This window comes from Staphylococcus sp. HMSC13A10 (assembly GCF_001808005.1).
Taxonomy (GTDB): domain Bacteria; phylum Bacillota; class Bacilli; order Staphylococcales; family Staphylococcaceae; genus Staphylococcus; species Staphylococcus pasteuri.
This window is the reverse complement of sequence record NZ_KV791842.1, coordinates 70709-127654: the sequence shown is the minus strand read 5'-3', so window position 1 is coordinate 127654 and position 56946 is coordinate 70709. Positions and strand designations below refer to the sequence as shown.

The following is a 56946-nucleotide window of genomic DNA, read 5'->3' as shown; positions in this document are numbered from 1 at the left end:
TTAACAAATTCATTTACTGGCTTCTTTATTTATAATACTTTGTATTATTGGCTCCCTATGCCCAACCTGCTTTGCTTGTTGAAACTGGATAAACCAGTTTCTTTGTGTTGGGTCCCTTCTTAGGGGACAGCTTCAGCCAGAAATACTACACAGATAAATCTGTGAGGATTTCTAAGGTCTTCAGCTTGTCCTGTTCCCTCAAGAGTTTCGCCAAAATGCTCCGTATTTATATGTAAATTGAAATTAAAAGATGCTCCAAGATAAAATCCTTAGTCCAATTTGTACATAAATGATATGTCACAACACTTAATGAAATCCATGAAACAACTACTTTTATTTTTGGAGATTGAATTTATAGAAATTAAAATGTCTAATTAATTTATTTCATGATTTAGTAACGAATCTAGTTTGGGCTTTTGTTGTTTTAATGAAGTTTGGCTTAAATCTATAAAGTGGGATTTCTGCAACTGTTGAGTTTTAAAGGCCGTAGTATTTAAATCTGTATCCCAAGTTGGATACACACGAAATGCCATTTTACCTTTATGGTTCATGTCGCTTAAAATACCTTTGGTTAAAAGCGTCTTCTTATCAAACACAAACATGCCGTTAAGTTCTTGATCAAAAATGTGAATAATTAAATAGTCACTCATTTTATCAAAATGTATAGGTATATTTTGATGATTTTTATCTTTCTCCCACAGAGTTACAAAATAACCCTTTTTCTTTGGTGTCTTTTTGCCCAATCTACTTTTAATACGATATTGAAACAATTCAAATTCCATCGCTTCATATTCTTGATTCCACTCTTCGACTTGAACTGTATTTACTATTTTAGTTTGATAAATATTTTCCAATTCTTGCAATGGTGTTATTGACTGAAATGATTCAAGATTTTTTGCCATTTGCTTTACCTCAAAAATTTTATTAAGAATTAAAAATAAGCTAAAATAATTATGAATACATATACTTAATAATTCAAGAGGTGGAAAATGTATCCTAATGATATTATTCAAAAAGCAAGTCACAATTTAAGAAGATACGAAGATGCTATCAAAGCAGCTCAAAAAGCACAAAATTTATTACAAAATAATATGTATATACTGGAGCGTTTACCATTAGATGCCTTACAAAGAACATCTCAAGTTATTAACAAAGTATGGCAAAATACAACTGAAGTTATCAAACAATTAGATGAAGAAGCTATAGAAACATTTAAATATTACGAATTACCCATACATTACTCAATGGATCTTGAATTTATTGAGTCTTTAGTTGATAAGTATAAAAATAATGTGAGTACAGAAGAAATAAATAAATATTTTTCTAATTATTTTGATGATTACCTACTAAATAAAATACAAAATCATTGGAACAATTCGGTTTTTTTACATAAAAGAACTAATTTATTTGAACAAGTTATTAGTGGATATCAATATAATCTATACGGCTTAGTGGTAACAACAGTTACTACTCAAATAGAAGGAATTATATCAGATAAACTTGAATTAGATAAAATAGGTAAGTTCAGATTTAATGAAAAACATCTAAATCAAAACTTTAAATATGATACTTTAAAATTAAAAATTATAATTGAAGCAATGTTTTGTGTAATTGGATTTAGTGATAAAATCACTAGAAATTTTTACATCGATAGAGTGGTAAGTAACAAAAATAACGAAAACAATCGCCATTCTATAGCACATGGTGCTATATTTGATCACTTAAGTAACATACACGCAATTAAAGCTATAGTTATATTTGATTCTATTTTGTCACGTTTAGAGGAGTTCAAAACAAAAGAGGAATTAGAAGACATGATTCACCGAGTTGCAAAAAATAAAGTAAATAATTAAGGATTAATTAAAATCAAAAAGCTCTTCTAAGATGCTATAGACGTAAGAAATAGTATATTTGAAATATCGTTAAGAAAAATTTTAAAAAGAAGTAGTAAGATATACTATTAATAATTAAAGAGAGTAAAATGAGCGGTAATGATAATATATTTTGTAAAGTTTGTATGACTACTCTTTCTAATTGGAGAACCAAAAATGAAAATTGTTCAATAAACATATAAATTTCTGACTGTCTTCAACTTGATTTGTATATTCTACAAGAGGTAACCATTCTGCTAAATACGCTCGTGATTGATCTATAAGTTTAAAAAGTGCATCCGCTTCTCTTGCTTCTAATATTTTTAAAGTCACTTCATCGTTTACCTTAAATCCAAACATGCTTTACACCCCATTTACATTATTGTCACACAATTCTGTTAATTATCAACATTTTAACATATGATGTGGATAACTCAAATTACATATCAAACCCCTGATATAACAGTGTTTTAAAGAATATCAATCAAAATCTATCCACAGCCGTGCCAATTATCCACGCCTATAAAAAATCTCCATAATCAATTCATTGTTTACATAAAAATGAATCAACTATGGAGATTGTTAACATTTAATTTGGAAAAGTATCTGGATTAAAACCGCCTTCCCATTTGCTGATAGGCCAATACCTAAACATAACTTTTCCTACAATCTGCTTTTTATCAATTAGCCCAACGTCATATCTACTATCTATACTGTTCTGTCTATTGTCCCCTAATACTAGATACTTATCTTTAGGAATTTTAGCATGCCCTTTAGCACCTTTCAGTGTCTTGGAATTAAAATCTTCTGTTAAATATTTGCTTACTTTATTCTTTTTATTTTCTTTCAAATAAGGCTCTTTTATTTTTTTATCATTTATATACAGTTGATCTTTTTTATATTTAACAGTATCACCAGGTTTACCAATTAACCGTTTAATATAATCTTTTTTAGCAGTAGCGTGAAAAATAATAACATCCCCTGAATCAATGTGATTCAATGTTTTCGAAATTTTACTCACTATAACTTTATCTCTATCTTCAAAAGTGGGATGCATTGATTCTCCCGATACCGTATATGAAGTACCGATAAATACAGTTAGAATGATAGCTATGATAATACCTGTCGCTAAGGTAATAATCCACTCAACTAATTCTTTTCCCATATAAGCTCTCCTCGCATTTATTAATCACTATTCTACAACACCATTTTTTATTTTAATGTGCTGTCCTTTTTGCACTTTGTCGTACTGTTTTTTAGGTAAAACCACAACACGTTTACCTTGTTTAGTATCCACTGTGACGGTATATAATTTTTCTCCATCTTTCATTTGATGCTTCAACTTAAATTAAATTTTCATATGTAAAATCAATTAATTCTATCATTACATAACTTAATTATTTATTTCAATTATATTTACAAAAACTAAACTTTTATTTTTTATTATTAGTTAATCCTCTATAAAAATTCACTATCGCTTCCCTCTTAAATCTAACCTTTCAATGCTGTAAGTTTGGTAGCGTATTTTGTAAGTTTAGATAAAGGCTGGAATATCTTATTGCTCCTAAAATTAAGATATAAGCAATAAGGAGTGATAACATGTCAATTTTACAAGTCGATCATTTATCAAAAATTTATGGTAAGAAGAAGCAATATCAAGCATTGAATGATATTAATTTTTCAGTTGAAAAGGGAGAATTTGTAGCAATTATGGGGCCTTCAGGGTCTGGTAAAACAACATTACTCAATGTTCTAAGTTCGATTGATACAATTTCAAGCGGCTCAGTCATTGTTGACGGTCACAATATTAGTCAATTAAAGAATAAACAACTTGCACAATATCGTAAAAAGTCATTAGGATTTATTTTCCAAGATTACAGTGTATTACCAACACTCACGGTTAAAGAAAACATTATGCTACCTTTATCAGTTCAGCATTACGGCAAAAAAGAAATGGAACAATCTTATCAAGAAGTCACTGAAGCATTAGGTATTCATGACCTGGGAAATAAATACCCAAGTGAAATATCAGGAGGTCAACAACAACGAACAGCCGCTGCCAGAGCATTTGTGCATAAACCGAAGATTATTTTTGCCGACGAACCAACTGGTGCATTAGATTCGAAAAGTGCGAAAGATTTACTCAACCGTCTTGAAGAAATGAATCGTACATTCCAATCAACAATTATTATGGTCACACATGATCCAGTGGCAGCAAGTTTTGCCAAACGTGTCATTATGTTAAAAGACGGACATATTAATTCTGAAATAAACCAAGGAGAAGATTCTAAACAAGATTTTTATCAAAACATTATTCAATTGCAATCTTCTTTAGGTGGTGTAGCGAATGTCATTTAATCAAATTACACTCAAAAATTTAAAAATGAATATAAAACATTATGGTATGTATTTATTTTCATTGTTATTGAGTATCATATTATATTTTAGTTTTACGACATTACAGTTCACTGACAGTATTAATAACGATCAGTCTTTAGCTATTATTCGAAAAGGTGCATCAGTCGGCTCAATATTTTTATTTATTATGATCGTGATTTTCTTAATGTATGCCAACCACCTATTTATTAAAAGACGTACTCAAGAATTTGCATTATTTCAGTTGATAGGTCTTACTAGAAATAATATTTTAAGAATGCTTTGTGTTGAACAAATCGCTATTTTTGTAATAACTGGATTATTGGGCATCGTTTTAGGTATATTTGGTTCTCAATTTTTACTATATATTGCATCTAAGTTAATGCATTTAACAGTAAAATTATCTATTAATTTTGAACCTATGGCTTTAGCATTAACATTATTTTTATTACTCACTGCTTTTATACTTATTTTATTTCAAAGTTATTTATTTTTGAAAAAACGCAGTATATTGGCATTGATGAAAGACCGCCGTCAGACTGAAACTACAAAAGTTAAAATTACATTTTTAGAAGTATTAGGCGGTATATTAGGCATTGTCATGATAGCGTTCGGTTACTATATAGCGACTGAAATGTTTGGTACATTTAAAAAATTAACATTTACTATGACTTCACCGTTTATCATTTTATTTTTAACAGTCGTTGGCGCCTATTTATTTTTCAGAAGTTCTGTATCACTCATTTTTAAATCATTGAAGCATTTCAAAAATGGTCATGTATCTATTACGGATGTCGTGTTCACAGCTTCAATCATGCATAGAATGAAGAAAAATGCAATGTCGCTTACTGTTATTGCAGTGATTTCAGCGATCACGGTAACTGTCCTTTGCTTTGCGACAATAACTCAGGAAAATAGTAATAATACTTTCCAAACAATGTCACCACAAGATTTTGATTTTTCATCCAAAAAACAAGCACAACAATTCAAACAGCAATTAGATAAAAATCATATCGGATATAGCACTAAAACGTATGAGTCTATTTCAGCCGAAACAATAGAAGATAAGGTGATGACGTTAAAAGATGATAGTAAAAGTATGTCTGCCAAAAACGTTTTAGTACCTAATGATCAACTTAAAGGTACCAATGCAATTATTACAAATACTAAAAATACAGCAGGTATGATGCAAATTAATTTAAATAAGACCGTTACTGTCGAAGGTAAACAACAACAAACGTTTAAAGTAACAAAAGAGGATAAAGAAACAATGCTTCCCCTTGATTTGACGACTAATATGCCAGTGATTGAAATTAGCAGGGCCGAATTTAATAAATTGAAGACAAATGACATCATGCAAAATATGTATGGCATCAATATCAAAGATCATACTGATATGAAGAAAGCAGCAGCTATTGCTAAACAGATCAATCCTGAAATTCAACCACGCGATGAAGTTAAAAAACTCTTAGATTCAACCAATGGCATATTAATCTTTGTCACATCATTCCTAGGTTTATCATTCCTTATCGCTGCCGGTTGTATCATTTATATTAAACAAATGGACGAAACCGAAGATGAGATTGATAACTTCCGTATTTTAAAACGAATTGGTTTCACTCAAATGGATATGTTGAAAGGACTCGGATTGAAAATTATCTTTAATTTCGGTTTACCACTTATCATTGCTTTATTACACGCACTTTTTGCAGCAATTGCGTTTATGAAATTGATGGGTAACGTCTCTTACACACCTATTATTGTCGTAATGGTCGTATACTCACTCGTCTATTTCGCATTTGCACTCATTGCTTTCATACATTCAAATCGCATTATTAAAAAAACGATATAAATTAAAGGAGAGATTTATAATGAAATTCAAAGACTTAATCAAACAATCATATGAGGATTTAAAAAATTTAAAAGTGAACTTATTTAATGTGGTGATGCTCACACTTATAATCATAGTATTAAGTAGTGCTATCACGCCGATTGCAGGTATTCCAGTCGGATTATTAGGTGGCGCTTACTTCTTAAAACGCAGAGATGAAAAAAAGGATTTATAATGTAGATATAACAATCGTGTGTGCTCGTTATTCATTGAGTGCACACGATTCTTTGATTTGATCATATTTTATAGCTTGGAATATTTAAATATATAAACATTAGCTACCACTTTACATGTTTGTTATATTGGGATTATTAATACATATTAAGGAGTTTCCTTATGAATCAATATCAAGAGTTTTTAAATCATCCTGATAGTTTTATCTTTATATTGTTTATATTTTATCTTATCGCAAGTTTATTTTTCTTTACTTTAACAGTTTTCATAGGTTTAAAACCTGTTTCTTTTAAAGAAAAAATCATAACAATACTTGTTTTAACACTTATTTTGACACTTACTTTAACGGGTTTGTCCTACGTTATCATTCATTAGTTGTCAGATATTTATGCTACTTGCTATTTAATAAGCGAGTAGCTTTTTTTAAATCAATTTAGCTGTGATTGTATTTATAACTTATATATAATAAAAAAAGCCTATGTCCGCTGAACGGGCGTACATAGACTTAAAAAAAACAAGATTTTTTACCTAACAAACTACTTGTAGTATAACACCATTTTTATAAAATGTATATAACAACTTAATTTAAGCGTAAAAACAATTTGTTCTTACTTTTGATAATTAAACAAATTAAGTTTTTTACAGATGCAAATTATTAAAATAATAATAATTCATATTATATACCCGCTTATCTCAAATCTAATCATTAAGTTACAAAATTTTTGAATTAGATGTCAGATCAAGAGGATAATATGAAGATTGGAATTATATTATATTTCCTAGAAAAATCTAAAATTTTAAAAATATATGAACGATAAATTTAAAATTTTTACCGTATTTTGTAAAGTAGTTATAATGGTGCAATCATTTTATAAAATGCCTTTCTTTAAAATATATATTAATCTTTCATAAAAACAACTTGAGATATTAACAAAATATCCCAAGTTTTATTTAATAACTTATATATTATTTATTTTTCACAAAGATTTTAACATATCCTCAATTTTAATGGAAAATAATTTATAACTACTTAGTATTTAAAATTTCATAGCCAATTACATTTCTATTAATAAATTCTATATGTTTGACCTGTTTGAGCACCTTCAACACTTTTAATAAAAGCATTAGCCACTTTTTCTACAGGAACAGCTGTAAATCCTTTGAAAAATTCTCCATATTTATCTAGAGCTTCTTCCACTACATTAGGGCTTACATTATTAATTCTTAGTCCACGTTTCAATTCAACTGCTGCAGAGGTAACAAAGCCTGCGACACCGCCATTAGCCATCGCTGCAGAAGAACCTAAACGTATAGGATCATCCATCATAATACCAGATGTTAAAGTGAAACTGCCATTTTCATTTAAATAATGTTGTCCAATTAATACAAGATTAATTTGACCTAATAATTTGCTTTGAATTGCTACATTATTATCTTCTAAAGTCATATCAGAAAGCGCTTTGAAAGTTGCGCCACCTGTCGCACTAACAACTGCATCTACATTATCAATATCTTTATACATTTTTTCAATTTCTTCTGGAGAAGTAATATCTAATTGATAATCACCAGACTGACTTCCTACTTCAATGACTTCATGATGATTATCTTTAAGTTTCTTTGATACACTTTTACCTATTGTCCCTGTAGCTCCAACAACAATAATTTTCATTATAATCCTCCTAATTTTTATGAATTAAGTCTAGAATTCTTTAAATGATATATATTTTTAACATAACAAATTATTATATACATAAAAACAGATATTGAACTTTTTAGTCCAATATCTGTCTTATTTATTTAAGAAACTATATCATTTAATGAATTGATTTATTTAAGATTCACCATTATGAATACCTACTTTAGTGATATAACCATTGTTCTCTAAGAATTTAACACTTTTTCCACCAATATTATAATTGTATTCATTTCCTTGAGCAGAGCTAGCAGGTTTTGTATCAGGATTACCATATACTTTAAGCAATTTTGATTTAGATACAACGCCATCTTTTAGATCAAACCATATTCCATCTGCTTTATGTTTACTAGCTAAATAAAATTGTTGATCATATTTTTTTATTGTTTTGTCACTATTTTTACTATTTTCTGTGATTTTATAACCATTGATTGTTAAATTGTCATTTTTAAGTGCATTAATAAAGTTCTTGTCTAAAATAAAATTACTTTGTGAGGATGTGTACCCTTGATAATTCTAATAAGGGTGTGTTGCTGCATGTGCTTCGTTACTTTGTGGTGTTTCTACTGAGGCGCCGATTCCGAATACTGTTCCTACTGCTAACATTGATCCAACAACTGCTTTTGTAGTCTTTTTCATATTCAATCTCTCCTCTTTGTTTTTTGAAATGCAATACAAATGCAAGCGATTACATTATTACACAAAAGTTACAACGTTTCAAATTACACATTCCTTGGTTCTGTATTCTAGATACATCACTCTCAAAAATAATATAAATATTTACATATATAGGAATGGATTATATAATAAGAGTGTAAATTGTTTCTCTATTTAATAGAGAGCAACAAATAAAAAGCACAAGTGCTACCAACACTTGCGCCTATGTAAGCCCGTTAAAAAGACGGTAGCTTTTGAAATTGTCTATTTAGACCATCTAATTGCTAAAGTTGAGATGGTCTATTAATTTTGCTTACTACTAATTAATATTAAGCCAATAATCGTTAAAACGATCATTAATATTTCATAATCAGTCATGTTACTCCTTTCTAGGAGTAACAACCAAAATCATAGGCATCACCCCATTATTATGAGATTAGCCACCATCATTCAACTTGCTTACTTTAAATATTATACAATAATAGATAAAATAAATCTTATAATTTTATTCTATATTTTACGCTCTTAATAACGGTACTTATAACTCTTCATTTCTATTTTTTAAATATTTTAAAAGGTCTCAATCGAATCAAAATTTTCCCATTATGATTACGCTTATCCATTATTACATTAACAATTGATTGTGCACCTTCATTTACTGTACGCATTAAAAAGCCTTTTTGGTTATTATTTAAATCTGTTGTAATACCACCAGGCATGACTCCAAATATTTCAACAGAAATCTTATGTTTCTTAAAATACTTCGCAAATAATTTAATCATTGAATTGAGTGCCGTTTTCGTTGTCATATAACTAAATGGATGGAAAAAATTACTTGGTTTAGTAGGAATAGTTAAATTGAGTATTCTCCCTTTATTGCGTGCTAGGATTGGCGTGAACGACTTAACCATTTCAAAGTTTCCATAAACATTGACCTCTGTCACTGTTTTTAATTCTTCAATATCAACATCTAATGGAGATGCTTCCATATTTCCTGAAATGCCTGCATTATTAATGAGTACATTTAAATCAGCATGGTTATTTTCAACATATTTTGCCGCTTCGTGAATGGTTGTTAAATCATTGAAATCAATTTTGATCCATTCCGCATTAATACCTTTTTGTTGTAACGTCTTTACCGCTTCAGTACCTCTTACTTCATCTCTAGCACCTAATAAAATAGCCCATCCTTTGTTTCCTAATTGTCTCGCCGTTTCAAATCCTAATCCTTTATTCGCACCTGTAATTAATACTTTTTGTGTCATATTAAGTCTCCTTTTTCATGACTTATCTCTTTAAATTTACATTACTACAATATTGCTTTATTAACTAGACACACCTCTTAATATAATAGCTGACAATGATACTTTCATTGTTAAAGAAAAAATTCCCTCAATACAATCATTAATGAGGTTTTTTTGTTACAATTTCATATTTTATTTCTAATTCTCAATATTTTCAGTTAAGGATGTCGCTAGTGTCTTCCCTTGTTCATATCCAGCATCACCAATTTCTTTAATATTTTTTGATGAATAAATATTTTGACCTATACTACCTTTACTGTTTTCGTCAGGTACAATTAAGGTAACGTTACTTTGTTCTTTTAATTTCTCCGCTTCTTCATACACTGAAGGCACTTGACCTAGTTTTTGACTAAGAGGAGCCAGAATAATAATATCTTGATAGTCTGACACTAACATCGCATTTGTTGATGAAACCATACCACCATCAATCCAAGAATCTCCCAATAAATTAATGTGTGGCCAAAGACCCGGAACGGCACCACTAGCTGTCACTGCTTCTTTTAAGCTCACGCCGCTATTCTCATTAAAAGTCGACAACTTGCCTGTCCTTGCATTTATCGCAGTAATTTCAAGTTGATCCGTCCATTTAGCATTACCTAATCTTTGTTGTATTGAATCACTTCGAGTCTCTGGTGAAACATTTGATGGGTAACTATTAATAATATCTCCAAGGTACTGTCCGATTAATTGTTCATTATCCCTACCTTTAATAAATGCTTTAGTCCACAAGTCATATATCGCTGGATCAAGTTGAGCATTATCGGTTTCACTATGATGTGTTGCTAAATCTTGATAATATGCTTGCATGTTTTGATTATTTGCTAAAATCGCTCCAACAAATGAACCTGCAGAACTACCTAATATCTTATCTACTTGATTCATTTTTATACCTGAATCTATTAACCCTGCTAGTACGCCAGCTTCCCAAGCAATGCCTGTAATACCACCGCCGCCTAATACAAGTGCTTTATCCTTACTCATTTTAGACTACCCCCTCGTTATTCCGTCTAAATTACATGTTGTTACTATGATTATATACAATATATTATTTCCCATTATATAAACAGTTAAAAGCATTGTACTTATAGCAGGTAAAATTTTAAATAATAAAGATTCGCACAACAAAAATCATCATAATTTTTAGTTAGTATTACACTTTATTTATAATAAGTTTTATAATTATTTCATATAAAGGGATGTCGTATTTTTAAGGAGGAATAACAATATGCAAAAGCTAAATAATAAGGTAATGATTATTACTGGTGGCGCTCAAGGTATGGGAGAAATGCATGCTAAAAAAGCAATTGAACATGGTGCTAAAGTCGTTATCACTGATATCAATGAGGAAAAAGGAAATGAATTAGCCAAAACTTTAGGCTCTAATGCGCTTTTTATCAAACATGATGTGACTAGTGAGGATGATTGGCATAATGTAATTGAAACTGTTTTAGCAAAATGGAATAAAATTGATGTTCTAGTTAATAATGCAGGTATGACTTATAACAAGCCGTTAGAGTCTTTAACACTAGACGATTATTTGAAGATTGTTAATATTAACCAAGTCTCTGTCTTTTTAGGTATCAAATCAGTAGCTAAGGTAATGAAAGAACAACAAAGTGATGCCATTATCAATATCTCTTCTATTGATGGATTAGTTGGAGGTGCCATTGGTTATACTGATACAAAATTTGCAGTAAGAGGTATGACTAAAGCTGCAGCACATGAATTGTCGCCGTATAATATTCGCGTAAATTCTGTTCACCCAGGTGTTATTAATACACCTATGATTCAACAAAAAGATGTTAAAGAAGCCGTCGATGAATTTGCTAAACAAATACCAATGCGACGTATAGCTGAAGTTGAAGAAGTGTCAAACATGGTTTGTTTCTTAGCATCCGATGAGGCTTCTTACTCTACAGGTTCAGAATTTGTTATAGATGGTGGCATTACAGCGATTTAATTAATATAGATAAAATGTTAATTAAACATAAATACATCTCATACCAACTTGTTAATTTTTAGTTATAAAAATAAATACTGTATCTCAGAAAATATTATTTATATTGTAATAATTGGAGTAGAAAAAGTTCGCCACAAATGATAATTGTGACGAACTTTTCATATATTTAGTTAAAATTGAAATGTTATTATTTAATAATATCTATTAATTCTTTTTTAGAGGCTGCGCGGGCTGGTATCCAACCGAAGACAACACCAATAAGCGTTGATACGCCTACAGCCAAGATGACTGAACTTATACTAACTGAACTTTTAACCATATCTGGTGTTACCATGTCGACCACTGTGGCAATGATAATGCCTAGAATTAATCCAATAATACCACCGAGTAGACAAAGTACGACACTTTCAACTAAGAATTGTATTTCAATGTCTCGTCCTTTAGCACCGAAGGCACGACGTATCGCAATTTCCTCTGTTCGTTCTGTAACAGAAATATACATCACATTCATGACACCAATACCTGCGATAAATAGTGAAATACCTGCGACTGCTGCCACAAAGTATGTGATGGTATCTAAGACTTTACCAATGCTTTTCATCATTTCTTCGTTATCATTAAAACTATACTGGCCATTTGAAACACCAGTTCCTTTTTTATTCAGTTCTTTTTCAACTTTTTTACCGATCTCTTTTTTATCTTCGCCATCATTGACCTTTACTTGTATTTGAGGTGTTCCTTGAGACAGGTTACTCATATAATGGTCAGCTGTTTTCGTTGGCATTTGAACAACCGTTTCGAGAGGCATGCCACTCGCATCTTGGCCGCTTGCATCACCAACACCAACGACTTTAAAGCCTTCCCCATTAATATAAATTGATTTTCCTACCGCACTATCTGCATTATGAAAGACTTTTTTAGCGACTTTATTATCTATAACCACAACTTTTTCCTGTGTGTCATTATCATCTTTTGTAAAACCATGTCCATGATCAACGTCTGAGACCTGGCTCGCTTTTTTCAAATCAACATCGCCACTTCCATGAGTATTTGTAATTTTAGCGGCATAAGTACTATCTTTACTTTCCTTTACTTTCGCGCTTTTAACACCTTTAACTTGTTCTACAACACTGAGATCTTCTTGTTTAAACGGGTTGTCTTTAGGTGCACTCATATCTTCTGTCATATAAGTAATCATGGCTTGGTCTTTACCTGCACCTGCATCATCAAATTGTTCATTGGTTGTCTTTTTGAAACCATTACCCAATGCCATGATCGTAATAACAGCAGCAATACCGATAATAATCCCTATCATCGTAAAGATATTACGGCGTTTATTTTTTAAAATAGAGCGAAAGGCGACAGACAAAATATTAGAAAAGTTACTCATGCGCCAACACCTCTTCCTCTTTCACACGACCATCCAAAATGTGAATGATACGATCCGCTTTGTTAGCGACCTCACGATCATGGGTTACCATAATCATGGTTGTACCTTTTTCTTTATTTAACGTTACGAATAAATCCATAATGTCTTTTGATGTTTTTGAATCAAGAGCCCCTGTAGGTTCGTCAGCAATGACAAACTTAGGTTCATTGATAATGGCTCTTGCGATGGCTACACGTTGTTGTTGACCACCTGATAATTTATTAGGAAGTAAATCTTCTTTGTTGTGAAGGCCGACATCTTCTAATCCCTTCATTACTTTATCTTTACGTTCTTTACTACCCATTCCATTGTATATAAGTGGGATGCTTACATTTTCAAGAATCGTATTATTTTGAATAAGTTTAAAGTTTTGAAAGACAAATCCTACCGTATGATTACGAATGGTTGCGAGTTTATTATCTGAACTTTTTTTATAATTTTCACCATTAAAAAGATATTCACCTTCATAACCACGATCAATAAATCCAAGGATATTGATGAGGGTACTCTTACCTGAACCGGATGGTCCCATAATAGCGATAAATTCCCCTTCATCAATATGGATATCAATATCTTTTAAGATATGATTCGTTTCATCACCGTTTTTGAAGTGTCGATTGATTTTTTTCAATTCAATCATGATGACACCTCAACTTTTTCTCCATCGTTTAGATTACCTTTAGGATTTTTGATGACTTTGTCACCTGCTTTAAGTCCTTTTTTCACAATAATTTGGCCATTACTGCGATCAATTTTAATATCACGTTTATGAACTTTATTATGTTTATCTAGGACAAACACATCGTTATCTTTTGTTAACACATTATTAGGTAATTTCTTAGTTTTTAAAGGAATTTTAGCATCCATAGAGAATCCAGCACGTACAGGGATGTCTAAATCACCAATAATGACATTATATTTAGACGTATCTCCTTCTTTACCGCCAGAAGGATTGTTAACTGTTGGATTAGAAGCTTGGGCTGCACTTGCGCCTTCTTCACTATCTTCGCCTTGACCTCCAGCACTTGCCTGAGCTCCACTTGATTCACCACTCGCGCTATCATCATAGCTAGTTGGTAGTTCATCTACTTTAAGGATTTTACCTTTGCCTTTTTTACCGTTACTATTCACGGTTACATCAACCTCGTCACCCTCTTTGATTTTATCGACATCAAATTCAGTAACCGTTGATTTAATTTGTGGATTGTCTGAAATCAATTGTAGAACAGGTTGACCATCACCAGCATCTTCACCATTTTTAATATTTACCTTACCGTCAAATGATGCATAAATACTGTCATTCATTTGTTTATCATGTTGTGATAATTGTTGTTGTGCTTCATTAAGTGAACTTTGATCTTGCGTCAATTTAGACTGTAGTTGATTGTTATTTGGACTTTGATTGATCTTTTGATAATCATCGTTCACTTGTTGTTGTGCTTGATCAACTTTATTTGCGAGTTGTTGGCGTTTACTATTATTCGTGTCGTAGCTTAAGAGACGGTCGCCTTGTTTAACCTTTTGACCATCGTCTACGGCAGGACTTTGGAATGTGCCTATTTGGCTATTGTTGTTATATGTTTTGACTGATTTGGGAGATGCTTTACCTTCCAAACTAATCGGTGTTTCTTTTTTAACTGTATATGTATCGTATCCCTTACTATCTTTATCGTCAGAGCTTGTTGATTGCTTTGCGATAAATGCGGCAATGATAAGAAGTAAGATAATTGCCACGCCAATAATACTCCATAATAGTTTCTTATTCATATCCTATGCTCCTTAAAATGTATTATATTTTGCATGATAACACACTTTAATTATTATATATATTGAATTTAAGGATATTTAAGTTATTTTTAAGTTTGAGATTAATGAAATGTTTTTAATATTATTTTTACTTAGTCTATTTATTATACTTATTCAAAATAAAAATTGATATTTTAAATATTAGTTAACAATGTTATTCTGTTAATAAATATTAAAAAAGGAGAGATACATAAATGGAACAATCTAATGCAGCACAGACTGAAGAAGCGACAAGTTCTAACTTACCTTTTGTTGATCACTTTAGAAAAATCCGTCAAAATCCTAAATGGATAGTGAAATTAATTGTACTTATTGTGTTATCTATTATTTTAGGACTTTTAACTGCACATATAACTGACAACACCAAAATGCTCAAAGATATGGGAATGAGCCAATCTGAAATTGATAAACAAAACCAATTCAATTTAGCAGTTACTATTGGACAATCAATTGGTGGTCTTATCCTAGGATTATTAATCACATTTGTTATTTTCTTAGTTATCTCTAAAATTATGAAATCTGATGCACAAGCAATACATATTTTTTCTGCATCTATCTCTTACTTAATCATTACAACTTCATTTTCAATTATTGTTTATGCGATACAAGCATTATTTGGTCTTACAATTCCAGAAACTCAATTAGATAGCCTGAATATATTCGACAAGGGTAATAATTATTTATCCGCCTTTAGTTTATCGAATTTATTAGCTGCCTATGTTATTTTTACAGTTTATTACGGTACAAGTAAACTTTCTAAAAAAGCATCTATTATATGGGCAGTCATTGCCTTAATCGTGATGGTTGGCTTTACGCTAGGAGGAGCTGCGTTTACAGAATCTATGAAAGGCTTAGCTAATATGCAATAAAATTAATTATCCTGGGACATAGGAAAGTGTCTCAGGATATATTTATGTATGAGTATAGTTAATCGAATTGCGATAATCTATCTCTTTAAAATAGCTTTCATAAGACTTCCTTTAGACTATCCCCTTATTCTAGACAAATTAAAAACGCCCTCTACCCAGGACGTCGTAAAATTATATATCATAAGCTTTTAAAGCAACGCTCAACATATTTTCTATATACTCTTTAGTTAGTGATTGTGGTTTAATTAAAATATTAAAATAAATAGGTGAAAAAATAATATCTATAAATAAATCTTGGTCGGCTTCATCAATATCCTTACTAATAATTGACTTTAAAATACTTCTATTACGTTCAAAGTATTCTTTCATAAACTTATTTTTTGCTTCAGTTTGCTGATTACTAATTAGAATTTCTATCACTGCACTACCTAAAGGTGTCTTGTAGATGTTCATTATTTTGATTAAAAAGTCATATAAATTATCAAATACAGTATCGAATTCTGGCTCAATGATACGTGATTGGTCGACAAACATATCAACAATCATTGATTCTTTGTCTCTCCATCGACGATAAATCGTTGCCTTTGATACGCTTGTATTTTCAGCAATCTGATCAATGGTCATATCTTTAAAATGTGTTGTTTCTAATAAACGATTAATTTCTTGATAAATTTTTTTATTTACTGTTGGGTCTTTCGGTCTTCCAGCCATATTTTTCCCTTCTTTTTCGTGCAATGACTTCCACGATTTCAAATATTATAAATGCACTAACAAACCATACTATAAATCCAACAATAATGCTAAGCAACCAAATATTTGTTACCTTTAGCATGCCCCATGTAGCTAATATACTGAATAAAACACCAGTCATTCCGAAAATCGCACCTCTACTGACATGCATAGCTACTTTATTTCCATATTGCATACCAGATATAAACATAGACACTAAAAAGACTGCAGGAAACGTAGCAAAAATACCTCCAAATTCTTTCCAAGGAAGTACTACTGATACGATGTAACTGACTAATACTGCTAAGCCTCCAACTAAAAACTTAATTATTGTTAATTTCATCAAAAATGTACCTCCCTTTTTATAAATGTCTGACTACAAAAATAGCTACAGAAATAATAAACCAACATAATACGGCAAATACTGTACCACTCTTATAATCTTTCTTTTTTATAAAAATTGAGGTGAAAAATACAGTTAAAATACAGGAGATAATACCGACAATTGCACCTGTACTTAAATGCATAGACATTTTAACGAGCGAATCTCCACGATGATCTATAGCTAATGCTATTACTGCTGCTAAGTAGACTGCAGGCATTGTTGCTATTATACCTCCTAATTTACCACCAACTTTGTCAGCAATAATAGAAGCTAATGCTACTGCAAACCCACCAATGACAAAATGAAGTATCGCACTTGAAATAGATATTCCGAACACAATAATCCTTCTTTGCTAATTATTAAACGAAACGTTTCGTTTACTTTTAGTTTAAAACTGTCCTACTATCTTGTAAAGATTAAAATAAATATACCTAATTTTCTAATTATTAACGTTTGATACAGCCGTCCATTAGGTCTTTTCTAATTAGTATCAACATAAAAAACTCCTTCCGTCAGTTACAGACAAAAGGAGTTATCGCTATTTCTTATATATTCTTATTTTAATTTCATAATAATCATCATGATCTCTATCTTTTTGTTCAACATATAAACCTGATTGTTGTATAGCTTCGATACTTTTACCTACTTCATCTCGCGCTTGTGTCACATCTTGTGAAAATTGGAATGATTGTGCTTTAACCTTTTCAGGACCAGTTTTTTGGCGAACTTTATCTTCTGTTTGTTTCACATTTAATTTCTGTGCTATGACTTGTTCAATCAATTCTTCTTGATCTTCATGTGATAGTACAAGGACAGCTCGAGCATGGCGTTCTGTTATTTTACCTTCTCTTAATCGTGTAATAACATTAGGTGCTAATTTAAGTAAACGTAACTTATTGGCAATAAAACTTTGACTCTTACCTAGACTTTTAGCCAATTCACTTTGTGTCACATCACCAAGTTCAAGTAGTTTTTTATAGGCTTCCGCTTCTTCAACGACGGATAAATTTTCGCGTTGAATATTTTCAATAAGTGCAACAACTGCAGTTTCCTCATCATCCATATCGCGAATAATCACATCTGCTTGAGACATATTTAACGACTGCATTGCTCTAAATCTACGTTCACCAGCAATGATTTCAAACATATCTTCTTCGATTGGTCTTACTACAATTGGCTGTAATAATCCATGTTCTTTAATAGATTCAGCAAGTTCATTGATTTTACTTGGTTCAAATACTTGTCGTGGTTGATAACGATTAGGTACGATACGTTCAATATGAATGGACTCAACATTATTATTTCGGTCTTCTTCAATAGAACCCATGATGTCATCTTTGTTTTTTAAACCAAATAATTTTGAAAAAGGTTTCTTCATAATCCATTCGCTCCCTCTCATTTATTTCTATATCATCACATCTTACTTTTCAAGTAAAGGGGATTTATTGGGTGTACCGGGTTTTCTCGGGTATTTCTTAGATGTTTGTCGTCGTTTATCAATGACAATCATTTGTCTTTCTCCTGCATCTTCTGGTAATTCAAAGTTAAACGTCTCTTTCACGTTACCACCTAACACATTAATCGCAAACTTGGCTTCATCTAACTCTTCTTCGCCTTTAGATGATTTTAAAGCTATAAATTGTCCGCCTTTTTTAACTAATGGTAAGCATAATTCACTTAGTACTGTTAAACGGGCTACAGCACGAGCAGTAACGATATCGTAAGACTCCCTGTAGTCTCCTTTACCAAATGTTTCTGCGCGATCGTGAACAAAACTTACATCCTGTAGTCCTAAAGCATCTGCTAAGTGGTTTAAAAATTGAATACGTTTATTTAATGAATCAACAATAGTAACTTTTAATTCAGGAAAAATAATTTTCAATGGAATACTAGGGAAACCTGCACCTGCACCCACATCACATAAAGTTAATGGTCCATTAAAGTCGTAATAAAAACTAGGTGTAATGGAATCATAAAAATGTTTTAAATAAACACCATGTTCATCGGTAATACTTGTTAAATTCATTTTTTCGTTCCATTCAACAAGTAACTGATAATATGTCTGAAATTGTTCTTTTTGAGTGTTAGATAATTCGATGTCGTGTTCTTTTAATTTCTCAGATAGCCATTCTATACTCATTATTGATTCACCCTTTGAAGTTTACCTTGTTCTAAATACACAAGTAAAATTGAAATATCTGCTGGATTTACACCTGAAATTCTTGATGCTTGTGCAATGTTTAATGGTTTAACTTCAGCTAATTTTTCTCTTGCTTCAGAAGCTAAGCTATCCACTTTACTATAATCTAAGTCTTCAGGTATTTTCTTTTTCTCCATGCGTTTTACTTTTTCAACTTGTTGTAATGATTTATTGATGTAACCTTCATATTTAGTTTGAATTTCAACTTGTTCTTCAACATCTGAAGGTAATTGATGGTCTTCTTCTAAAATTTCTAGAATAGTATTGTAAGTCATTTCTGGTCTGCGTAATAAATCAATTGCTAAAATACCATCTTTAAGTTTAGAACCATTATTTGCTTCAATTATAGATTGAGTATGTTCATTTGGTTTAATACGAATTTCAGTTAATCTTTGAATTTCATCTTTAATTTGTTGACGTTTGTGGTTGAATTTTTCATAACGTTCGTCAGAAATCATACCTAATTCATAACCTAAATCAGTTAAGCGTAAATCAGCATTATCATGACGTAGCAATAAACGATATTCTGCACGTGATGTTAATAAACGATATGGTTCGTTAGTTCCTTTAGTTACTAAGTCATCAATTAAAACGCCGATATAAGCGTCAGAACGACTTAAGATAACTTCCTCTTTACCTAATACTTTCGCAGCAGCATTAATTCCTGCCATAATACCTTGTCCAGCCGCTTCTTCATAACCAGAAGTACCATTGATTTGACCTGCAGTATAAAGATTTTTAATCATTTTCGTTTCAAGTGTTGGCCACAATTGAGTTGGAACAATTGCATCATACTCAATAGCATAACCTGCGCGCATCATGTCTGCTTTTTCTAGACCTGGGATTGTTTCTAACATTTGTCTTTGAACATGTTCAGGTAGACTTGTTGAAAGTCCTTGTACATAAACTTCATTAGTATTACGTCCTTCTGGCTCTAAGAATAGTTGATGACGTGGTTTGTCATTGAAACGTACAAATTTATCTTCAATTGAAGGACAATATCTTGGTCCAGTTCCTTTAATCATACCTGAGTACATTGCTGATAAATGTAAGTTATCATCAATAACTTGATGCGTTTTATCATTTGTATAAGTTAACCAACATGGTAATTGATCTAAAATGTATTCAGTTGTTTCATAACTGAATGCACGTCCAACTTCATCACCTGGTTGGATTTCAGTTTTTGAATAATCAATTGTTTTAGAATTTACACGTGGTGGTGTACCTGTTTTAAATCGTACAACTTCGAAACCTAATCCTCTTAAGTTATCTGCTAATGTCACAGATGGTAATTGGTGATTAGGACCACTTGAATATTTCATATTACCAAGAATGATTTCACCGCGTAAGAATGTACCTGTTGTTACAACAACAGCTTTAGAACGGTATTCAGTACCAATATTTGTACGTACACCTTTAACTTCTTCATCTTCAATAATTAATTCATCTACCATACCTTGCATGATATCTAAATTTTCTTCGTCTTCAAGGACATTTTTCATTTCTTGTTGGTATAGTACTTTATCTGCTTGGGCACGTAATGCTCTTACAGCAGGTCCTTTACCAGTATTCAGCATACGCATTTGGATATGCGTTTTATCTATTGCTTTTGCCATTTGTCCACCTAATGCATCTATTTCACGTACAACTATTCCTTTAGCTGGGCCACCAACAGATGGGTTACATGGCATAAAAGCGATATTATCTAAATTGATTGTTAACATTAATGTTTTAGCGCCACGTCTTGCTGATGCTAAACCTGCTTCAATACCTGCATGGCCTGCACCAATTACAATTACATCATATTCTTGAACCAATTGTTTAACCTCCTTATTGATCGTAAATCTATATACATCTCACATTTTGATTTTATTTTTGACTGCCTTTAATCATGTAAATCCTTATTTTCCTAAGCAAAATTGACTAAATAATTGATCGATAAGTTCGTCACTTGCTGACTCACCAATGATTTCACCTAGTATTTCCCAAGTGCGGGTTAAATCGATTTGTACCATATCCATCGGAATACCAGATTCTGCCGCATCAATCGCATCTTGAATAGACTGTCTTGCTTGTTTAAGTAATGAAATATGTCGTGAATTTGATACGTATGTCATATCTTGGTTTTGAACATCTCCACCAAAGAATAGATCTCTGATTTGTATCTCTAATTCGTCAATACCTTCTTGTTTTAACATAGACGTTTGAATTAATGGTGTGTCACCAATCATTTCTTTTACTTCATTTATATCTAAATTCGTTTCTAAATCTGTTTTATTGATAATAACAATGACATCTTCATTTTTAACGACATCATATAACGTTTGGTCATCTTCTGTTAATGCTTCATTATTGTTTAATACAAATAAGATTAAATCTGCTTGACTAAGTGCTTTACGAGATCGTTCAACACCTATTTTCTCAACGATATCTTCAGTATCTCGAATACCTGCTGTATCTACTAATCTTAATGGTACGCCTCTGACGTTAACATATTCTTCAAGTACGTCACGTGTGGTACCAGCTACTTCAGTCACAATCGCTTTATTGTCTTGAATAAGGTTATTTAACATGGAAGACTTACCTACGTTTGGTCGACCTACAATAACAGTTGAGAGTCCTTCCCTCATAATTTTACCTTGAGCGCCTGTTTCTAGTAATTGATTAATTTCTTGTTTTATACGTTTAGATTGTTGCAATAAAAACTCTGTGGTTGCATCTTCTACATCGTCATACTCAGGATAATCAATATTCACTTCTACTTGTGCGAGTATCTCTAATATTGATTGACGTTGACGTTTAATTAAATCACTCAAACGACCTTCAATTTGATTCATCGCTACTTTAGAAGCACGATCTGTTTTAGAACGAATAAAATCCATTACTGCTTCTGCTTGAGATAAGTCAATTCTTCCATTTAAGAAAGCTCGTTTTGTATATTCACCTGGTTCAGCAATACGTGCACCATGTGTCATTGTTAATTCTAAAATACGATTAATTGTTAATATACCGCCATGACAATTGATTTCGATGATATCTTCTCTAGTAAAAGTTTTAGGTGCCCTTAAAACTGAAATCATAACTTCTTCAACTGTTTCTTTAGTATCCGGATCAATAATATGACCGTAATTAATTGTATGTGAATCTACTTCTGCTAATTTTTTCTTACCTTTATATAACTTATCGCCAATTTCAATTGCTTGTGGACCTGAGAGTCTCACAATACCAATTGCACCTTCACCCATTGGCGTTGAAATACTAGTTATTGTATCAAAATCCATTGTTAGGCTGGCCTCCTTATTCAAGTAAATTTTCAATATTATATTGTAAATTGTTTCTTTTTAAAAAGCTATTATCTTGTTTTGAAATAGACAGGTTAGACTTAGGGTTGTCTGAGGTTATACTTAGGGTTGTCTAAAAGTCCGCCCCTTTTTCTCTTCCCCCACCCTACTTAATCTTCTTATTAAATACTTTAGCTATTTTGAGAACATGTTCTAAGCTTCCTTGTATTTCTAATGTCGACATATTTTTTGCAGGATGTCTTGCAATAACTATAATATCTTTCGAGATCATATCTTGTTTATGAACTTTAAAATTTTCTCTTATCGCTCTCTTAATTCTATTTCTTGTGACAGCATTTCCTATCTTTTTTGAAACACTAATGCCTAAGCGAAAATGTTCTTGTTCACTATTGTCATAGGTATATACAACGAATTGTCTATTTGCAACAGACTTTCCTTTTTTATATATCTTTTGAAAATCTGAATTCTTTTTTATACGGTACGCTTTTTCCACCAAACATCACTCGCTTATTAAATTCTCTTACTGCATTATTATAACTCATTTCATTTTTTAACTAAAAATAAACCAGCATTTATCGGGAAAACGCTGATTTCAATTGAAGTCTAGTTGTATCATTTATCTGAAGTTAGTTAGCTTTTCTTATTCTAAACGAAAAAAAAGACCACTGATGAGTCAGTGATCTTATGCAGATAATACTTTACGGCCTTTACGACGACGACGCGCTAAGACTTTACGGCCATTTTTAGTGCTCATGCGTTTTCTGAAACCATGAACTTTACTATGTTTACGTTTATTTGGTTGATAAGTACGTTTTACCATGCAAAACACCTCCATCTTTATTAAGTTATCTAACATCTCCAGGATTAAACTTCCTGATAAATTTCATAGATAGATAAATTGTTAAAGTGTGTAACTATTAATGTAATAGCAACAAAACTTATATATAAGAGATACCTCTTATTGACTGACTGCTATAAGAAATTCTTGGTTTAATATACTTATTATCTAGTCATATTTCAAGCAACTACTACAATATAACAAATTACTACTTATAAAGCAAGCTCATTTTAATACGCTATTACGATTTAATCTTAACTATAATTCGTGATTTTTTATTTTCTTAAAAACATAGCCTCTTATTCATATTCATTTTTCATACAGCTTTATAAATTATTTCCCAAACTGTTATAGTCCCTTATTTTCATTATTAATAAGTATGACGTTGAGTTATCCACTTATCAACAGTGATTCGTGTTTTCTGTGTGGATAATTACTATACTATGCACAAGTTTACACATCTTTTACGAACATATTCACAGTCATTTGACATCTATCTGACTGAAAAAGTATAATTGTGTGGATAAGTCGTTTAATCATTGATTTTATAAGGATTTATTTCTTAGATTTATATACAAAAAGTCTGTGAACAAATCATAGTATGAATTAAGTTATCCACTATCTGTGATTAACTTGTGGATAATTATTAACATGCTGTGATTATTTTTATCCACGGGTGTTATTTTTGTGTATAACTAAAAATTTTTGAGAAAGATGGAGTTATTTATGTCTGAAAAAGAAATTTGGGAAAAAGTATTAGATCTTGCCAAAGAACGAATTTCAAAAATAAGCTTTGATACCTTCGTAAAAGATACGCAACTCTATTCACTCCAAAATGACGAAGCCATCGTATTAGTAAGTGAATCATTTAATGCGAGTTGGCTAAATCAAAAATATAGTGAGATTATGCAAAGCATCATATATGACGTCATTGGTTATGAGGTTAAACCACATTTTATAACTGAAGAAGAATTGTCTAAATATATGAACCCAGATCAAAAACAACCTGAACCAACTTCTACTAAAGAACAAACAACTTCACATAATGTTGAAAACCCAGGTGGTATCGAACAATTTAATACACATAATACGTTTGATACATTTGTTATTGGTCCAGGCAACCGCTTCCCACACGCAGCCAGTTTAGCCGTAGCTGAAGCACCAGCAGAAGCATATAATCCTTTATTTATTTATGGTGGAGTTGGATTAGGAAAGACCCATCTTATGCATGCGATTGGGCATCATGTTTTAAGTAATAATCCTAATGCTAATGTGATTTATACATCTAGTGAGAAATTTACGAATGAATTTATTAAATCTATTCGTGATAATCAAGGTGATGCATTTAGAGAGAAATACCGTAATATCGACGTATTATTAATCGACGATATTCAGTTCATCCAAAATAAGGAACAAACCCAAGAGGAATTTTTCCATACATTTAATGAGCTACATAATAATAGTAAACAAATAGTTATTTCAAGCGATCGCCCACCTAAAGAAATCTCTAAACTATCAGATAGACTTCGTTCACGTTTCGAGTGGGGTTTAATCGTGGATATCACACCACCAGACTACGAAACACGAATGGCTATTTTACAGAAAAAGATAGAAGAAGAAAATTTAGATATACCAATGGAATCTCTAAATTATATTGCTAATCAAATTCAATCCAATATTCGTGAACTCGAGGGTGCGCTAACACGTTTGTTGGCTTATTCACAACTTCAAGGTAAACCAATAACAACTGAATTAGCTGCTGAAGCTTTAAAAGATATTATTCAAGCACCTAAATCTAAAAAGATTACAATTCAAGATATTCAGAAAGTGGTAGGTCAATACTACAATGTACGTATTGAAGACTTTAGTGCTAAAAAACGTACTAAATCCATTGCCTATCCAAGACAAATCGCGATGTATCTTTCAAGAGAACTAACAGATTTCTCATTACCTAAGATTGGGGAAGAGTTCGGCGGTCGTGATCATACTACTGTGATTCACGCTCACGAAAAAATTGTAAATGATATTAAAGCAGATCCAACATTCAAACAAGAAGTAGAGAATTTAGAGAAAGAAATTAGAAATCAATAGTTGGGAAATAATTTTAAATATTAAGCTGTTATAATACAGCTATAATTTAAGATTGAATTTAACTCTAAAAGGGAATAATTACATCGAATATTTTATTTCGCTTATTTTTTCTTTTATAAAGCTAACAGAGATAATCAACTTGTGGATTGTGGACAATGTTGAAAAGGTGTACACAGTATACACACTTTATCCACATGTGTGTAACTTTGGCACGTCAGACTTAATGTCACTTATCCACTAATTCACAAGCCCTACTACTATTACTATGAATTTAAAACCTATATAATTATATATAAACGACTGGAAGGAGTTTAAATTTTAATGATGGAATTCACTATTAAAAGAGATTATTTTATTAATCAATTAAACGATACACTAAAAGCTATTTCACCAAGAACTACATTACCTATACTTACAGGTATTAAACTCGATGCTAAAGATAATGAAGTCATCTTAACTGGTTCAGATTCTGAAATCTCAATTGAAATCTCAATCCCTAAACAAGTAGATGGTGAAGATATTGTAGATATATCAGAAACTGGTTCAGTCGTACTTCCTGGTCGTTTCTTCGTTGATATTATCAAAAAGTTACCAGGAAAAGACGTTAAATTATCTACTAATGAACAATTCCAAACGCTAATTACATCAGGTCATTCTGAATTTAACTTAAGTGGTTTAGATCCAGATCAATATCCATTATTACCTGAAGTATCTAGAGACGATGCAATTCAATTATCTGTAAAAGTATTAAAAAATATCATTGCACAAACGAATTTTGCAGTGTCCACCTCAGAAACACGCCCAGTATTAACTGGTGTGAACTGGCTTATACAAGATAATGAATTAATATGCACAGCAACTGACTCACACCGCTTGGCTGTAAGAAAGTTGAAATTAGAAGATACATCTGAAAACAAAAATGTCATCATTCCAGGTAAAGCATTATCTGAATTAAATAAAATTATGAGTGACACTGACGAAGATATTGATATTTTCTTTGCATCTAACCAAGTGTTATTCAGAGTGGGACATGTCAATTTCATTTCTCGTTTACTTGAAGGTCATTATCCTGATACAACTCGTTTGTTCCCTGAGAACTATGAAATTAAGTTAGGTATTAACAACGGTGAGTTCTATCACGCAATTGATCGTGCATCATTATTAGCCAGAGAAGGTGGCAATAATGTTATCAAGTTAAGTACTGGAAACGAATTAGTTGAATTGTCTTCAACATCTCCAGAAATCGGTACTGTTAAAGAAGAAGTGACAGCAACTGATGTTGAAGGTGGAAATCTTAAAATTTCTTTCAACTCAAAATATATGATGGATGCTTTAAAAGCCATTGATAATGATGAAGTTGAAGTTGAATTCTTTGGTACGATGAAACCATTTATCTTAAAACCAAAAGATGACGATTCAGTAACACAACTTATATTACCGATTCGTACTTACTAAAATATGTTATAGATCAAAAGGAAAAAAGCTGAGACACAAATATTTGTCTCAGCTTTTTTATTTTATTTGAGTTTTAAAGTATGTGAACCTCTGTATAAGCTTAAGGAAAAATTTTTAGGAGGAATTTATCGTTTCAGAAAAAACGAAGCAAATATCGCCTTTAAAATTAAAAAATGATAATGTAACTCTCGAAAATCGTATTAAAATGTGCTTTAAAAATAAAAATAGAAAATTATCACATTAAGTAAACGTTTACTTTCTTTGTTTTACATGAAATTTAAGCGCAAAACAGGTATAATATATTAATGACATAAAAAGAAATGGAGTGATGAATTTGATTCAAGAAGTTGTTGTAGAAGGTGACATTACTTTAGGTCAATTTCTGAAAACAGAAGGTATTATTGAATCAGGTGGACAAGCGAAATGGTTCTTACAAGATTTCGAAGTTTTAATCAATGGGCAACGTGAAGTAAGACGTGGCAAAAAATTAGAACATCATGACCGTATCGATATACTTGAATTACCTGAAGATACAGGTGCCTTTTTAATCATTCACCAAGGTGAACAATGAAACTAAATACACTCCAATTGGAAAACTATCGTAACTATGAAGAAGTTACAATCGATTGTCATCCTGAAGTGAATATTCTCATTGGCGAGAATGCACAAGGAAAGACGAATCTCCTTGAATCAATTTACACTTTAGCTTTGGCAAAAAGCCATAGAACTTCAAATGATAAGGAACTCATACGTTTTGATTCTGAGTATGCTAAAATAGAAGGTGAGCTAAATTATAGACATGGCACAATGCCACTAACGATGTTTATTACTAAAAGAGGTAAGCAAGTTAAAGTTAACCACTTAGAGCAAAGCCGACTAACACAATATATCGGACATCTAAATGTGGTGCTTTTTGCACCAGAAGATTTAAACATCGTTAAAGGAGCACCTCTAGTACGTCGTCGTTTTATAGACATGGAGTTGGGACAAATTTCAGCTGTCTATCTAAACGATCTTTCTCAATATCAACGTATTTTAAAACAAAAGAATAATTACCTTAAACAATTACAAATTGGAAATAAGACTGACACAACTATGCTAGAAGTCTTAAATGAGCAATTTGCAGAGTATGCGTTGAAGGTAACGTTACGTCGAGAACATTTTATTAAAGAATTAGAACAATTAGCTCAACCCATACATGCAGGTATTACAAACGAGCGTGAGCAATTAGCGCTCAAATATTTACCAAGTTTGAAAATAAGCAATCACGACCGATCGGAATCAGAAATGCTTGAAGAAGTGTTGGCATTACTTAATGACAATCTTCAAAGAGAAAAAGACCGCGGTGTAAGCCTGTTTGGACCTCATCGTGATGACTTAGGTTTCAATGTTAATGGCATGGATGCACAAACATATGGGTCACAAGGACAGCAGAGAACAACTGCATTGTCTATTAAGCTAGCAGAAATTGAATTAATGAATATAGAAGTTGGAGAATATCCAATTTTATTATTAGATGATGTGTTAAGTGAGCTAGATGATTCTCGACAAACACATTTATTAAGCACAATTCAACATAAAGTACAGACATTTGTAACTACGACATCCGTAGACGGTATTGATCATGAAATCATGAATAACGCTAAGTTATACCGTATTAATCAAGGTGAAATTATAAAGTAACAGAAAGTGATGGTGAATACATTGTCAGATGTAAACAACAATGATAATTATGGTGCTGGCCAGATCCAAGTACTAGAAGGACTGGAAGCGGTTCGTAAACGACCTGGTATGTATATCGGTTCAACTTCAGAAAGAGGATTGCACCACTTAGTATGGGAAATTGTTGATAATAGTATTGACGAAGCGTTAGCAGGTTATGCTGATGAAATTAACGTAACAATTGAAAAAGATAATTGGATTAAAGTTACTGACAATGGACGTGGGATTCCAGTTGATATTCAAGAGAAAATGGGACGCCCAGCAGTTGAAGTTATCTTAACTGTACTTCACGCCGGAGGTAAATTCGGTGGCGGTGGATATAAAGTCTCAGGTGGTTTACATGGTGTTGGGTCATCTGTAGTAAACGCCTTATCAGAAGACTTAGAAGTATATGTACATCGTAACGAAACAGTTTACCACCAAGCTTATAAAAAAGGTGTACCACAATTTGATCTAAAAGAAGTTGGTAGCACTGATAAGACAGGTACAGTCATTCGCTTTAAAGCAGATAGTAGTATCTTTACTGAGACAACTGTTTACAACTATGAAACATTACAACAACGTATTCGTGAATTAGCTTTCTTAAACAAAGGAATTCAAATCACTTTAACTGACGAACGTGATGAAGATGAAATTAGACAAGATTCATATCACTATGAAGGTGGTATTAAGTCTTACGTAGAAATGCTAAATGAAAATAAAGAACCGATTCACGGCGAGCCAATTTATATTCATCAATCTAAAGACGATATCGAAGTAGAAATTGCGATGCAATATAATAAAGGCTACGCAACTAACCTATTAACATATGCTAATAACATTCATACGTATGAAGGTGGTACACATGAAGATGGTTTCAAACGAGCATTAACACGTGTACTAAACAGTTATGGTATGAGTAGTAAAATTATCAAAGAAGATAAAGATAGACTTTCAGGTGAGGATACACGTGAAGGTTTAACAGCTATCGTTTCTATCAAACATGGTGATCCTCAATTCGAAGGTCAAACTAAAACGAAATTAGGTAACTCAGAAGTTCGTCAAGTAGTAGACAAATTATTTGCTGAATACTTTGAACGTTTCTTATATGAAAATCCTAATGTGGCTAGAATTATTGTTGAAAAAGGTATTATGGCATCTCGTGCGCGTGTAGCAGCTAAAAAAGCACGTGAAGTCACACGTCGTAAATCAGCTTTAGAAATTTCAAGTTTACCTGGTAAACTTGCTGATTGTTCAAGTAAAAACCCAGAAGAAAGTGAAATATTTATTGTCGAAGGTGACTCTGCCGGTGGGTCTACAAAATCAGGACGTGACTCAAGTACACAAGCAATATTGCCATTAAGAGGTAAAATCCTTAACGTTGAAAAAGCACGTTTAGATCGTATTTTAAATAACAATGAAATTCGTTCTATGATTACTGCATTTGGTACAGGTATTGGCGGAGAATTTGATATTTCAAAAGCACGTTATCATAAAATTATTATTATGACAGATGCCGATGTAGACGGTGCGCATATTAGAACATTATTATTAACATTCTTCTATCGTTTTATGAGACCACTTATAGAAGCGGGCTATGTATACATTGCACAACCGCCATTGTTTAAATTAACACAAGGTAAACAAAAATATTACGTCTTTAACGAGAGAGAATTAGATAAATTAAAAGAAGAATTGAATCCAACACCTAAATGGTCAATTGCACGTTACAAAGGTCTTGGTGAAATGAACGCTGATCAATTATGGGAAACAACAATGAATCCAGAACATCGTGCAATGCTTCAAGTATCTTTAGAAGATGCGATTGATGCCGACCAAACATTTGAAATGTTAATGGGAGATGTTGTTGAAAATCGTAGACAATTTATCGAAGATAACGCAGTCTATGCCAACCTAGATTTCTAAGTAGAAATGAACTGAACTTTTGAAGGAGGATCTCTTGATGGCTGAATTACCTCAATCAAGAATTAATGAACGAAATATAACCAATGAAATGCGCGAATCATTTTTAGACTATGCAATGAGTGTTATCGTTTCTCGTGCATTGCCAGACGTCAGAGACGGATTGAAACCAGTTCATCGTCGTATTTTATACGGATTAAATGAACAAGGTATGACACCAGACAAATCTTATAAAAAATCAGCACGTATTGTTGGGGACGTAATGGGTAAATATCACCCCCATGGTGACTCATCAATTTATGAAGCAATGGTAAGAATGGCACAAGAATTCAGTTATCGTTATCCATTAGTTGATGGACAAGGTAACTTTGGTTCTATGGATGGTGATGGAGCTGCTGCCATGCGTTATACCGAAGCACGTATGACTAAAATCACTTTAGAACTTTTACGTGACATCAATAAAGATACAATTGATTTTATTGATAACTATGATGGTAATGAAAGAGAGCCGTCAGTCTTACCTGCTCGTTTTCCTAACTTATTAGTAAACGGTGCTGCAGGTATCGCGGTTGGTATGGCAACAAATATACCACCACATAATTTAACTGAAGTCATTGATGGTGTCTTAAGTTTAAGTAAGAATCCAGACATCTCTATTAGCGAATTAATGGAAGATATCCAAGGTCCTGATTTTCCTACTGCAGGTCTTATCTTAGGTAAAAGTGGTATTAGACGTGCTTATGAAACAGGTAGAGGTTCTATACAAATGCGTTCACGTGCTGAAATCGAAGAACGCGGTGGCGGTCGTCAACGTATCGTAGTTACAGAAATACCTTTCCAAGTAAACAAGGCACGTATGATAGAGAAAATTGCTGAACTTGTTCGTGATAAGAAAATCGATGGTATTACTGATTTACGTGATGAAACAAGTTTACGTACAGGTGTAAGAGTTGTTATTGATATTCGTAAAGATGCAAATGCTAGCGTTATATTAAATAACTTATATAAACAAACACCATTACAAACATCATTTGGTGTGAATATGATTGCCCTAGTTAATGGCAGACCTAAACTAATCAATCTTAAAGAAGCATTAGTACACTACTTAGAACATCAAAAAACAGTCGTACGTAGACGTACTGAATATAATTTAAGAAAAGCCAAAGATCGTGCGCATATTTTAGAAGGTTTACGTATAGCGCTAGATCATATCGATGAAATTATTACGACGATTCGTGAATCTGAAACAGATAAAGTCGCAATGGAAAGCTTGCAAGAACGATTTAAATTGTCTGAGCGACAAGCACAAGCCATTTTAGACATGCGTTTAAGACGTCTGACTGGTTTAGAAAGAGACAAAATTGAATCAGAATATAATGATTTATTAGCATATATCGATGAATTAGAAGCTATTCTAGCGGACGAAGAAGTGTTATTACAATTAGTTCGTGACGAATTAACAGAAGTTAAAGAACGTTATGGTGACGAACGTCGTACAGAAATTCAACTTGGTGGCTTAGATGACATTGAAGATGAAGACTTAATCCCAGAAGAACAAATTGTTATTACTCTAAGTCATAATAACTATATTAAACGTCTCCCTGTATCTACATATCGTGCACAAAACCGTGGCGGTCGTGGTGTACAAGGTATGAATACTTTAGAAGAAGACTTCGTGAGTCAATTGGTTACGTTAAGTACACACGATAACGTCTTATTCTTTACAAATAAAGGACGCGTATACAAACTTAAAGGCTATGAAGTACCAGAACTTTCTCGTCAATCTAAAGGTATTCCAATTGTGAATGCCATTGAACTTGAAAATGATGAAAGTATTAGTACAATGATAGCTGTTAAAGACCTAGAAAGAGAAGATAACTACTTAGTGTTTGCTACACGTAAAGGTATCGTTAAACGTTCATCATTAAGTAATTTCTCTCGTATTAACAAAAACGGTAAAATTGCGATTAACTTTAAAGAAGATGATGAGTTAATTGCGGTTAGACTGACAGATGGTGAAGAAGATATCCTCATCGGTACAGCACATGCATCATTAATTCGCTTCTCTGAAAAAGCGTTACGTCCACTTGGTCGTACAGCAGCAGGTGTGAAAGGTATTACCTTACGTGAAGGTGATGAAGTTGTTGGCTTAGATGTTGCTCATGCTAATAGCGAAGACGAAGTGTTAGTTGTTACTGAAAATGGTTACGGTAAACGTACACCAGTTAGTGAATACCGATTATCTAATCGTGGTGGTAAAGGTATTAAAACTGCAACGATTACAGAACGTAATGGTAATATCGTATGTATTACTACAGTAACAGGTGAAGAAGACTTAATGGTTGTAACAAACGCAGGTGTGATCATTCGTCTTGATGTACATGATATTTCTCAAAATGGACGTTCTGCACAGGGTGTTAGACTTATGCGTTTAGGTAACGAACAATTCGTTTCTACAGTTGCTAAAGTAAAACAAGAAGACGAAGCAGATGTAGAAGATGAGAACGAAGAAAGTACTCAAAATGATCAAACTGGACCTAGCAATGAAGAAGTCATTGAAGGTGGCGCACCTGGTCAAGCTATTCAAACAGAAGTTACTGACGAAGAACAAGATAATTCAGATAACGATGAACGTATCGATGTAAGACAAGACTTTATGGATCGTGTCAATGAAGACATTGAAAATGATTCAGACGAAGATAATGAAGAAGAATAAAATTAAAATATAGACTAAAAATAAGACTTCCCTATAATAAGGGAAGTCTTATTTTGTGTTATATATGATTGAAATAGGACTTTAAGAAATATCTTATATCCTATTCTTCTAATTGCTTCATAGCAAATGGGATTTCATTAATTAAACGAGATGGTGGTACCACATACATCTTTTCTGATAACTTTTCGCCAATATAACTATGTGTATATGTGGCACTCATTACCGCTTCTTTAATACTATCAAATTGTCCTACAAAACTAGTAATCATACCAGCTAGTGTATCACCCATACCACCAGTAGCCATTGCTGGACTACCGATAGCTAATTTATAATCTTCATTTCTAAAGAATATCTCAGTACCATGCTTTTTAAGTACCACTGTAGCTCCTAATTGATTTACCGCTTCACGGTTACGTTCATATGTTTGTTCATCAATTGGAATACCACTTAATCGTTCCCATTCCTTTTGATGAGGCGTGAAGATAACACGACATGATGGTAATTGAGGTTTAAGTTTACTAAAGATAGTAATTGCATCACCATCGACGATTAAATTCTGATGAGGTTGAATATTTTGTAGTAGGAAAGTAATCGCATTATTCCCTTTAAAGTCTACGCCAAGTCCTGGACCAATTAAGATACTATCAGTCATTTCTATCATTTTAGTAAGCATCTTAGTGTCATTAATATCAATTACCATGGCTTCTGGACATCTAGAATGTAATGCTGCATGGTTTGTTGGATGCGTCGCAACAGTGATTAATCCACTACCACTAAATACACATGCACGTGCCGCTAACATAATTGCACCGCCTAAATTGGCAGAGCCACCAATTAATAGAATTTTACCGTAATCGCCTTTATGAGTATCTTCTTTTCTTTTGGGGATATTAACCGTATCTAAAGTTTCCATCTACCTAAACCTCCTTTTACCGGTATTATCTATTTGATTTAACAGTACTTACCGGGTTCAAATTTTTAATTAATATATAGTTGTAGCCTAATACATTTACTTATGAAAAAGGCTTACTCATTTCAAATACAATAGAAAATACTATACCTGTAATAGACTTTCGTCAATAGGTATTTAAGAAATATCACAGTCTACCTCATACACCAAAATTAAAATATTTTAGCGTATTAAATAATTAAATTGGTAATGTAATACAAAAATTATAAAAGGTATTGTTTATGTAAAAATGAAAACGTATACTTTTTACTGATAGAAGTTTTAATTCTACAAAAAGGGAGCTGTTTCTATGACTTTATTTTTAAATGGAGATGCTTTAACGATTGAAGATATCAAACAATTATTACACCAAGATTTAAAAATTGAAATTACAGAAGAAGCATTAGAAAGAGTTAAAAAAAGTAGAAGTGTAGTAGAAGGAATTATTAATAATAATGAAACGATTTATGGTATTACAACTGGTTTCGGTCTATTTAGTGATGTGCGTATTGATTCTACGCAATATAATGATTTACAAGTCAATTTAATACGTTCACATGCATGTGGTATGGGTGAACCCTTCTCTGAAGAAGTATCGCTTGTTATGATGATTTTACGTTTAAATACATTATTGAAAGGACATTCCGGTGTAACATTAGAATTAGTTGATCAATTACAATATTTTATCAATGAACGCATTATACCTGTGATTCCGCAACAAGGTTCATTAGGAGCTTCTGGTGACTTAGCGCCTTTATCTCATTTAGCGTTAGCGCTTATCGGTGAAGGTCTTGTATATTATAAAAATGAAGAAGTAGACAATCGGTATGTCTTAAATGAATTAGGAAGAACACCATTACATTTACAAGCAAAAGAAGGATTAGCTTTAATCAATGGAACACAAGCTATGACAGCTCAAGGCGTTATCAACTATATAGAAGCGGAAGATTTAGGATACCAAGCAGAATGGGTTGCTTCATTAACGCACCAAGCATTAAACGGTATCATTGATGCATATGACCATAGAGTGCATACCGTTAGAAATAGTCAAGAACAGGTTGATGTAGCTGCACGTATGAGTGACTGGTTATCAGATTCTCAATTAACGACAAGACAAGCTGAAATTCGCGTTCAAGATGCATACTCTTTACGTTGCATTCCACAAATTCATGGCGCTAGCTATCAAGTGTTTAATTATGTAAAAGAAAAGTTAGAGTTTGAAATGAATGCCGCTAATGATAATCCTCTTATATTTGAAGAAGATGGTGAAACTACAGTTATTTCTGGAGGTAATTTCCATGGCCAACCGATTGCATTTGCTTTAGATCATTTAAAACTAGGTGTGAGCGAACTAGCAAACGTTTCTGAGCGACGTGTTGAACGTTTAGTTAATCCACAACTTAATGGAGATTTACCAGCATTTTTAAGTCCAGAGCCTGGATTACAAAGTGGTGCGATGATTATGCAATATGCAGCAGCAAGTTTAGTTTCAGAAAATAAAACATTAACTCATCCAGCAAGTGTAGATTCTATCCCTTCTTCAGCTAACCAAGAAGACCATGTTTCAATGGGAACTATCGCCTCAAGACATGGTTATCAAATGATTGAAAATGCGAGAAGAGTTATTGCAATTGAATGTATTATTGCCTTACAAGCTGTCGAACTTAAAGGTATAGAAGGATTATCACCAAAAACACGTGCTAAATATGACGAATTTAGAAATATTGTGCCATCTATTAAACAAGACAGACAATTCCATAAAGACATAGAAGCTGTATCCCAGTATCTAAAAGATAGTGCATATCATTAAGATCAGTTAAATAAAATTATTGAATTTTAAAATAACTTGAAAATTACAAAAAACTTTGCTATATTGTGAGTAAGTTAATAAAACATTGTTCGTAGGCCAAGTAGTATTAATGATGGATTTCAGAGAGCTTGTGGTTAGTGAGAACAAGTAATCCACTTTAATGTGAATCTACCTACATATAGTGAACAACCGGTGAATAACCGTTATTTTAGTTAAGTGCAGATAAAGTAATATCTTTGTTAGATATTTTCTTTGTTTGTTAAATAGGGTGGCAACGCGTAGACCACGTCCCTTGTTGGGGCGTGGTCTTTTTGTATGCTTTTATACATAATTGTCACGCTAAATATAAATTATAGGAAATGGGAAAGGATGAAGGTTTCATGTTAGATATTAAACTTTTTAGAACTGAGCCAGATAGAGTTAAGAGCAAAATTGAATTAAGAGGAGACGACCCTAAAGTAGTCGATGAAGTATTAGAATTAGACGAAAAACGTCGTACTTTAATTAGCAAGACAGAAGAAATGAAAGCACAACGTAATAAAGTAAGTGAAGAAATTGCTCAGAAGAAACGTAATAAAGAAAACGCTGATGACGTTATTGCTGAAATGCGTCAATTAGGTGATGATATTAAAGAATATGATACACAATTAAATGAAATTGATAATAAAATGACTGATATTCTTGTCCGTATTCCTAACCTTATCAATGATGATGTACCTCAAGGTGATTCAGATGAAGAAAATATTGAAGTTAAAAAATGGGGTACACCACGTGAATTTGATTTTGAAGCTAAAGCTCACTGGGATATCGTAGAAGATCTTAAAATGGCTGATTTTGATCGTGCTGCTAAAATCTCTGGTGCACGTTTCGTATACTTAACAAGAGATGGCGCACAATTAGAACGTGCTTTAATGAACTATATGATTACTAAACATACAACTCAACATGGTTACACTGAAATGATGGTTCCTCAATTAGTTAACTCTGATACTATGTTTGGTACAGGACAATTACCTAAATTCGAAGAAGACTTATTTAAAGTAGAAAAAGAAGGATTATACACAATCCCAACTGCTGAAGTACCTTTAACTAACTTCTACCGTGATGAAATTATTCAACCAGGCGTATTACCTGAAAAATTCACTGGACAATCTGCATGTTTCCGTAGTGAAGCGGGTTCAGCTGGTAGAGATACAAGAGGTTTAATTCGTTTACACCAATTCGATAAAGTTGAAATGGTACGTTTCGAAAAACCTGAAGATTCTTGGGATGCTTTAGAAGAAATGACATCAAACGCTGAAGCTATCTTAGAAGAATTAGGTTTACCATACCGTCGTGTGATTCTTTGTACTGGAGATATCGGATTCAGTGCTAGTAAAACATATGACTTAGAAGTATGGTTACCAAGCTACAATGATTACAAAGAAATTAGTTCTTGCTCAAACTGTACTGATTTCCAAGCACGTCGTGCAAATATCCGTTTCAAACGTGATAATGCAGCTAAACCTGAATTAGCGCATACGTTAAATGGTAGTGGTTTAGCTGTAGGTCGTACATTCGCAGCAATCGTTGAGAACTACCAAAATGAAGATGGTACTGTAACAATCCCTGAAGCCTTAGTACCATTCATGGGTGGTAAAACTCACATTCAAAAGCCAACTAAATAATAAGATTGTTTGCGAATAAATAGTAAACATGCGTGGTAATGAAGAGCCATCATTGTCACGTATTTTTTTATGCCATTTTATATATGAAGTGGGGTAGGGGGAGCATTAAATTAATAAATATCCGTAATTATATGTAGGTAAGTCTAAATATTTATTGAAAATTCTGTCATATATTAAACGTTGTAATGACAACGATTTTAAACGGAAGTTTGTCTAACGTCACACATACAGTAGTCTAAAAATATTGCCGTTTTGTGAATTGTATATTAGACTTGAATTTATTATTTACGATCTTATAAATAGAATGAAAAAGGGGGCGACACATACATATATGACACATCTCACATTTAGACAAGGCGTGAAAGAATGTATTCCAACTTTATTTGGATATGCAGGCGTAGGTATTTCGTTTGGAATTGTTGCCGCATCTCAAAAGTTTAGTTTGTTAGAAATTATTTTACTTTGTTTAATTATTTATGCAGGTGCTGCTCAATTTATTATTTGTGCTTTAGTAATTGCAGGTACACCTATAACTGCGATAGTATTAACAACATTTATTGTGAATTCACGCATGTTTCTATTGAGTATGACTTTAGCGCCCAATTATAAATCTTATAGTTTATGGAATAGAGTTGGTTTAGGGTCACTCGTAACCGATGAAACATTTGGTGTTGCCATCACGCCGTATTTAAAGGGAGAATCAATTAATGATCGATGGTTACATGGATTAAATATTACTGCATATTTATTTTGGACATTTTCATGTGTGGTTGGGGCGCTCTTTGGAAAATATATTTCAAACCCAGAAATGTTAGGATTAGACTTTGCTATTACTGCTATGTTCGTCTTCTTAGGTATCGCTCAATTTGAATCGGTTAAGAAATCTAAAATTAATATTTATCTTGTTTTAATTTTATTCGTTATTGTGATGATGCTAGCGTTAAGCTTTGTTATGCCATCATATGTAGCGATTATTATTTCAGCAGTGGTCGCTTCTGTACTTGGGGTGGTGATGGATAGATGATGACAGATACGCATATGTTAGTTGTAATCATATTATGTGGTGTAGTTACACTATTGGTTAGAATTATTCCATTTATGATGATTTCACGAGTTAGTTTGCCAGATGTTGTGATACGATGGCTTTCATTTATTCCTATTACACTTTTTACAGCACTCGTTTTAGACGGCATCATTCAACAACATGAGGGTAGTGTAGGATACACTTTAAATATTCCATTCATTATTGCTCTTATACCTACAGTACTTTTAGCAATTTTAACGAGAAGTCTAACTTGGACTATTTTAGGTGGTATTGCCTTTATAGCGATTTTAAGATATTTTATTTAACATTTCCTTCGTATCATATTGAATTTCAAATTCGAGTTAGTTAAACTTTAAGTAATTAGAATATTTTGATAATTATCGTTTTTCTTAAAAACTTAATCATAAAACCTTATTCAGAGAAGTTGAGGGACTTGGCCCGTAGACGCTTCAGCAACCGGCTACAAATATTAAGAGTACGGTGCTAAAACCAACGATTACTCGAATGATAAGTACTGAACTGCTTCTTACTTTTCAAAGAGTAAGAAGCTTTTTTATTTAAAGGAGGATGGATTGATATATGTCGAATTATATTGTTGATACATTACATTTAGGCGAATTCACGACTGAGTCAGGAGAAACAATACAAGATTTGAAACTAAGATATGAACATGTAGGTTATCCTGGACAACCATTAGTACTGGTCTGTCATGCGCTAACTGGTAATCATTTAACATATGGTACTAATGACAATCCAGGTTGGTGGCGTGAAATTATTGATGGTGGATATATGCCAATTAATGATTATCAATTTTTAACATTTAACGTCATTGGCAGTCCGTTTGGTTCAAGTTCAAAATTTAACGATAAGCACTTTCCTAATCATTTAACATTAAGAGATATAGTTCGTGCCCTTGAAAAAGGGATGGCAGCATTAGGATTTAATAAAATTGATATATTGATTGGTGGAAGCTTAGGTGGTATGCAAGCGTTAGAATTTCTTTATAATCAACGTTTTCCTGTGAATAAAGCGGTCATACTAGCCGCTACTGAAAAAACGTCATCATATAGTCGAGCATTTAATGAAATTGCAAGACAAGCCATTCATATCGGAGGCAAGGAAGGTTTAAGTATTGCTCGTCAATTAGGATTCTTAACCTATCGTTCTTCGAAAAGTTATGATCAGCGATTCACTCCAGAAGAAGTTGTCAATTACCAACAACATCAAGGAGATAAATTCAAAGAATCATTTGATTTATCATGCTATTTAACACTGCTAGATGTCTTAGATAGTCATAATATTGATAGAGGTAGAGATGATGTTGATGAAGTGTTCAAATCACTAGATACTAAAGTCTTAACAATGGGATTTATTGATGATTTATTATACCCTGACGATCAAGTGTTAGCTGCGGGGCAACGATTTAAATATCATCGTCACATTTTCGTACCAGATAATATTGGACATGATGGCTTTTTACTAAACTTTGAAACTTGGGCACCTAATCTATATTACTTTTTAAATTTAAAACAAATAAGACGTTAGTTAACTAACTTGAAGTAGTAATTAGAATAAATATTTTTAATAGGAAGCATGCGAGAAATCACCCTTCGTAAATGACTATAGTACTTTATTGTTTATTTTTTTCAAAGAGGTTAAAATAGTAGTTATAGTCAAAAAAAGTATGGGAGTGGCGTGTGTGTTTTCAAAAATACAACCTAAAGCAACTATTATAGGGACTTTAGTATTAGCGATAGTAGCTTTAGTAACACATGTATTACCTATTCTCGGCTTAATTTTATGTTTATTTGCAACAATCCCAGGTGTCGTGTTATGGAATAAATCTATTCAATCATTTGGAATTAGTGCTTTAGTAACAGTTATAATTACAACCTTATTAGGTAATACATTCGTCTTAAGTATCATGGTTCTAGTGATTTTAACAAGTTTAATCATTGGACAATTACTTAAGGAAAGAGCAACAAAAGAAAGAATTTTATATGTAACAACGGTATCTCTAAGCTTAATGACATTGATAGGATTCATGTTATTACAAGTATTTGAAAAAATACCAAGAGCAACCGCATTAGTTAACCCTGTTAAAGAAACCGTACATAACGTTTTATTAACAAGTGGAGCAAATGCTGATTATAGACAGATGCTTGAAGAAAGCATCCGCAAAATGACGGTCCAACTCCCAAGTTATCTCATTATTATCGTTTTCCTTATCGTTTTAATTAATCTGATTATAACATTTCCAATCCTACGTAAATTCAAAGTAGCGACGCCTATATTCAAGCCATTATTTGCTTGGCAAATGAATCGTACGCTATTAACAATCTATATTATTGATTTAATTTGCGTGATGTTTGCGACTCAACCAAATACTTTCCAGAGTATCGTTTTGAACTTTGAAGTTGTGTTATCATTAGTGATGTACATTCAAGGGATGAGCGTCATTCATTTCTTCGGGAAAGCGAAACGATTACCGAATGTAGTAACAGTTATATTAATGATTTTAGGAACATTATTAACACCTATGACACACATTGTAGGATTAATTGGTGTCATTGATTTATGTATTAATTTAAAACAACTAATGAATAACAATAATAATAAAAAGTGATGAGAGGTGGAAAAATGAACCGTCAATCCACTAAAAAAGCTTTGCTCATACCTTTTATTGTAATGGCATTAACAGCCATTGCTTTAGTCATCGTTTGGTTTATATTTAACCAAATTATCGCAGGTATAGCGGCAGGGGTACTACTAGTGATGTTAATTGCTAGTGGATTCTTGTTGAGACAAGCTTTTATGAAAATGGACAATTACGTGGATGATTTAAGTGGCCATATTACAACGAGTAGTAATAAGGCAATTAAACACTTGCCAATCGGGATGATTGTATTAGATGAAAATGACCATATTGAATGGGTTAACCAATTTATGTCTGAACATCTAACAACAAACGTGATTTCAGAATCGGTTAATGAAGTATTTCCCAATATTTTAAAGCAATTAGAGAAAGTTCAAGAAATTGAAATTGAACACGAAAATTATCATTTCAGAGTACGTTATTCTGATAATGAACATTGTTTATACTTCTTTAATATTACAGAAGAGGTACAAACTAATCAGTTATATGAAGATTCTAAACCAATTATCATGACATTATTCTTAGATAACTACGATGAAATCACGCAAAATATGAACGATACACAACGTTCTGAAATTAACTCTATGGTTACACGAGTAATCAGCAGATGGACTTCAGAATATGGTATCTTCTTTAAACGTTATAATTCAGATCAATTCGTAGCATATTTAAACCAAAAGATTTTAGCAGAAATTGAAAACTCAAATTTCAATATTCTAAGTCAATTACGTGAAAAAAGTGTCGGCTACCGCGCCCAACTTACATTAAGTATAGGTGTTGGTGAAGGTACTGAAAATCTTATTGACCTTGGTGAATTATCACAATCAGGCTTAGACTTAGCATTAGGCCGTGGTGGTGACCAAGTTGCTATTAAAAATATGAATGGTAACGTGCGTTTCTATGGTGGTAAGACTGACCCAATGGAAAAACGTACACGCGTAAGAGCACGAGTTATCTCACATGCATTAAAAGATATCTTAACTGAAGGCGATAAAGTTATCGTTATGGGACATAAACGACCAGACTTAGACGCTATAGGCGCAGCAATCGGTGTATCTAGATTTGCATTAATGAATAACTTAGAATCATATGTTGTGTTAAATGAATCAGATATCGACCCAACATTGCGTCGTGTTATGGATGAAATTGATAAGAAACCAGAACTTAAAGAACGTTTCATTACGTCCGATGATGCATGGGACATGATGACTTCGAAAACAACAGTCGTTGTCGTTGATACACATAAACCAGAAATGGTCTTAGATGAAAATGTATTAAACAAAGCTAACCGTAAAGTAGTCATTGATCACCATAGACGAGGCGAAAGCTTTATTTCTAATCCTTTATTGGTATATATGGAACCTTACGCAAGTTCAACAGCAGAACTTGTAACAGAGTTATTAGAATATCAACCAACAGAACAACGCTTAACAAGACTTGAATCAACAGTAATGTATGCTGGTATTATTGTCGATACACGTAACTTCACATTACGTACAGGTTCAAGAACGTTTGATGCGGCAAGCTATTTACGTGCTCATGGTGCAGATACAATCTTAACGCAACACTTCTTAAAAGATGATGTCGATACGTACATTAATCGTTCTGAATTAATTAGAACAGTAGAAGTACAAGATAATGGCGTTGCAATTGCCCATGGATCTGACGATAAGATTTATCATCCTGTTACAGTTGCACAAGCAGCCGATGAGTTGTTAAGTTTAGAAGGTATAGAAGCTTCTTATGTAGTCGCGAAACGTGAAGATAATTTAGTTGGTATATCTGCCCGTTCATTAGGTGCTGTTAACGTTCAGTTAACTATGGAAGCCTTAGGTGGCGGTGGACACTTAACTAACGCAGCGACTCAATTAAAAGGCGTCTCAGTTGAAGAGGCTATCGCACAATTACAACAAGCTATAACAGAACAAATGAGTAGGAGTGAAAACGCATGAAAGTAATTTTTACACAAGATGTTAAAGGTAAAGGTAAAAAAGGCGAAGTTAAAGATGTACCAGTAGGTTATGCAAATAATTTCTTATTAAAAAATAATTACGCTGTAGAAGCGACTCCTGGTAACTTAAAACAATTAGAACAACAAAATAAACGTGCTGAAGCAGATAGAAAACAAGAGATTGAAGATGCTAAAGCATTAAAAGAAAAATTAGCAAATATCGAAGTTGAAGTATCTGCTAAAACTGGTGAAGGCGGCAAATTATTTGGTTCAGTAAGTACGAAACAAATTGCGCAAGCACTTAAAGATCAACATGATATTAAACTTGATAAACGTAAAATGGATTTACCACAAGGTATCCACACTTTAGGTTATACAAACGTACCTGTTAAATTAGACAAAGAAGTTGAAGGTACAATTCGTGTGCATACAGTAGAACAATAAGATGGATTGAAATAGAGGTGTGATCAATAATGGATAATATGTACGAGCAAAATCAAATGCCACATAGCAACGAAGCCGAACAATCTGTCTTAGGTGCCATTATTATTGATCCAGAATTGATTAATACAACTCAGGAAGTGTTACTTCCTGAGTCATTTTATAGAGGCGCCCATCAACACATTTTCCGTGCGATGATGCACTTAAATGAAGATAACAAAGAAATTGATGTTGTGACGTTGATGGATCAACTTACAACTGAAGGAAGTTTAAGTGAAGCGGGTGGTCCGCAATATCTTGCAGAATTATCTACAAACGTACCTACTACAAGAAACGTTCAGTATTATACGGATATCGTATTCAAACACGCGCTTAAACGTAAGTTAATTCAAACTGCAGATAGTATTGCTAATGATGGATATAATGATGAATTAGAATTAGATACTATTTTAAGTGATGCGGAACGACGTATTTTAGAACTGTCATCCACACGTGAGAGTGATGGCTTTCAAGATATTAGAGACGTATTAGGTAAAGTGTATGAAACTGCGGAAGAACTCGATCAAAATAGTGGTCAAACACCAGGTATACCAACAGGCTACCGTGATTTAGACCAAATGACAGCAGGATTTAACCGAAATGATTTGATTATATTAGCGGCACGTCCATCTGTAGGTAAGACTGCCTTCGCGCTTAATATTGCACAAAAGGTAGCGACACATGAAGATTTATATACTGTTGGAATCTTCTCACTAGAGATGGGGGCAGACCAATTAGCTACACGTATGATTTGTAGTTCAGGTAATGTCGACTCTAACCGTTTGAGAACTGGTACTATGACGGAAGAAGACTGGAACAGATTTACTATTGCAGTCGGTAAGTTATCCCGAACTAAAATATTTATCGATGACACGCCAGGTATTCGAATCAATGATATACGTTCTAAATGCCGTCGCCTTAAACAAGAACACGGTTTAGATATGATTGTGATTGACTATCTTCAATTAATACAAGGTAGTGGTTCAAGATTCTCAGACAACCGTCAACAAGAAGTATCTGAAATCTCACGTACGCTTAAAGCTATTGCTCGTGAATTAGAATGTCCAGTTATCGCATTGAGTCAGTTATCACGTGGTGTGGAACAACGACAAGATAAACGACCAATGATGAGTGATATTCGTGAATCAGGTTCTATCGAGCAAGATGCTGATATCGTCGCTTTCTTATACCGTGATGATTATTATAATCGTGGTGAAGATGAGGATGATGACGATGATTCAAGTTTTGAACCACAAACTAATGATGATAATGGTGAAATTGAAATCATCATCGCTAAACAACGTAACGGCCCAACCGGTACCGTGAAACTACACTTCATGAAACAATATAATAAATTTACTGATATTGATTATGCTCATGCAGAAATGGGATAAAAATATTACGAATAAATTTCCGTACAATAAAATTAATTTTAGTTTTATTGTACGGTTTTTATTTTGTCTTTTAGCTTGATATTATGAATAAGTTTGTATATTAATTTTTAGTTAATTACTCTAAAATACTTTGCTTGAAGGGTTTAACAGACTTTTGAAGGTTATATGTTTTCTTAAAAGGTAAATCATGTTGCCCAAAATTAATGTTCGATTTTTATTTGCAATATGGTATTTATATTGGTAAAATACTTCATGGTTAAATGAGAAAAATTTGGAGGTGCTCATATGTCATCAATCGTAGTAGTTGGGACTCAATGGGGAGACGAAGGTAAAGGTAAAATTACTGATTTCTTAGCAGAGCAAGCAGATGTTATTGCACGTTTTTCAGGTGGTAATAACGCAGGACATACCATTCAATTTGGTGGAGAAACATATAAATTACATTTAGTACCATCAGGTATCTTTTATAAAGATAAATTAGCAGTAATCGGTAATGGTGTAGTTGTAGATCCAGTTGCATTACTTAAAGAATTAGACGGTTTAAATGAACGTGGTATCTCAACAGATAACTTACGTATTTCAAACCGCGCGCAAGTGATTTTACCTTATCATATCGCACAAGACGAATTTGAAGAGCGTCTTCGTGGTGATAATAAAATCGGTACAACGAAAAAAGGTATCGGCCCAGCATACGTAGATAAAGCACAACGAATTGGTATCCGTATGGGAGACCTAATGGAAAAAGAAACTTTCGAAAGACGTCTAAAAGAAAATATTGCATATAAATCAGCATATTTCAAAGGTATGTTTAACGAAACTTGCCCTAGCTTTGAAGATATGTTTGAAGAATATTACGCTGCAGGTCAACGTTTAAAAGAATTCGTTACAGATACACCTAAAATATTAGATGATGCATTTGTTGCGGATGAGAAAGTATTATTCGAAGGTGCACAAGGTGTTATGTTAGATATCGACCATGGTACATACCCATTCGTAACTTCAAGTAACCCAGTAGCAGGTAACGTAACTGTAGGTACAGGTGTAGGTCCAACTTACGTGTCTAAAGTAATTGGTGTTTGTAAAGCATATACATCACGTGTTGGTGATGGCCCATTCCCTACTGAATTATTTGATGAAGATGGACATCATATTAGAGAAGTTGGTCGTGAATATGGTACAACAACAGGACGTCCTCGTCGTGTAGGTTGGTTCGACTCAGTAGTATTACGTCATTCACGTCGTGTAAGTGGTATCACAGACTTATCTATCAACTCAATTGACGTTTTAACAGGTTTAGATACAGTTAAAATTTGTACTGCTTATGAATTAGACGGTGAAAAAATTACTGAATATCCTGCAAACCTAGATCAATTACAACGTTGTAAACCAATCTTCGAAGAGTTACCAGGTTGGACAGAAAATATTACGGGTTGTCGCAGTTTAGAAGAATTACCTGAAAATGCACGTAAATATTTAGAACGTATTTCTGAATTATGTGGCGTACACATTTCAATCTTCTCAGTTGGTCCAGACCGTGAGCAAACAAACCTATTAGAAAAATTATGGTAAAAGTTAGACAACAATAAATTTTATACTCTAATATTTTGAAAAAAACCGATTCGTCCATAAAAGCGAATCGGTTTTTTCTTGTTTAAATAAACAATTAAAATTTGTGGTAATGAGGGAGCATGTTTAAATCATTTCAATTCAATGCCATTGTATATACACATATTCAATTCAAGTAAGTCATTTTCAAATAATCATAAGTCTATCGTCACTTTTATAGCAATATTTCTCCTTTATTAACATTTCAAAAATAATGTTATATTTATGTAAAAAAATAGCTTGTCATGTAAATAACGGCTATGCTATAATCTATCTTGTGCTTAAGAACGGCTCCTTGGTCAAGCGGTTAAGACACCGCCCTTTCACGGCGGTAACACGGGTTCGAGTCCCGTAGGAGTCACCATTTTTTAGGTCTCGTAGTGTAGCGGTTAACACGCCTGCCTGTCACGCAGGAGATCGCGGGTTCGATTCCCGTCGAGACCGTATTGCCTACCCAAGAGGGTAGGCATTTTTTTGTCTATTTTTATTGATTAGCAAAGTCGTTCATCAACTTATTCGTCATTCTACTCTATAACACTGCACATCATTCTTCATTATAGATAAATGAATTAATCTCCCACCACATCATGCTACGATTCACTCATTTTACAACTCTATGACAATAGGCAATCGAAATTTAACATTTATCCTTTCACTGCAACTAAAGAAATGTAAAACATTGAATTAATCACTTTTATACTAAATTTTTATATTACAAAATAATGAAATAGATATCATTTAGTTTTTAAAGGTTACTGAAAGTGTTCAACTTATTTTGTGATATACAATTTTGGTGGTAAACTTATATATAATATTATTCTATAATTTTTTATACAAAAATAGAATTAACCGTTCATAAATGGTAAATTATATAGTAGTTACTGTGCTCTCAATGCACAATAGTTTGAGTCGTGAGAAAGGTCTCAAACGTTACGAATGAAGCTAAGTTGAACGGTAGAATTATACTTTGAGAAATGAGGTTTATATATATGGCTAGAAAAGTTGTGGTAGTCGACGATGAAAAACCAATTGCTGATATTTTAGAATTTAATCTTAAAAAAGAAGGATATGATGTATTTTGCGCGTACGATGGTAACGACGCAGTAGATTTAATTTATGATGAAGAACCAGACATCGTTCTATTAGATATCATGTTACCAGGTAGAGACGGCATGGAAGTTTGTCGTGAAGTACGTAAGAAATACGAAATGCCAATCATTATGTTAACTGCAAAAGATTCTGAAATTGATAAAGTTTTAGGATTAGAATTAGGTGCGGATGACTATGTGACGAAACCATTTAGTACACGTGAATTAATTGCCCGTGTGAAAGCAAACTTACGTCGTCATTATTCTCAACCAGCACAAGAAGTGAATGATGCAACAAACGAAATTTCAATTAAAGATATCGTCATTTATCCAGACGCATATTCTATTAAAAAACGTGGTGATGACATCGAGTTAACACACCGTGAATTTGAGTTGTTCCATTACCTTTCTAAACATATGGGTCAAGTAATGACACGTGAACATTTATTACAAACTGTGTGGGGCTATGATTATTTTGGAGATGTACGTACAGTGGACGTAACGATTCGTCGTTTACGTGAAAAAATTGAAGATGATCCATCACACCCTGAATATATTGTGACACGTAGAGGCGTTGGATACTTCCTCCAACAACATGATTAGAGGTTCAGTCGAATGAAGTGGCTTAAACAACTCCAATCCCTTCACACGAAACTAGTCATTGTATATGTCTTACTGATTATTATTGGTATGCAAATTATTGGTTTGTATTTTACTAATAGTTTGGAAAAGGAATTATTAGATAACTTTAAAAAGAATATTACGCAATATGCGAAACAATTAGATGTAAGCATTGAGAAAGTTTATAACGAAAAAGGTTCGGTTAACGCTCAGAAAGATATTCAAAATCTTTTGAGTGAGTATGCCAACCGTCAAGAAATTGGTGAAATTCGTTTTATAGACAAAGATCAAATTATTATGGCGACGACGAAGCAGTCTAACCGCGATCTTATCAATCAAAAGGCAAACGATAGCTCTGTTCAAAAGGCATTATCACTAGGTCAAAGTAATAACCATATGGTATTGAAAGACTATGGTAATGGTAAAGAAAGGGTTTGGGTATATAACATACCTGTTAAAGCTGATAAACAAACGATAGGCAATATTTACATAGAATCGAAAATTAATGACGTATACAATCAACTGAATAATATTAATCAAATCTTTATTGTAGGTACCGCTATTTCGTTATTTATTACCGTCATACTCGGTTTCTTTATTGCACGAACGATAACCAAACCGATTACCGATATGCGTAACCAGACAGTTGAGATGTCTAAAGGTAACTATACCCAACGTGTTAAAATTTATGGTAATGACGAAATCGGTGAACTTGCGCTCGCATTCAATAATTTATCCAAACGAGTTCAAGAAGCACAAGCGAATACAGAAAGTGAGAAACGCCGTCTAGACTCCGTTATCACACATATGAGTGACGGTATCTTAGCCACTGATAGACGTGGTCGTGTACGTATCGCCAATGATATGGCACTTAAAATGCTGGGTATGGCTAAAGAAGATCTTATCGGCTACTATATGTTAAGTGTTTTAAGCTTAGAAGAAGAATTCTCACTAGAAGAAATTAATGAAAATAACGATAGTTTCTTATTAGACATTAATGAAGAAGAAGGTATCATTGCACGTGTTAACTTCAGTACGATTGTGCAAGAAACAGGCTTTGTGACAGGTTACATTGCCGTATTACATGATGTAACAGAACAACAACAAGTAGAACGTGAACGTCGTGAGTTCGTTGCTAACGTGTCTCACGAACTTCGTACTCCATTAACATCTATGAATAGTTATATCGAAGCACTAGAAGAAGGTGCTTGGAAAGACGATGATTTAGCACCACAATTCTTATCCGTTACACGTGAAGAAACTGAACGTATGATTCGACTCGTTAATGATTTATTACAATTATCTAAAATGGATAATGAATCAGATCAAATTACAAAAGAAATCGTCGACTTTAACATGTTTATTAATAAAATTATTAATCGACATGAAATGTCTGCTAAAGATACAACTTTCGTACGCGAAATTCCACAGCAAACTATTTTTGCTGAAATAGATCCAGATAAGATGACACAAGTATTTGATAACGTCATTACGAATGCAATGAAATATTCTCGTGGTGATAAACGCGTTGAGTTCCACGTGAAACAAAATGCACTTTACAATAGAATGACGATTCGTATCAAAGATAATGGTATCGGTATTCCTATTAATAAAGTAGATAAAATCTTTGATAGATTCTACCGTGTCGACAAAGCACGTACACGTAAAATGGGCGGTACAGGTCTTGGTTTAGCAATTTCTAAAGAGATTGTTGAGGCACATAATGGCCGTATTTGGGCAAATAGTGTCGAAGGACAAGGTACATCTATCTTCATTACCCTACCATGTGAAATTATTGAAGATGGTGATTGGGATGAATAGTAAAGAATACATCAAAACGATTATCCTGATACTACTTGTATTAATGAGTATCGTCTTAACCTACATGGTATGGAACTTCTCACCTGATCTATCAAATGCTGATAGTACGTCATCAGATAATAAGAAAGATAATTCTAAACCTATTGGAAAACCAATGAGTGCGAAAATGGATAAAACCATCACACCATTTCAAATCGTTCAATCTAATGGCGAAAAAACAAAAGGTATGCCAGCAACAGGTCATGCAGTATCTCAAATTTTAAGCCCATTAAAAGATAAAAATGTTGATTCAGTACAACATTTAAAACGAAATCATAACTTAATTATTCCTGAATTAAGTGATAACTTTATCGTTCTTGATTTCACATATGATTTACCGTTATCAACTTACTTAAGCCAAGTATTAAACATAGATGCTAAGACACCTAATCATTTTAACTTTAATCGACTACTGATTGATCAAGATCAAGAAGGTCATGTGATATTATATGCGATTAGTAAAGATAGACATCAAGTTGTGAAGATGAAAACATCTGTTAAAGGCAAAGATGTGAATCAATCATTAAAAAATCTTAGCTCAGAAATGCAAAAGTATACAGAAATCATCACCAATAAAGATACGATTGATAAAGCAACACATATTTTTGCGCCAGATAAGCCTAAAGACCTCAAGTGTTATCGTATGGTATTTAATACGATTAATGTAGAAAAAATGAACTCTGTATTATTTAACGATTCAACTATCGTCCGTAGTTCTCAAAGTGGCTTGACGACGTACAATAATAATACAGGTGTTGCTAACTATAACGATAAAAGTGAGAAATACCATTATAGAAACTTGTCCGAAGATGAGAAAAGCTCTACCAATATGGAAGAAACAATTGGTGGTACATTCGAATTTATCAATGGACACGGTGGTTTCTTAGACGAAGATTATAGATTGTTTAGCACTGATAATATGAGTGGTGAATTAACTTATCAACGATTCTTAAATGGTTACCCTACGTTCAACACTCAAAAATTAAATGAAATTCAAGTGACATGGGGCGATAAAGGCGTATTTGATTACAAACGCTCATTATTAAGAACTGATGTCATATTGAATAGCGGCGATAAAAAGTCATTACAAAGCGCCGAATCAGTACGCTCAGCACTTGCTAACAATAATAGTATTGATTTTGAACGTGTATCCAATATAGCAGTCGGTTACAATATGGATGACCGACCTAAAAATGATGATATTGAAGTACAACGTAATAGCGAATTTACGCCTCAATGGTATGTCGAATATGACGGCAAATGGTATGCATTTAAAGATGGGGGGCTAGAATAAATGAACTGGAAACTGACAAAGACACTATTCATTTTCGTATTTATTCTCGTCAACATCTTCTTAGTTGCTATATATATAGATAAAGTTAACAAATCACAGATTAATGAAGCGGTAAGTGATAATCGTGTTAACTTCCAACAAGAAGAGATCAAAGTCCCCACTGACGTTCTAAATAAAAATGTGAAAGATACAGAAATGCAACAGATTACTGCCCAGTCTAAAAACTTTTCAAGTTATGCTAAAAAACATTCAAGTTTGAATACATCTGATTCAGGAAAAACAATTAATGGTGAGATAGATAGTACAGTCAATGTGAGTGATAATAATTTAAAAGAGATTAAGAATTATATGAAAGACAATATATTTGGTGGTAAAAATTATCAGTTGAGTAAGATGAATTCTGATTCAATGACTTTTGAACAAACTTACAATGGCTACCCTATAATGAACAATAGTAAAGCACTATTGAAGTTCAATATTAATGATCATAAAGCATCTAGTTATAAACAAACAATGATGAATGATATTCAAGCAGCTAAAGGTTCAAATAGTAGTAAAAGCCAAGTAATAGGCCCGAGAAAAGCAATAGAAGCCCTATACTTCAATCGCTATCTTAAACGCCATGATGAAGTAGTTGACGCACGATTAGGCTACTATTCAGTTGTTAAAGAAACTAACGTTCAGTTATTACAACCTAACTGGGAAATCAAAGTTAAACATAACGGCAAAGACAAAACTAAGACATACTACGTCGAAGCCACAAGTACCAACCCTAAAGTTATAGATAAGTAGTAAAAGGTCTGTAGAAAAGCGCTTAGAGCTGCTTTGTGCTTATGCACTTAGCAGCTCTTATGCATGAGCTTTAGCTCAGGCGAACCTTTAAAAGTAATACTTCGTATTGTAGGGGCTCCCTTTCCCAGGGTACAGTTTCAGCCAGAAATACTGCACAGATAAATCTGTGAGAATTTCTAAGGTCTTCAACTAGTACTGTTCCCTCGGGAGTTTCGCCATAAATACTTCGTATTAATATATAAGTTTAACTGTCTACAAAGGTTTGTACTTTGTAGGCAGTTTTTATGTGGTTATTTGTATGATGAACTACTGTCTCATCAATTAAATAATTCATAGGAAAAATTTAATTTATCAATATACCGGTAGTTTAATAAACGGAGTATTGGCAGATTAATGTCATAATTGGTATAGTATAATATAAGCTATTTTAAGAACGGGTGGTTTCAGTACATAACTGAAATCAAAAAGTTAATCAATTAATAAAGAAAAATACAAAAATGATACGGAAGGCACTCTTACGTCACTAAGAGGGATGAGTGCTATATTAGAAAGGATGAGCCGCTTGATACGCATGAGTGTATTAGCAAGTGGTAGTACGGGCAATGCCACATATGTAGAAAATGAAAAAGGAAGTATTCTTGTTGATGTTGGTCTAACAGGTAAGAAGATGGAAGAACTTTTTGGCCAAATCGACCGCAACATCAAAGATTTAAATGGTATTTTAGTTACACATGAACACATTGACCATATTAAAGGTCTAGGCGTGTTAGCACGTAAATATAACTTACCTATTTATGCGAATGAAAATACATGGAAAGCAATAGAAAAGAAAGATAGTCGCATTCCAATGGATCAAAAGTTCATATTCAATCCTTATGAAACACAATCTATTGCGGGGTTTGATATAGAGTCATTTAACGTGTCACATGATGCGATTGATCCACAATTTTATATTTTCCATAATGATCATAAGAAGTTTACGATTTTAACAGATACTGGATATGTTTCAGACAGAATGAAAGGTATGATTCAAGGTAGTGATGCCTTCATCTTTGAAAGTAACCATGATGTGGATATGTTACGCATGTGTCGTTATCCTTGGAAGACAAAACAACGTATTTTAGGTGATATGGGACACGTATCTAATGAAGATGCTGGTTTAGCGATGACTGATGTGATTACAGGTAATACGAAACGTATTTATTTATCTCATTTATCTCAAGATAATAATATGAAAGATTTAGCACGTATGAGTGTTGGTCAAGTGTTAAATCAACATGATATTGATACTGAAAAAGAAGTCTTATTGTGTGATACAGATAAAGCACAAGCGACACCAATATATACGTTATAGTTATTTTAGACAGAGCGAGACAAGAAGGTCTTGCTCTTTTTTTATGTCTTTTTCTGTGGAAAAGTCATTGAAGAAGGTCTTAAAAGCGATGTTTATAAGGGATAAGTGGATAAAATAGATTAAGACTATCGTGAAGTTATCCACTGAATTGTTCATAGTTATCCAGAGTTGGTACAATACACACAGAAATACCCACATTGTACACATACTTATCCACAAAATAACAAGTTATTCCACAGAAATTGTGAGTAAATACTAATATTTTATAAAAATTGGGGATATAAACTGGTACAATAAGAGGGAATACTGTGAACAAGTTGATAACTTGTGGATAACTCTAATAAGTATAAGTGGAGGATAATATGAAAATCACAATTCTTTCAGTTGGAAAACTAAAAGAGAAATACTGGAAACAAGCAATTGCAGAATATGAAAAACGATTAGGTGCATACACTAAAATTGAAATAATAGAAGTGCCAGATGAAAAAGCACCTGAAAATATGAGTGACAAAGAAATTGAACAAGTAAAAGAAAAAGAAGGACAACGTTTATTAGCTAAGATCAAACCACAAGCAACGGTTATTACATTAGAAATTGAAGGTAAGATGTTGTCATCAGAAGGTCTAGCTAAAGAACTTAATCAACGCATGACACAGGGCCAAAGCGACTTTGTCTTTGTGATAGGTGGATCAAACGGACTACATCAGGACGTATTACAACGCAGTAACTATGCACTCTCATTCAGCAAAATGACCTTCCCACACCAAATGATGCGCGTTGTGTTGATTGAACAGGTGTATAGAGCATTTAAAATTATGCGTGGCGAAGCATATCATAAATGATGGTTTTTTAGTATTTTGTAATAAAAATTATAAGGTTCTATCTTACATTAAACAAGTTAATGTAAGATAGAACCTTATATAATATAGATTTAGTTATTAATTAAGCTATTAGATATTAGGTGTGAGTTTATTTCAACAATATCTATGAATTAAATAAACAAAGGTCTAGCGACGCCCTTACTCTAGGGATTACTTTAATTAAAAAACGTAAATTAAATTCAATATATAGTATGCATATGTTCTATATGAAACAACTTGCTTGTAAATATGTTACTTAATTGATGTTTGTTTAATAGCTGTGTGCAATGCATCAACAAATTGATACATCTTTGGTGACCAATTATTTTTATTTTTACGTGAAGTTGTACTCATATTTTGATTTTTAAATAAAGCTTTTCTCAGTGCAGTAGTTAATTCCAATTGAACACCTGTACTATTTTGATTTTTATTAATAAAATTTTGATTATTTAAACCACCTAGATATTCTGGAGGCACTTTAACGGTAAAACCTCTACTCCTCAATTGTGATTGAATAGCATCTCTTAGTTTAGATTTAACTCCTCCTAAGAATACAATTTGGTCGTCGCCTTTTGCGCCATGGATAGAAATGTTTGCTGTTCGTCCTTTGACCATTTGATGCAACGTTGGATCATCATAATGTGTAGACGTTACATGTAATTGCGTATTATTTGAGTTTCTTATTCCTTCAAACGAGAAATAATCATATCCACCTTGTTGTGCTAATAACTTTGTTAACTCCGAAGTACCTTGTTCTATGTTTCCGCCATGTGGGGCTACAATAAGTACTTTACTACCTTTATTAGATGTCTCTTTCTTCCAATCAACATCTTCTTTAGTCGATTTTTCTAACTGGGTCATAGATTTGTAGTAATCTTTATGATTGCTTTTAGTTGATTTGATTGAATTTGCTTTAGGTATTGTTGCTATAGCTGTGGCTTTTTTCTTAGTTGTTGTTTCTGCTAATTTTTTAATTGGTGCTTTAGTTTTTATTGATGATACATGGGGTTTCGATACTGCTGTTTTAGCCTGATTTATTTGTGTTTTTGTTGTATTTGCTGTTTTATTTTTATTTGCTACTTCTACTGTAGAAATAGCTTGTTGGTCGCGTTTAGTTCCTATTGTGCTATTTTTGATATTAGTAGATGAATTTATAGGTGCTTTAGTAGACATCGGCTTTTGAGTTTGACTTGTAGATGTTTGAATAGCTTTTGGTTTCAAAGAAGTCGGTGCTTTAACCTTTTCTGGTTTCACTGTCGTTGAAGACTGTTTTACATTTGCAATTTTAGCTGTTGTTTTTACTGTTGTAGGTGACTTTACTGTTGTCGTCACATGTTTAATTGGTGTTGTGATATTAGAACTACTTGTTCTAGAGTTTTTAATATTTTTTATATTTGATGTTTTTGAATTAGTATTACTCTCATTTTGTACTGTGGATGCATGGGCAGTTGTTTGCTGAGTTATGATGTTTATTGATCCTAAACTTAGTGATGCTGTTATAACTCCTAATGTTATTTTCACAATTGGTTTTGTTCGCTTACTTCTATTTTTATTCATTTGTAGCCCCTTAAATAGTTTGCCATTAACTCATATTAACCTATTCTTTCAAAATAGCAATAACTTTATTTAATTTATTACATATTTAACAATAATTTTTTTTGCCTATACACAATATTAAAATAAATTATTAATCTGTACTTAATTAGAGTGCGATAAAAAAATAAAACAAAAATTACTTATACTCAAAATCATTATTACTCCTAATATAGGCTTAAATAGTTTTAAGAAGGGTACAATGTTAAATAAGAGACATGAAGTTCTTGTCCTTTATAATAATAAGCAAGTGAGCTTGTTAATCTAAAGATGAGCTGAGGTAATGTTTACCTGCTCATCTTTTTCTATTTGGAGGCTAAATATATGAAAAGAATTTTATTAACGGGCGCATCTGGATACATCGGCAGTCACTTAATGAATAAATTAAAAGAAAACTATGAAATTATAGCTATTTCTAGAAATATAGAGAATAAATCGGATGAACGTAATGTTACTTGGAAAGCAGCTGATTTGTTTGATTTAAATGAAATAACTGAGGTAATGGAGGACATTGACATCGCTATTTATCTTGTCCATTCTATGATGCCTTCAGCTAA

General features: G+C 32.8%; 53 protein-coding genes, 2 tRNA genes and 1 riboswitch. Of the genes, 32 read left to right on the top strand and 23 right to left on the bottom strand.

Features of this window, described 5'->3' with window-relative positions; genetic code table 11:
* Positions 1 to 374: 374 nt before the first annotated feature.
* Positions 375 to 902, bottom strand: a complete 528-nt coding sequence (locus HMPREF3125_RS02875) for a MepB family protein (protein ID WP_070451956.1) — start codon at positions 900 to 902, stop codon at positions 375 to 377.
* A gap of 87 nt (positions 903 to 989) precedes the next feature.
* Here HMPREF3125_RS02875 and HMPREF3125_RS02870 point away from each other — a divergent pair, with 87 nt between their 5' ends.
* Positions 990 to 1853: a hypothetical protein gene (locus HMPREF3125_RS02870; RefSeq protein WP_070451800.1), complete on the top strand. Its 864-nt coding sequence runs from the start codon at positions 990 to 992 to the stop codon at positions 1851 to 1853.
* Positions 1854 to 2030: 177 nt separating this feature from the next.
* Here the strand turns inward: HMPREF3125_RS02870 and HMPREF3125_RS02865 are convergent, their stop codons facing one another.
* From HMPREF3125_RS02865 to HMPREF3125_RS12775, 3 genes are all read right to left on the bottom strand, one after another.
* The gene (locus tag HMPREF3125_RS02865) at positions 2031 to 2231 is read right to left on the bottom strand and encodes a hypothetical protein (protein ID WP_070451798.1); all 201 of its coding nucleotides are present in this window, start codon (positions 2229 to 2231) and stop codon (positions 2031 to 2033) included.
* 229 nt (positions 2232 to 2460) lie between these two features.
* Entirely contained in the window at positions 2461 to 3036 is a 576-nt protein-coding gene (gene lepB / locus HMPREF3125_RS02860; protein WP_070451795.1) for a signal peptidase I, read from the bottom strand.
* A 27-nt stretch (positions 3037 to 3063) separates the two neighbouring features.
* On the bottom strand, positions 3064 to 3201 hold the full coding sequence (locus tag HMPREF3125_RS12775; protein ID WP_176745274.1) for a hypothetical protein: 138 nt from the start codon (positions 3199 to 3201) through the stop codon (positions 3064 to 3066).
* Positions 3202 to 3470: 269 nt separating this feature from the next.
* Between HMPREF3125_RS12775 and HMPREF3125_RS02855 the strand changes: the two genes are divergently transcribed.
* The 4 genes from HMPREF3125_RS02855 to HMPREF3125_RS02840 all read left to right on the top strand — a co-directional run bounded on the left by HMPREF3125_RS02855 (position 3471) and on the right by HMPREF3125_RS02840 (position 6687).
* A complete protein-coding gene (locus HMPREF3125_RS02855; protein ID WP_070451792.1) occupies positions 3471 to 4229 on the top strand; it encodes an ABC transporter ATP-binding protein in 759 nt (252 codons plus the stop codon).
* Positions 4219 to 6099: an FtsX-like permease family protein gene (locus HMPREF3125_RS02850; protein WP_070451789.1), complete on the top strand. Its 1881-nt coding sequence runs from the start codon at positions 4219 to 4221 to the stop codon at positions 6097 to 6099. The genes HMPREF3125_RS02855 and HMPREF3125_RS02850 overlap by 11 nt, the downstream gene beginning before the upstream one ends.
* A gap of 19 nt (positions 6100 to 6118) precedes the next feature.
* Positions 6119 to 6313 carry a VraH family peptide resistance protein gene (locus tag HMPREF3125_RS02845; protein WP_017636703.1) on the top strand — a complete coding sequence of 65 codons (195 nt, stop codon included), beginning with the start codon at positions 6119 to 6121 and terminating at the stop codon, positions 6311 to 6313.
* 161 nt (positions 6314 to 6474) lie between these two features.
* Complete coding sequence (locus HMPREF3125_RS02840; RefSeq protein WP_070451786.1) at positions 6475 to 6687, top strand: hypothetical protein; 213 nt, start codon at positions 6475 to 6477, stop codon at positions 6685 to 6687.
* Between the two features lie 691 nt (positions 6688 to 7378).
* Here the strand turns inward: HMPREF3125_RS02840 and HMPREF3125_RS02835 are convergent.
* The 5 genes from HMPREF3125_RS02835 to HMPREF3125_RS02820 all read right to left on the bottom strand — a co-directional run bounded on the left by HMPREF3125_RS02835 (position 7379) and on the right by HMPREF3125_RS02820 (position 10947).
* Entirely contained in the window at positions 7379 to 7981 is a 603-nt protein-coding gene (locus tag HMPREF3125_RS02835; RefSeq protein WP_017636707.1) for a short chain dehydrogenase, read from the bottom strand.
* Between the two features lie 162 nt (positions 7982 to 8143).
* Positions 8144 to 8293: a hypothetical protein gene (locus tag HMPREF3125_RS12975; RefSeq protein WP_256278057.1), complete on the bottom strand. Its 150-nt coding sequence runs from the start codon at positions 8291 to 8293 to the stop codon at positions 8144 to 8146.
* A gap of 228 nt (positions 8294 to 8521) precedes the next feature.
* Entirely contained in the window at positions 8522 to 8644 is a 123-nt protein-coding gene (locus HMPREF3125_RS12970) for a hypothetical protein (RefSeq protein ID WP_256278056.1), read from the bottom strand.
* A 572-nt stretch (positions 8645 to 9216) separates the two neighbouring features.
* A complete protein-coding gene (locus HMPREF3125_RS02825; protein ID WP_070451783.1) occupies positions 9217 to 9927 on the bottom strand; it encodes an SDR family NAD(P)-dependent oxidoreductase in 711 nt (236 codons plus the stop codon).
* A 177-nt stretch (positions 9928 to 10104) separates the two neighbouring features.
* Positions 10105 to 10947: a patatin-like phospholipase family protein gene (locus tag HMPREF3125_RS02820; protein ID WP_070451781.1), complete on the bottom strand. Its 843-nt coding sequence runs from the start codon at positions 10945 to 10947 to the stop codon at positions 10105 to 10107.
* Between the two features lie 244 nt (positions 10948 to 11191).
* Here HMPREF3125_RS02820 and HMPREF3125_RS02815 point away from each other — a divergent pair, with 244 nt between their 5' ends.
* On the top strand, positions 11192 to 11926 hold the full coding sequence (locus HMPREF3125_RS02815; RefSeq protein ID WP_070451779.1) for a glucose 1-dehydrogenase: 735 nt from the start codon (positions 11192 to 11194) through the stop codon (positions 11924 to 11926).
* Between the two features lie 187 nt (positions 11927 to 12113).
* On the opposite strand, the gene HMPREF3125_RS02810 is transcribed toward HMPREF3125_RS02815, so the two are convergent.
* The 3 genes from HMPREF3125_RS02810 to HMPREF3125_RS02800 are packed head-to-tail and all read right to left on the bottom strand — an operon-like array spanning position 12114 to position 15122.
* Positions 12114 to 13316: an ABC transporter permease gene (locus HMPREF3125_RS02810; RefSeq protein ID WP_070451778.1), complete on the bottom strand. Its 1203-nt coding sequence runs from the start codon at positions 13314 to 13316 to the stop codon at positions 12114 to 12116.
* Positions 13309 to 13995: an ABC transporter ATP-binding protein gene (locus HMPREF3125_RS02805; protein WP_070451776.1), complete on the bottom strand. Its 687-nt coding sequence runs from the start codon at positions 13993 to 13995 to the stop codon at positions 13309 to 13311. Before HMPREF3125_RS02805 ends, HMPREF3125_RS02810 begins: the two co-directional genes overlap by 8 nt.
* Entirely contained in the window at positions 13992 to 15122 is a 1131-nt protein-coding gene (locus tag HMPREF3125_RS02800) for an efflux RND transporter periplasmic adaptor subunit (protein ID WP_070451774.1), read from the bottom strand. Before HMPREF3125_RS02800 ends, HMPREF3125_RS02805 begins: the two co-directional genes overlap by 4 nt.
* Positions 15123 to 15355: 233 nt before the next feature.
* On the opposite strand from HMPREF3125_RS02800, the gene HMPREF3125_RS02795 reads away from it, so the two are divergent.
* Complete coding sequence (locus HMPREF3125_RS02795) at positions 15356 to 16030, top strand: YIP1 family protein (RefSeq protein ID WP_070451773.1); 675 nt, start codon at positions 15356 to 15358, stop codon at positions 16028 to 16030.
* A 171-nt stretch (positions 16031 to 16201) separates the two neighbouring features.
* Here HMPREF3125_RS02795 and HMPREF3125_RS02790 read toward each other — a convergent pair whose 3' ends face one another.
* The 9 genes from HMPREF3125_RS02790 to rpmH form a co-directional block, all read right to left on the bottom strand.
* Positions 16202 to 16741, bottom strand: coding sequence for a TetR/AcrR family transcriptional regulator (locus tag HMPREF3125_RS02790; protein ID WP_070451771.1), 540 nt, complete (start codon positions 16739 to 16741; stop codon positions 16202 to 16204).
* Positions 16707 to 17102 carry a DUF3147 family protein gene (locus HMPREF3125_RS02785; RefSeq protein ID WP_029056637.1) on the bottom strand — a complete coding sequence of 132 codons (396 nt, stop codon included), beginning with the start codon at positions 17100 to 17102 and terminating at the stop codon, positions 16707 to 16709. The genes HMPREF3125_RS02790 and HMPREF3125_RS02785 overlap by 35 nt, the downstream gene beginning before the upstream one ends.
* A 19-nt stretch (positions 17103 to 17121) precedes the next feature.
* Positions 17122 to 17481 (bottom strand): DUF3147 family protein, encoded by a 360-nt coding sequence (locus tag HMPREF3125_RS02780; RefSeq protein WP_070451769.1) that lies wholly within the window; start codon positions 17479 to 17481, stop codon positions 17122 to 17124.
* A gap of 201 nt (positions 17482 to 17682) precedes the next feature.
* Positions 17683 to 18522: a nucleoid occlusion protein gene (gene noc / locus HMPREF3125_RS02775; RefSeq protein ID WP_017636718.1), complete on the bottom strand. Its 840-nt coding sequence runs from the start codon at positions 18520 to 18522 to the stop codon at positions 17683 to 17685.
* A 42-nt stretch (positions 18523 to 18564) separates the two neighbouring features.
* On the bottom strand, positions 18565 to 19284 hold the full coding sequence (rsmG, locus tag HMPREF3125_RS02770) for a 16S rRNA (guanine(527)-N(7))-methyltransferase RsmG (RefSeq protein ID WP_017636719.1): 720 nt from the start codon (positions 19282 to 19284) through the stop codon (positions 18565 to 18567).
* Entirely contained in the window at positions 19284 to 21161 is a 1878-nt protein-coding gene (gene mnmG / locus HMPREF3125_RS02765) for a tRNA uridine-5-carboxymethylaminomethyl(34) synthesis enzyme MnmG (protein ID WP_070451767.1), read from the bottom strand. The genes rsmG and mnmG overlap by 1 nt, the downstream gene beginning before the upstream one ends.
* Positions 21162 to 21245: 84 nt before the next feature.
* Positions 21246 to 22625 carry a tRNA uridine-5-carboxymethylaminomethyl(34) synthesis GTPase MnmE gene (mnmE, locus tag HMPREF3125_RS02760; RefSeq protein ID WP_017636721.1) on the bottom strand — a complete coding sequence of 460 codons (1380 nt, stop codon included), beginning with the start codon at positions 22623 to 22625 and terminating at the stop codon, positions 21246 to 21248.
* A 166-nt stretch (positions 22626 to 22791) separates the two neighbouring features.
* Entirely contained in the window at positions 22792 to 23139 is a 348-nt protein-coding gene (gene rnpA, locus HMPREF3125_RS02755; protein ID WP_017636722.1) for a ribonuclease P protein component, read from the bottom strand.
* 189 nt (positions 23140 to 23328) lie between these two features.
* A complete protein-coding gene (gene rpmH, locus HMPREF3125_RS02750; RefSeq protein ID WP_000240855.1) occupies positions 23329 to 23466 on the bottom strand; it encodes a 50S ribosomal protein L34 in 138 nt (45 codons plus the stop codon).
* 744 nt (positions 23467 to 24210) lie between these two features.
* On the opposite strand from rpmH, the gene dnaA reads away from it, so the two are divergent.
* From dnaA to gyrA, 6 genes are all read left to right on the top strand, one after another.
* Positions 24211 to 25575 (top strand): chromosomal replication initiator protein DnaA, encoded by a 1365-nt coding sequence (dnaA, locus tag HMPREF3125_RS02745; RefSeq protein ID WP_017636723.1) that lies wholly within the window; start codon positions 24211 to 24213, stop codon positions 25573 to 25575.
* A 321-nt stretch (positions 25576 to 25896) separates the two neighbouring features.
* Positions 25897 to 27030: a DNA polymerase III subunit beta gene (dnaN, locus tag HMPREF3125_RS02740; protein ID WP_083279965.1), complete on the top strand. Its 1134-nt coding sequence runs from the start codon at positions 25897 to 25899 to the stop codon at positions 27028 to 27030.
* A gap of 325 nt (positions 27031 to 27355) precedes the next feature.
* Complete coding sequence (gene yaaA / locus HMPREF3125_RS02735) at positions 27356 to 27601, top strand: S4 domain-containing protein YaaA (protein WP_176745273.1); 246 nt, start codon at positions 27356 to 27358, stop codon at positions 27599 to 27601.
* A complete protein-coding gene (gene recF / locus HMPREF3125_RS02730) occupies positions 27598 to 28713 on the top strand; it encodes a DNA replication/repair protein RecF (protein ID WP_029056643.1) in 1116 nt (371 codons plus the stop codon). The genes yaaA and recF overlap by 4 nt, the downstream gene beginning before the upstream one ends.
* Positions 28714 to 28722: 9 nt before the next feature.
* Positions 28723 to 30657 (top strand): DNA topoisomerase (ATP-hydrolyzing) subunit B, encoded by a 1935-nt coding sequence (gene gyrB, locus HMPREF3125_RS02725; protein ID WP_026083451.1) that lies wholly within the window; start codon positions 28723 to 28725, stop codon positions 30655 to 30657.
* Positions 30658 to 30694: 37 nt separating this feature from the next.
* Entirely contained in the window at positions 30695 to 33370 is a 2676-nt protein-coding gene (gene gyrA, locus HMPREF3125_RS02720) for a DNA gyrase subunit A (protein ID WP_029056644.1), read from the top strand.
* Positions 33371 to 33470: 100 nt separating this feature from the next.
* On the opposite strand, the gene HMPREF3125_RS02715 is transcribed toward gyrA, so the two are convergent.
* Positions 33471 to 34283 carry an NAD(P)H-hydrate dehydratase gene (locus HMPREF3125_RS02715; RefSeq protein WP_017636729.1) on the bottom strand — a complete coding sequence of 271 codons (813 nt, stop codon included), beginning with the start codon at positions 34281 to 34283 and terminating at the stop codon, positions 33471 to 33473.
* Positions 34284 to 34629: 346 nt separating this feature from the next.
* Here HMPREF3125_RS02715 and hutH point away from each other — a divergent pair, with 346 nt between their 5' ends.
* The 18 genes from hutH to rlmH all read left to right on the top strand — a co-directional run bounded on the left by hutH (position 34630) and on the right by rlmH (position 54778).
* Positions 34630 to 36129 carry a histidine ammonia-lyase gene (gene hutH / locus HMPREF3125_RS02710; protein WP_070451765.1) on the top strand — a complete coding sequence of 500 codons (1500 nt, stop codon included), beginning with the start codon at positions 34630 to 34632 and terminating at the stop codon, positions 36127 to 36129.
* Between the two features lie 380 nt (positions 36130 to 36509).
* Entirely contained in the window at positions 36510 to 37796 is a 1287-nt protein-coding gene (gene serS, locus HMPREF3125_RS02705; protein WP_017636731.1) for a serine--tRNA ligase, read from the top strand.
* Between the two features lie 331 nt (positions 37797 to 38127).
* Complete coding sequence (locus HMPREF3125_RS02700; RefSeq protein ID WP_070451763.1) at positions 38128 to 38820, top strand: AzlC family ABC transporter permease; 693 nt, start codon at positions 38128 to 38130, stop codon at positions 38818 to 38820.
* Entirely contained in the window at positions 38817 to 39146 is a 330-nt protein-coding gene (locus tag HMPREF3125_RS02695; protein ID WP_017636733.1) for an AzlD domain-containing protein, read from the top strand. The genes HMPREF3125_RS02700 and HMPREF3125_RS02695 overlap by 4 nt, the downstream gene beginning before the upstream one ends.
* Positions 39147 to 39249: 103 nt before the next feature.
* Positions 39250 to 39355: riboswitch (SAM riboswitch) on the top strand.
* Positions 39356 to 39420: 65 nt separating this feature from the next.
* A complete protein-coding gene (locus HMPREF3125_RS02690) occupies positions 39421 to 40386 on the top strand; it encodes a homoserine O-acetyltransferase MetX (protein WP_070451761.1) in 966 nt (321 codons plus the stop codon).
* Positions 40387 to 40525: 139 nt separating this feature from the next.
* Positions 40526 to 41467, top strand: a complete 942-nt coding sequence (locus HMPREF3125_RS02685; RefSeq protein ID WP_026083452.1) for a YybS family protein — start codon at positions 40526 to 40528, stop codon at positions 41465 to 41467.
* A 14-nt stretch (positions 41468 to 41481) separates the two neighbouring features.
* Positions 41482 to 43449: a DHH family phosphoesterase gene (locus HMPREF3125_RS02680; RefSeq protein ID WP_070451759.1), complete on the top strand. Its 1968-nt coding sequence runs from the start codon at positions 41482 to 41484 to the stop codon at positions 43447 to 43449.
* Complete coding sequence (rplI, locus tag HMPREF3125_RS02675) at positions 43446 to 43892, top strand: 50S ribosomal protein L9 (protein WP_070451757.1); 447 nt, start codon at positions 43446 to 43448, stop codon at positions 43890 to 43892. The genes HMPREF3125_RS02680 and rplI overlap by 4 nt, the downstream gene beginning before the upstream one ends.
* Positions 43893 to 43921: 29 nt before the next feature.
* Positions 43922 to 45322, top strand: coding sequence for a replicative DNA helicase (dnaB, locus tag HMPREF3125_RS02670; RefSeq protein WP_017636738.1), 1401 nt, complete (start codon positions 43922 to 43924; stop codon positions 45320 to 45322).
* A 285-nt stretch (positions 45323 to 45607) separates the two neighbouring features.
* A complete protein-coding gene (locus tag HMPREF3125_RS02665; RefSeq protein WP_070451756.1) occupies positions 45608 to 46891 on the top strand; it encodes an adenylosuccinate synthase in 1284 nt (427 codons plus the stop codon).
* A 325-nt stretch (positions 46892 to 47216) separates the two neighbouring features.
* Positions 47217 to 47291: transfer RNA gene (locus HMPREF3125_RS02660), tRNA-Glu, on the top strand.
* Positions 47292 to 47298: 7 nt separating this feature from the next.
* Positions 47299 to 47371 (top strand) — tRNA-Asp (locus HMPREF3125_RS02655).
* A 545-nt stretch (positions 47372 to 47916) separates the two neighbouring features.
* Positions 47917 to 48618: a response regulator YycF gene (yycF, locus tag HMPREF3125_RS02650; RefSeq protein WP_017636740.1), complete on the top strand. Its 702-nt coding sequence runs from the start codon at positions 47917 to 47919 to the stop codon at positions 48616 to 48618.
* Between the two features lie 12 nt (positions 48619 to 48630).
* Positions 48631 to 50457 carry a cell wall metabolism sensor histidine kinase WalK gene (gene walK, locus HMPREF3125_RS02645; RefSeq protein ID WP_070451754.1) on the top strand — a complete coding sequence of 609 codons (1827 nt, stop codon included), beginning with the start codon at positions 48631 to 48633 and terminating at the stop codon, positions 50455 to 50457.
* Positions 50450 to 51790 carry a two-component system activity regulator YycH gene (gene yycH / locus HMPREF3125_RS02640; RefSeq protein ID WP_070451752.1) on the top strand — a complete coding sequence of 447 codons (1341 nt, stop codon included), beginning with the start codon at positions 50450 to 50452 and terminating at the stop codon, positions 51788 to 51790. Before walK ends, yycH begins: the two co-directional genes overlap by 8 nt.
* On the top strand, positions 51791 to 52582 hold the full coding sequence (locus HMPREF3125_RS02635; RefSeq protein WP_070451751.1) for a two-component system regulatory protein YycI: 792 nt from the start codon (positions 51791 to 51793) through the stop codon (positions 52580 to 52582). It abuts the gene before it with no gap.
* Between the two features lie 553 nt (positions 52583 to 53135).
* Positions 53136 to 53936 (top strand): MBL fold metallo-hydrolase, encoded by an 801-nt coding sequence (locus HMPREF3125_RS02630; protein ID WP_026083453.1) that lies wholly within the window; start codon positions 53136 to 53138, stop codon positions 53934 to 53936.
* A gap of 362 nt (positions 53937 to 54298) precedes the next feature.
* Complete coding sequence (rlmH, locus tag HMPREF3125_RS02625) at positions 54299 to 54778, top strand: 23S rRNA (pseudouridine(1915)-N(3))-methyltransferase RlmH (RefSeq protein WP_002466394.1); 480 nt, start codon at positions 54299 to 54301, stop codon at positions 54776 to 54778.
* 270 nt (positions 54779 to 55048) lie between these two features.
* On the opposite strand, the gene HMPREF3125_RS02620 is transcribed toward rlmH, so the two are convergent.
* Positions 55049 to 56353: a poly-gamma-glutamate hydrolase family protein gene (locus HMPREF3125_RS02620; protein WP_070451749.1), complete on the bottom strand. Its 1305-nt coding sequence runs from the start codon at positions 56351 to 56353 to the stop codon at positions 55049 to 55051.
* Between the two features lie 360 nt (positions 56354 to 56713).
* On the opposite strand from HMPREF3125_RS02620, the gene HMPREF3125_RS12965 reads away from it, so the two are divergent.
* The coding region (locus HMPREF3125_RS12965; protein ID WP_256278055.1) for an NAD-dependent epimerase/dehydratase family protein at positions 56714 to 56946 on the top strand (233 nt) is incomplete at its 3' end.

Bases quoted from the DNA above. Each gene is read 5' to 3' on its own strand.
- HMPREF3125_RS02875 (WP_070451956.1), bottom strand. From the start codon at position 902: ATGGCAAAAAATCTTGAATCATTTCAGTCAATAACACCATTGCAAGAA.
- HMPREF3125_RS02870 (WP_070451800.1), top strand. From the start codon at position 990: ATGTATCCTAATGATATTATTCAAAAAGCAAGTCACAATTTAAGAAGA.
- HMPREF3125_RS02865 (WP_070451798.1), bottom strand. From the start codon at position 2,231: ATGTTTGGATTTAAGGTAAACGATGAAGTGACTTTAAAAATATTAGAA.
- lepB (WP_070451795.1), bottom strand. From the start codon at position 3,036: ATGGGAAAAGAATTAGTTGAGTGGATTATTACCTTAGCGACAGGTATT.
- HMPREF3125_RS12775 (WP_176745274.1), bottom strand. From the start codon at position 3,201: ATGAAAGATGGAGAAAAATTATATACCGTCACAGTGGATACTAAACAA.
- HMPREF3125_RS02855 (WP_070451792.1), top strand. From the start codon at position 3,471: ATGTCAATTTTACAAGTCGATCATTTATCAAAAATTTATGGTAAGAAG.
- HMPREF3125_RS02850 (WP_070451789.1), top strand. From the start codon at position 4,219: ATGTCATTTAATCAAATTACACTCAAAAATTTAAAAATGAATATAAAA.
- HMPREF3125_RS02845 (WP_017636703.1), top strand. From the start codon at position 6,119: ATGAAATTCAAAGACTTAATCAAACAATCATATGAGGATTTAAAAAAT.
- HMPREF3125_RS02840 (WP_070451786.1), top strand. From the start codon at position 6,475: ATGAATCAATATCAAGAGTTTTTAAATCATCCTGATAGTTTTATCTTT.
- HMPREF3125_RS02835 (WP_017636707.1), bottom strand. From the start codon at position 7,981: ATGAAAATTATTGTTGTTGGAGCTACAGGGACAATAGGTAAAAGTGTA.
- HMPREF3125_RS12970 (WP_256278056.1), bottom strand. From the start codon at position 8,644: ATGAAAAAGACTACAAAAGCAGTTGTTGGATCAATGTTAGCAGTAGGA.
- HMPREF3125_RS02825 (WP_070451783.1), bottom strand. From the start codon at position 9,927: ATGACACAAAAAGTATTAATTACAGGTGCGAATAAAGGATTAGGATTT.
- HMPREF3125_RS02820 (WP_070451781.1), bottom strand. From the start codon at position 10,947: ATGAGTAAGGATAAAGCACTTGTATTAGGCGGCGGTGGTATTACAGGC.
- HMPREF3125_RS02815 (WP_070451779.1), top strand. From the start codon at position 11,192: ATGCAAAAGCTAAATAATAAGGTAATGATTATTACTGGTGGCGCTCAA.
- HMPREF3125_RS02810 (WP_070451778.1), bottom strand. From the start codon at position 13,316: ATGAGTAACTTTTCTAATATTTTGTCTGTCGCCTTTCGCTCTATTTTA.
- HMPREF3125_RS02805 (WP_070451776.1), bottom strand. From the start codon at position 13,995: ATGATTGAATTGAAAAAAATCAATCGACACTTCAAAAACGGTGATGAA.
- HMPREF3125_RS02800 (WP_070451774.1), bottom strand. From the start codon at position 15,122: ATGAATAAGAAACTATTATGGAGTATTATTGGCGTGGCAATTATCTTA.
- HMPREF3125_RS02795 (WP_070451773.1), top strand. From the start codon at position 15,356: ATGGAACAATCTAATGCAGCACAGACTGAAGAAGCGACAAGTTCTAAC.
- HMPREF3125_RS02790 (WP_070451771.1), bottom strand. From the start codon at position 16,741: ATGGCTGGAAGACCGAAAGACCCAACAGTAAATAAAAAAATTTATCAA.
- HMPREF3125_RS02785 (WP_029056637.1), bottom strand. From the start codon at position 17,102: ATGAAATTAACAATAATTAAGTTTTTAGTTGGAGGCTTAGCAGTATTA.
- noc (WP_017636718.1), bottom strand. From the start codon at position 18,522: ATGAAGAAACCTTTTTCAAAATTATTTGGTTTAAAAAACAAAGATGAC.
- rsmG (WP_017636719.1), bottom strand. From the start codon at position 19,284: ATGAGTATAGAATGGCTATCTGAGAAATTAAAAGAACACGACATCGAA.
- mnmE (WP_017636721.1), bottom strand. From the start codon at position 22,625: ATGGATTTTGATACAATAACTAGTATTTCAACGCCAATGGGTGAAGGT.
- rpmH (WP_000240855.1), bottom strand. From the start codon at position 23,466: ATGGTAAAACGTACTTATCAACCAAATAAACGTAAACATAGTAAAGTT.
- dnaA (WP_017636723.1), top strand. From the start codon at position 24,211: ATGTCTGAAAAAGAAATTTGGGAAAAAGTATTAGATCTTGCCAAAGAA.
- dnaN (WP_083279965.1), top strand. From the start codon at position 25,897: ATGATGGAATTCACTATTAAAAGAGATTATTTTATTAATCAATTAAAC.
- recF (WP_029056643.1), top strand. From the start codon at position 27,598: ATGAAACTAAATACACTCCAATTGGAAAACTATCGTAACTATGAAGAA.
- gyrB (WP_026083451.1), top strand. From the start codon at position 28,723: ATGGTGAATACATTGTCAGATGTAAACAACAATGATAATTATGGTGCT.
- gyrA (WP_029056644.1), top strand. From the start codon at position 30,695: ATGGCTGAATTACCTCAATCAAGAATTAATGAACGAAATATAACCAAT.
- HMPREF3125_RS02715 (WP_017636729.1), bottom strand. From the start codon at position 34,283: ATGGAAACTTTAGATACGGTTAATATCCCCAAAAGAAAAGAAGATACT.
- hutH (WP_070451765.1), top strand. From the start codon at position 34,630: ATGACTTTATTTTTAAATGGAGATGCTTTAACGATTGAAGATATCAAA.
- serS (WP_017636731.1), top strand. From the start codon at position 36,510: ATGTTAGATATTAAACTTTTTAGAACTGAGCCAGATAGAGTTAAGAGC.
- HMPREF3125_RS02700 (WP_070451763.1), top strand. From the start codon at position 38,128: ATGACACATCTCACATTTAGACAAGGCGTGAAAGAATGTATTCCAACT.
- HMPREF3125_RS02695 (WP_017636733.1), top strand. From the start codon at position 38,817: ATGATGACAGATACGCATATGTTAGTTGTAATCATATTATGTGGTGTA.
- HMPREF3125_RS02690 (WP_070451761.1), top strand. From the start codon at position 39,421: ATGTCGAATTATATTGTTGATACATTACATTTAGGCGAATTCACGACT.
- HMPREF3125_RS02685 (WP_026083452.1), top strand. From the start codon at position 40,526: ATGGGAGTGGCGTGTGTGTTTTCAAAAATACAACCTAAAGCAACTATT.
- HMPREF3125_RS02680 (WP_070451759.1), top strand. From the start codon at position 41,482: ATGAACCGTCAATCCACTAAAAAAGCTTTGCTCATACCTTTTATTGTA.
- rplI (WP_070451757.1), top strand. From the start codon at position 43,446: ATGAAAGTAATTTTTACACAAGATGTTAAAGGTAAAGGTAAAAAAGGC.
- dnaB (WP_017636738.1), top strand. From the start codon at position 43,922: ATGGATAATATGTACGAGCAAAATCAAATGCCACATAGCAACGAAGCC.
- HMPREF3125_RS02665 (WP_070451756.1), top strand. From the start codon at position 45,608: ATGTCATCAATCGTAGTAGTTGGGACTCAATGGGGAGACGAAGGTAAA.
- yycF (WP_017636740.1), top strand. From the start codon at position 47,917: ATGGCTAGAAAAGTTGTGGTAGTCGACGATGAAAAACCAATTGCTGAT.
- walK (WP_070451754.1), top strand. From the start codon at position 48,631: ATGAAGTGGCTTAAACAACTCCAATCCCTTCACACGAAACTAGTCATT.
- yycH (WP_070451752.1), top strand. From the start codon at position 50,450: ATGAATAGTAAAGAATACATCAAAACGATTATCCTGATACTACTTGTA.
- HMPREF3125_RS02635 (WP_070451751.1), top strand. From the start codon at position 51,791: ATGAACTGGAAACTGACAAAGACACTATTCATTTTCGTATTTATTCTC.
- HMPREF3125_RS02630 (WP_026083453.1), top strand. From the start codon at position 53,136: ATGAGCCGCTTGATACGCATGAGTGTATTAGCAAGTGGTAGTACGGGC.
- rlmH (WP_002466394.1), top strand. From the start codon at position 54,299: ATGAAAATCACAATTCTTTCAGTTGGAAAACTAAAAGAGAAATACTGG.
- HMPREF3125_RS02620 (WP_070451749.1), bottom strand. From the start codon at position 56,353: ATGAATAAAAATAGAAGTAAGCGAACAAAACCAATTGTGAAAATAACA.